This window comes from Clostridium frigidicarnis, from assembly GCF_900111985.1.
GTDB classification, from domain to species: domain Bacteria; phylum Bacillota; class Clostridia; order Clostridiales; family Clostridiaceae; genus Clostridium_Z; species Clostridium_Z frigidicarnis.
Genome location: NZ_FOKI01000007.1, coordinates 115,344 through 173,014 on the forward strand (window position 1 = coordinate 115,344; position 57,671 = coordinate 173,014).

The window sequence follows — 57,671 nt, forward strand, 5'->3', positions numbered from 1 at the left end:
TCATTATATTAAAGAGCAAAAATCTATTATATGTAAATAATTTACATTATTATCTTTCTATAGTTTGTGTGCTGTTAAGGGATTTACTTTTTCAAGTTCCAATTTAAATAGAAACTATCTTGAAAAAATTATACATAGCAATGAAGATCCTATCTCCTCTTTAATATTATTTATTGATAAAATATCAAAAATAGTAGCCCCACATAGAATTGCAAGCTACTGTGATACCAGTTGCCTAAGCAACTAGAATTGTATAAGTAGAGTGCACCAACACTCTACTTTTTTATTATCCACATTTCATATTTATGTTATATCAAATTTTTATAAAAAATAAACATATACAATTATTTTGTATTTAAAAATTTCTATCTAACTAACATGTAAATTCCTACTTATTTACTTTTAATTATACTCAAAATATCTGACTTACTTAATATAATATTTTTTATATAGTTCTAACTGAATCTCTTTTCTCATATCCCAAATATTGCATTCCTGATTGGATAAAACCACAAGACTTATATCTTTTTCTGGGTAATAAGAGAACATAGCTGATACACCATAATTGCAACCATCTTTATATATGCAGAATGGTTCTTTTTCATCATTTATCATAAAAAATTCAAATGCATATCCATTTCTTTTGTATAACCCTGGTATTTCATAAACTTCTTTTGCATCGCAAAAATTACAGTGTGCATGCATTAATATATCTGAGTATTCCTTATTAAGAAGTGTGCCATTTTGAATACCAATTAAAAACCTATTCAAATCTTCTGCAGTAGTATATGCACCACCATCCGCTGTTCCTATAGGAGGATAAGAATAGATATTCTTTTTATACCCAAGAATATTATCCTCTTTATCCGTAATATTTATATATCCTTCTGCAGTATTCTCATTAATACCATCCATAGAGAAAAATCCTGTACCACTCATGCATACCTTTTCAAATATATTTTTAGCTACATAATTTTGATATTTCATTCCTGTTATTTTTTCAATTACAAGACCAAGAAGTATAAAAGAGCAATTGCAATATCTAACATTATTGCCTGCTTTAAAGTTTGGTTCCTTATAAGCAAAGTTTTTTAAGAAATCTTTGCATTCTCTTATTGCATAATTAGGACTATCGATAAATAATGCTTCATAGTCTTCTCCTGCTTCCTCATCAGCATCATCAGCAATACCTGATGTATGATTCAATAATTGTTCAATTGTAACATCATCAGGTATTTTTGTTCCCTTCAAATCAATTATATTTACGATTTTATCATCTAAATTCAATTTCCCTTGTTCAACAAGTTTCAGTACAGCTACTGCCGTAAAAACTTTAGTCACTGATGCTGTATCAAAGCTTGTATCAACTTCATTTTTTATTTTAAATGCTCTGTTTGCATAACCATATGCCTTTTCAAATACTGTCTCACCTTTAATTTTAAGCATACACACTCCACTAAAATTTTGTTCTGTGGCATAGTAATTACATATTGTTTCCATAAATTTTCTCATGTTATATCCCCCCACTTCCAACCATTAAACTTAATCATTTACATTAACGTATATTAAAAAGATAAATTAACACTACCCAATCTACTATTTACCATAACATTTTTGGTTAATATTGTATATGACGATCATTCTACCTTATTACTTATGGTTATGATTCAGCGTAACTACTCCAAATGAAGTTTTGTCATTTTTAATTATCCCTATTTATATGTTATCATTATTTTTAGTTGCTTAACTTAATTCTATAAGCAGAAATTTTCCTTGTATCAACAAATCCACAGCTTTTATAAAGTTTTATACCCCTTACATTCCAATCAGCTACACCTAAAAATATTTTTTCTGCATTTCTCTTTTGATAATAACTAATTGAAAATTTAAAAAGCTTCCTTCCATATCCTTGTCCTTGATATTTTTGATTTATAAAAAAATCATCAATCTCGTTATCATGAAGTCTTACAGCACCTATTATGTCTTCATTATCTAATAACATAAATATATTATCTTTCATTGTTCCAAGCTCTTCTATGGTGTAGCAATCTCTAGGAGGATTAAACCCTAAAGCCTGGCGCATCTCTAAAAATGCATCTTCATAAGCATTTTTATATATTTCATAATATTTTTCCTCATAATTTACTACCTTTAAATCATTCTCTACTTTTCCACCGTTGTAGTCCATTTCAGTGGCGCTGTACCATTTTTCAAAGCCTCTATTAATAAAGAATTTGCTTGTATCATTCTTCTCAGTTCTAACCTCTAAAATAATATTACTGATATTTTCATTATTGCAATATTCTAAAATCTTTAAATATACTTCTTTTCCTATTCCTCTTCTTCTATATGCTTCTGCTACATATAAAAGTATCTCTACTTTTTTGAGTTTTTTATTATACATATTAAGAGCTGCAAATCCTTGTATACTATCATTATCTTCATACACTATTCCATAAATATTACTATTTATTTTTTCTTCTAAATTCGCTTCATCAAAATCTCCTACTTCCCTGCTTAAAAGTTCTTTTATTTTATAACCATCATCCTTAATTACCTCTCTTATCATTGCTTATGCCCCCACTTTTAAATTAATAATTACATACAATTATAACATATTTTAGAAATAGTATATTACTTGTGACACCTAAGCTCTTCAAAAAAGTATTCTTCAGTATCAGATATCATTTCAAAAAACAAATCCCCATCATCTGGTTCAAATAACCTTAGCTTAATTTTTGACCCTTGCCATATATTCATATATTTCCCCCTTCTTTTTCAATCAATTTGAAAAACAGGTATAATGAGTATATGATTACTCGTTATACACTAAAAATGCCTTTTACAGTTTCTTTGCTCGTGTTGCGATATAAGTAGGTGCCAGTACTGAGCCGAAGTGATAATCTTCATATAAATCAGTCATGCAAAAACCAGCTCGTCCCTGTCCACCAATTAATGTATCCAAAGAATGGCTAAACATTAATCCATCTTCCTCAAGAAGCTTTTGAAGCTCTTCCTCTGTGCATGTTTTTAAAGGATTCCAAGGAATCTTATTTGATACCTTATCATTCTCATCAAGAGCAAATTGAAATGGATTTCCGAATCCAGACATCAAAATGCCGCCAGGCTTTAATATTCTATAACATTCTTTCCAGACGTGCTCTACATCCTCCACGTATTGCACTGAAACAGGATTGAATATAATATCAAAGCTATTATCATCAAATGGAAACCTTTTTGATATGTCTCCTTTTATTATGTTAATATGATAGTTCTCTCTTTCAGCAACTAACCTTTCAGCTTCAAGTTGTTTATCTGAATATTCGAGTATTGTAACGTTTGCACCTAGTGCTGCAAAAACAGGCATCTGTTGACCTCCTCCACTGGCAAGTCCAAGTAATCTCTTTCCTATTACAGGCATATACCATTCTTTAGGAACTTCCTTTTGGCATGTTAAAACCAAATGATATTCTCCCTGAAAAATCTTACTAAAATCTTCTTGACTAATTGGTATAGTCCATGTGTCGCCCTCATCACTCCACTTGTCCCATACTTTTGAGTTATAATCAGTATAGTTATTATGTATATTCATTGCACTTCTCCCCTTTTCTTTAATCTTAATCCTATATAAGTTTATAATTTAAAAACTTACTCACTCTCTCATTTGACTACTATAATAGCACTAAGTTTATGATAAACTATCTAATATCATAATAAAAGGTAATTAATTGCTATAGTTATTTTATGCACAAAACCCCTGCAAGTCTAAAACTTACAGGGGTATAGTAATAGCTATTTTTTTATATATACAATCTTTTTAATTGTGTCATAAGAAAGATTATATTTAAGCATGAGCTCTTCAATGGTTTTACCATTTTCTTTTTCAAATTTAATCTGTTTATTTCTATTAATAATCTTTTGCTTTGAACCAGTTTTACTTCCCCATGGGTTTTTGTGACCTTCTGGTTGTGGGATATATAATATCTCACCAGCAATATATTTCTGAATCTCATTAAGTAAATTCTTCGGTAATATTTCTGTGGCGTTTATATATTTCATTCTAATTGCTCCTTCATCAAAAAATGGTTCAGGATGCAAAATCAGACTTATTAACACTTCAAATTAGAATGAATACGGCGATTATCCTTGTTCTCTATGCAGTTATCGCCATTGTCTATAAGACTGATTCTGCATAGAGTTTTATTGCTGATATAAACTTACCTCTAAAAAATCCTAGATTCAAACGAAACATTATCAACTTTTTCCCCTCCCAGTATTAGTTATATAATACGTACATTATAAAGAAGTTTTAAAATTCACGCATTTAATGCAACAACCTTATGTATAATATACACAACTATAACATATAAATCCAGTTTGCTTCTATGAATGTTTTATAAAGTTTAATCTTTTCTCATTTTTATCCTCCCTCATCTGATAAATTTGATTTTACTATCAGTAAATATCATAAGTAACAAGGATATATTTTTAATTTTTTCCCAACATTCCTTTATATCCCCTCTTAATTATATTTCTCTAATATCTATAATACTACCAATGATTAAATTATTGTAATTATTTTACATATTGATGATTTTATATAAACATAAAACTTATATACAAAAATTAAGGTATCACAAATTATATTGCAATACCTTAATCTAACTTTTATAAAAAATTCTTAAAATTTATCTATAAACATCTATCAAATTTCCAAATACTCTTCTAACTTCACCAGCAGGTATAATGACTCTTCTATAATTTTGATCAAATAAAGGTTTCAGTTGATTACTCATATAGTTAATTGTATCAGTTAAAGCCTGATTTCTTCCAATATTTATAACACCTGCTGATTTTAATACAGGTTTTATAAGATTTTTATATGCTTCTATAGCTTTTTCAAAACTTTCAGTATTTGAATAATCTACATTTGAAAAAGTATCCATAATTTTTTGTGCATATTCTTCATTAGTAGCATCTTGTACATTTTGTATGGCACCGAATCTATAATCTTTTGTATTCTTGTAGACATTGTGGAATTAAGTAATTTTTGTTGATCTATATTTAAATTTTTTCCTGCATAAGTGTTTACCTTACCTTTTGCTATTCCCATTTCTGCATAACCTTCGTAATCTAAGCCACTTCCTGTATTAACTAGAATAGAACTTGCACAGTCCATAACCTTTGAAGAGTCCATTAATTCTTTAAATGTAAAATCTACTTCATTTACATTAAACTTAGTGTTTAAGTTTTCTATATCATTAGAAATACCTCTTGAAATATTTTTTTTCATCTCACCAACAAGATTATTTATTCCTTTTTTTAATGATTTCATATCATTCTTTAAGCTACCACTATCACTAAAATTCTTAGCTATTTTTGATATAAAATTCTCTACATAATAATCATAGCAATTTACATCTTTTCCTTGAGCTTTAGCAGCGAATACATCTAAATAATCTTTGTTTAAAGTTTCTTCTTTAATCTTGCAATAACTAATTACTTCAAATTCATTTCCATCCTTTCCTATACACTTTTCATGGTCTATATTCTCACCTGGTATAAATGTTATTTCAGATGGTGCTTTATCCGCTCTATTAATATCATTATTTTTAATCCTTAAAGCTTGACTTGTATCAAATTTGATTCTTGTTAAATTTGTTATATTACTAACATTCATAATTCTAACCCCCTATATATTCAAATGTAGTATATATTAGTAAGTATTCAGCTTCTACTTTTACGTTATATATCTTATACTAATGAACAAAATTCTTTAATACACTAATACTATAACTTTGTATACCTAATTATATTTATATTGTAAGACTAACTACATCTGAACACTCTTTCCCCATATCTTGATTAATATCAACTATCATTTTAGTAGCATTAAGTTTAGTTGAATTAACATTGAATAAGAGTTTATTAATAGTATTTTCGTAATACGTTTTGAAAACTTTACCTAAAATTCCATTTACTTAGACATTGTCTATTTTCCTAATATTTAAATCTTATATGTTCAAAACTCTATTCTTATATATGCTCTTTACATTTATAATTTATATAATATATTTTTAATTTTTTATTAAATTATCTCTTAAAATAAAAGACCAGCTAAGCAAAGTCAAGTGAAATATAAAAAAATATTTTTCGGAATATTTTGCATAGCAAATAAACCGTTTTAAAACACGAACGGTTACAAAAAATGTAAAAAACTAAGCTGTATGATTTAAGTACATTCTACAATGAATTTTAGGGTGTCTTTCCTCATACGGCCTTTTATTTTTTATCACAGAAAATATATATCTAACCATTTTATGCATTATTGCACCTAAAGCAACTTTTGGCTTTTTTGTTTTTAATTTATCTTTATAATATTCTAAAATTATTTCATTATTAGCTTCTCCATTACGTTTTATACCAATTGAAGAAAGTGCTGCTGTATATATTGCACGTCTTCCGATACTACTACCACGCTTGGATAGGCTATTCCTTGATCCTTTGAAATTTCCTGATTCATTTATAGATGGATCAATTCCAAGAAAAGCAACTAAATGTTTAGATGTTTTAAATCTTCTGAAATCGCCTATTTCCGCAACTAACGTTATTGCGGTTAATATTCCTATACCAGGAATTGTTTTTAATAATGAAATATTTTCTTTAATATCACTATTTAGTTCATCTGAATCAATTAGATTATTTATACTTTCTAGTAAAGATTTAATTTCCAAATTAATAGCCTTAATTAATGAGATGTTGGCTCTTATTTTTATCGATAATTTATCTAAGTCTACTCCGATAGCCATAGCTTCCTCTGCTACTGAAATTAACTTTAAATAGATATTTTCACACCATTCATTACTTCTTCTAGCATTATCTCTTAATAAATCAATAATATTATCTTTAGGAGCTTTTACTATTAATAAAGGTGATGGATATTTATTTAAAATAGCTAAGGATGTTTTAGAATTTGAATTCCTAAATATTGTATTATAGTTTGGAAATATTACTCTTAAATCAGCTGATAGTCTCTTTTTATATTGAGAACAATCATCCCTAAGTTTGTAATATTCTCTAACTAAAGATTTAAGTAAATAATAATCTAAATCAATATCAGTGGAATACTTAATATTTTGGAATTTACCTATATGTGCAATTGAGATAGCATCTTTTTTATCATTTTTGACTTTTCTTATTGAACTATTTTTGTTAGAATTTGTGATGAGTGGATTAATGATGAATACATCATTAAAAAATTTCTTTAAATAGTGGAAAAGAGCTATATGGTAAACACCTGTTGATTCCATAAATATTGCAGGTTTACTTGAAAGGTCCTTTTCCGCTTTTTTAATTTCTTGAACTAAATAGTTAAATCCTTTAAGATCATGATTTATTTTAAAAACCTTTTTATAAACATTGCCATTCGGTTCGATGATTGCTATATAAGAAAATTCAGCCGAAACATCAATTCCTATTGTTAAATTATAAGTGAATGCTGCCATTTGATTATCTCCTCATCTGTAAAATTTGAGATAGAATAGATTATCCAATCTATCAGTTAGTCTATATCCTTGTTTGTGACACGAGTAATTCCTATTCAGGAAACTCAACCAGCTAATTATAGAATTCTATCTGATGGAATGATACGCTTTTTAACGGGTATAGTTTCGAAGAAACTCCCAGGGGCTGGTCATCTATCTTCTATTCAGTACTATTTTACCCGGTTAAGTTTCCTTTAAAATTCAAAGAGAATGATCTTACTATTATAAATTTGAGATATGTTTTTTAAAATAATAAAAATAAAATAAGCTACAATATTCGTGTAAAGAGATATGAATTCTCTAATGAATTTTATAGCTTAATCATACAAGGGGCTGTTGCAAAACTAACTTAAAAAGTTAGTTTTGCAACAGCCCCTTCTTATTTTCTAGTCTTCAAAGCATCAACAACTAAAATATCAGCTGGAACCCACTTTGGATTATCTAAGTCACTAAAATCAATCCACTTAGCATCATTATGAGCATTTAAACTTAAAGTTCCACCAGAAATTTCACAAATAAAACAATGCATAGTAAGATGAAAATTAGTATAATCATAATCAATAGTTGTTAAAAAATCTAATATATTAATATCTAACTCTAACTCTTCCTTTATCTCACGACTAAGAGCCTCTTCCCTAGACTCGCCACTCTCCATCTTTCCCCCTGGAAATTCCCACATGTTAACAAACTCACCATAACCTCTTCGAGTAATAAATATCTTATCATCTTGCTTTATTACGGCTGCAACTACCTCTACTGTCTTCATATTTCCACCTCTACTTATATATTGTTAGTGTAAAGTTTATTACACTACTTTCTTTAAAATTTCTTTATATATCAAGGGTTACAAAGCTTTTTTGCATAAAAAACAATGCCCTCCTTTTTTATGTTACAATTGTAGGACTTTGCCTATTTTTTCTAGACATATTCTTTAATCTCAATGTTGATATTCTTATCTTATCATGTTCGCTAGGTTGTGTCGAATACCCTTATGTGGTTAAAAACCACTCATAATATCATTTATTCTATTGTACATAAAAGTATCCTAAGAAATGTATGTTTATTTTAATTTAGAAATTTCTTTTCATATCCCTACCCCCTATAATGTATAATTATGTAAGGGACTTCTCAACCCTTCTTACCAATTAGATAAAATTAATATCTTTCTTCTAAAATTCATTGTTTTGACTTATCTTTGCGTCTGGGAAAATATAACACTTGATCATATAATACCACAAGAGTATCTGGTATATCTACATCCACTATCCTAGAAGATTCCTTCAAGGTTAGAGAACTAACTATTTAGTTTCACACACTAGATTCCATTCAATTATTTTAATAATACGTAATTTTCTACTTTCCCTCTGCAATTAATGGATTTCTTGCATCTACTACCTCCATAAGTGCTTCTGGTTCTGCAGTTAGTTTTATATTTTTATAGGTAACCTTTTTCAAGATGGATATCCCTTTCTTATCTAATCCATCTTGATATTCTAGAGCTAGATTTCTTCCTAAAAGATTTTTACTTACTGCATAGTTTATTACTTCATTGTTTTTTATTTGTTTTTGTTTTCACCTATATATATGACTAGGACATATAAACTGCAGTAATTTTTTTATATGATCATCACTAAATCTATTTTCAACATACCCACATAGCAGGTGTTTCTCTAAATACGAAAAGGCCACATACCGGAAATCTAATCCAATATGTAACCTTTTTGTTTTATTAATATAAGTAATACCTATCAACTAATATCCACAGAATAATTTGAAACAGTTTTTCCTGAAAGATCTTTATAATAGAATTTAATATTTGTATTACCACTGCTATTTATTAAATTTATAAGCAATCCATATGCCCCATTGTTTCCTTGCTTCATTGATCCCATATTTGCATATGTAAAATTAATAGGAACTGCTGAAGAAGACTTGGAGCACTGTATGGTATCACCTTTCACTTTAACTGTACCATAATTTGTGTCTCCTTGAGAATGATTATGTCCCCAAAGGAATATTACGTTTTCATAATTATTAAGAAGAGAAAGGAGTTTTTCTGCACCTCCAATGGTTCTTTTCCCAAAATAATGAATAGGGCAATGAGAGACAACAAAAACCGGCTTCGATGAATTTATTTTATTCAAGGAAGATTTAAGATTCTCCATATCACTACTTGTAAAGGATTTACTTGATGAATCCATTACATATACAGCATAATCATTATTGTTAACAACTAATCCGGAATCATATTTTCCTCCCTTACTTTTATCATGGTTACCTTCTGCTAATATGGATGGGGTTCCACTAAATTCACTCTTCACAGCAGAGACACAAGATTCTGAATCAGTCTGACCTACATAATCACCACCGAAAATCATATAGTCCATTGAGGTTGTAGTACTCTTCAAACTAGATAGCCATTTTGTCAAATTGGAAATATCATGGTGAATATCTGAAGTAACTCCAATATATTTGGTATCCCCTACAGTTTGGGAATAAACTGGTGTTGGTGCATAAAAACTAACTGTTAACGTTAATATAATAAAAAATATTAGTTTGTTAAATTTTTTCATTCTCATGTAATCTTACGCTCCTTTCTATTGTTTTAATATATACTTTTCATAATCTGACATAAAATATCTATTAAATAATGTTTTATGTTCATTTATAGTATTAATAAAAAAACAAACATTATTCTTGAATTTTACATCATCATCTTTATAATCATATATTCCTTTTCTACTTTATCTTGAAAATTAAAAGTTATAATTTTATATTTATAAAAAAATGAGTATCTCACTTTCTAGTGAAATACTCATCTTTTTGGTGCTCTATAGCTGAAAGTATAGATTTATCTAGGCAATTTAAAGCTTCAGTTAATTCCTCAAGCTTTTTTTTTATCCTTTAAAACTATTATCTATAGCTTTAATATTTCATTTTTGTTAAGCCCTAATGATTTTTCATTATATAAATATCCCCACAGTTTCCTAGTTATTTTTTAATTTGATAAATATAGGATCTGTTATACAATTACATAACAGATCCTATATATTAAATTAGTTTATAATTATAGCAGTTTTATCTAATATGTTCTCATAAATCCATTGAGCATTTTCTACAGCTAATCGAATACATCCATGACTCAAAGCCATCCCAAGTCTATCATCAATTATTTGAGTTCCTGCTGCATTAAATAAAATTGAATGATAATAGTATCTACCTCGAATTCTAGTAGCATATTTTACCCTATAAGTATCAGAGCCAAAGTAAGGCTTTCTACCATTAACATAAAAAGTGCCCTTAATAGTTGGTGTACTAGGTTCACCTATTGTACATGACCACTTATACAATAAATTCCACGAACCATCATAATTTTTTTCAAATATATAAGTAAGCTTATTTTTTAAATCTGTTGTAATTAAATTTATAGTGGGGCTTTTAATTTGATTATCATTTACAAACTTTGTCATATCCGTGTAAAAATACTTAAAATTATATTCCTCAGGTGGATCTCCATCATCAGAAAGGAAATAGCTAAATATATACCCTTCTTGATTATCATACATAACATGGCTCCAGTCTCCATTTACAGATAACACTTGTACTATAGATTTTTGAGGGATTATAATTACTGGATTTGACTCAGCAGATGGATAAGACCTTAAAATAACATTTGTCCATGTATATTTTGTTTGGGATAAATAATCACTATATACATACCCTCTTTGTCCATTATATGATACCTCATACCAATCTTCTTCAGCTTCGTTAACTTGAACCTTAGACCGTGCAGGTATTACAGTTATTACATTTGAGGAAGTAGACTTTTCTTTTCTTAGATTAGTATTAGCTAAAGTGTATTTATATAAATTTTGTTCTTGTCTATTATAGTTTCTCATACTTCACCCCTAAATTTACTTTTTATAATATCTTATGAGACTTTTTCTTTATTTAGCACCATTATAATCAAGACCTAGCTGATACAAAATTTTAACTTATTTCTATAAATTCCTATAAATATACATAAAAAAATCCACGACATTTCTGTCGTGGATTTGTTGGTGGAGGCGAGGGGAATCGAACCCCTGTCCGAAAATAATGACCCTAAGGCATCTCCGAGTGCAGCCAAGTGATTTAAAATTCCCTTCATAAAGCGCCCACTGGCAAGCTCTTTACTTCGGTAGCTTCATAAATTCCGTTCCTAGGTCAAAGCTTTCCTAAGCTCGGTTCCCCACTAATCGGCGCCCTATCCCAAGTCGTGGGACTCTTAGGTAGAACGAACAGCTATATTAAGCTGCTATTGCAAAATTGTCTTCTGCGTTTACATTTAGTGCATAATTTTTCAAGGCGGGCTCATGCTTCCCTCCACTCGCTTCCTCAAGACCGCTTACCCCCGTCGAAACCATTACGCCCCCATGGTTGTAAGTACATCTTATAAACGCTTCACCAAATTACTATATTCAATTTTCAATATACCTTATTTTAATACAATAAAGTAATTCTGTCAATATAACCTGATCTGTAATTAAAAGTTACTTGTGCCACACATAAAATATATAAGGCTCAAAATAGCATTATGTATTTTATATGATGTGACACAAATAAACTTTTTATTGTGTGCTATCTTAGTTTTATAATACTACTAAACTCTAAAATATACAATGTAATTTAAATGGATATTAATATAACTTCTTCATCAACCCTCTAATTATATGTTAATCAATTAACTTAACTAACATTCTAATCGTTATAAAAATCATAAGGCACATGAAAGAAAATAACAAGTCCAAGATGCCACGTATATTTTGTGTCAGACAAGGAAGTGATATTAGTTCATAGCATAGACTATGGGCTAATATCACTGACGAAGTATGACACAAAATAGACTAGCATACTGACTTGTTATTTTTTTGAATGTGCTTAACTACTATTAATGCAAATATTCTACTCTTAGTATACTTATTATTTTTATCATTTTCATTAAATATCATCGCAAGCATAGCTGTATCAAATAAAAAAAGTGTAATGATAGACGAAACTTTTTCATTTAAAGGGCTAAATTGTGCTATCACTATGCTCACAGATAATATTACAAAGCTTATTGAGAAGAGTATAATTACTTTATACTTCTTTATGCTATTAATCATTTTCTTCACTCCTGTAAAGTATTAGAAAGCTCCTGATCCTCCTCCCCCTCCCCCTGAAAAGTCACTTCCACTAGAGAAACCTCCAAAACTATCATTGTTATTACTATTGTTTTGTATATTCCTATTAATATCACTATCAATATTACTCCATATATACATATGTGCTAAAAATAATGAATAGTCATTATTACCATTATCCCTTAAATTCTCTGTAAAGTCCTCTGTTTGCATTTTATCTATTTCTAAAGCAGCTCCATATATCAAAGCTTCTTCAACATTAGATATACCTTCTAGATCTTCATGCTCTTCTAAATGATTTATAATATATTTTCTATATGCCATCCATTTAAGTTTTTCATTTAATGCTTCATTACTTAAGACCTCATTACCAACAATTGTTATATAATACTCTAAATCTCTAAAATCTTCTTTAACCACCTCTTCCCACTTAGAAAACTTCTCTTTAAATTCCACTGCGCCTTCATTTGAACCTACACTTTTTTCAATATTATTAAAAGTTAATACTCCCTTTTTTTCGTACAAACTCATCCATTCCATAAAGTATCTTAAATGTGGTTCTGACACCATTGATATTTTTTTATTTCTTTTAAAATATAAGAATTCATCTAAACTACCATCATTAGAAACTTCCTTCTTGCCCATAACATAATATCCTTTTTTACACAAATAAAATATAGTTACTGGAATTATTGATGTAGAATTCATAATATACCTTGTATTATATAATAAATTAACCATTGCTGGCGAAAGATTACTAGGTGGATTTTCTAATATATTCCCCTCAAAGAATTTAAATTCTTCTCTATATTGCTCAACTGCTTCCTTAAGTTTTTTAATATTTCTTGAATATGCAAATGTTCCAATTGATACTGCCATAATTATTATGATCAATATGGCAATAACCGGAATTTGACTTTCACTAGAATTATTACCCTTTTCTGATTTATCTTCGTATGGAATAGGTTCTTTATTCAAAAATTCAGGCTGAAATTGAACCTTTATTCCTAATAAAGATGTAAGATTATCACCATACAAATGGATTCCATTTTCATCATAGTTTGTTGTAAATTCTCCTCCGTCTAAATATGAATCATACTTAAAATTATCCATATTAAATTTTGAATCTTTTAATGATAGATTTATATCTACTGATTTTACATTAATGTCTTTTTCCACCTTATAAAAGTTCCAATTAAGCTCTGAAAAACCATTATATCTTTTTGCAGCATCAAGAGCAGTGTAGTTTAGTATAAAGGTCTTTAACTCATCATTACTTTTAGAGAATATCTTAATCTCAGTTTTATCACTTGATTCATTAATTTGATAAGTATTGTTTTCTGACCCATTACCTTTCTTTAGTGGAATTATATTATTGTTTTTATCTTTTAAAGATATACTGGAAATTTCATAACCATTACATCCCTTTTTTTCTAGGTTTCTATATACTCCATTAAAGTCACCACGAAAGCTGTAACTTAATTCCTCTTCAATATCCACATTACCTATTTCAGTTATTTCAGCTTTTATTTTAAGACTATCTATGTCATAGCTTTTTGCTTCAACCTTAATACTGAAAGGCATTATGAAAATTAATGCAAGAAAAATTATTGATAAAAATTTTTTCAAAAACCCTCTCCTCCTTATAATTTAATAACTTCTTATAGCATGGTTCTTCATTCATCTGGTGTCTTTTCTACCATCTAGATGTTAGATAAATTAAGAATACCATCATTTTCTTAATTCCACCTTAAAAAACAATAATTATTAGCTTATATAGTATCATTTACCAGTAAATACTTATGTTTTATTATTATATTATTTATTTTCTACATAAATTATTAGACACATAAAAGAAAATCACGAGATAATTCCCGTGATTCTTCAAAGTATTATTTTAGTTATTTTTATCTATATCTTGCTTTCATTTCTCTTTCTATGTCTCTTTTGTGAGCTTTTTCAAGCATGCTGTCCCTTTTATCGTAATTTTTCTTACCCTTAGCTAAACCAAGAGCTACTTTTACTCTTCCATTTTTTAAATATAAGGACAGTGGCACTAAAGTATATCCTTCTTGTGATGTTTTTGCTAAAAGATTTAAAATTTCTTGTTTATGAAGAAGAATTCTTCTATCTCTTAATGGATCAACATTAAATAAATTTCCTTGCTCATATGGACTTACATGCATGTTTCTTATATAAATTTCATTATTTCTAATTTCTCCATAAGAGTCTTTTAAATTTGCCTTGCCTTGTCTTATAGACTTAACCTCTGTTCCAACTAGCTCTATTCCTGCCTCAAAAGCTTCCTCTATAAAATAATCATGTCTAGCTTTTCTATTCTCAGCTAGAGTTTTATTATTCTTTACTGAATTTTTTGCCATAAAAATCACCTCTTTACACTTGGTAATACACTAACTATGTGTAAAATATCATTATCTATTATAATACCACATTTACAATATTTCTTATATATATTTATCATATTTTCATATAATATATGCCTTATAACTTTTTAAATCAATTAGAATACTCTTAATGTCAAATACTTGTTAATATAAAGATTATACGAGATATATTGTTAATTTATTAGATTAACAGAGTTTTTAAGACTATACTAATATTCCAAAAGTATGATTTTTATAGTATAATACATTTTAATAGAGTACACTAATTTTTCTATTACGGAGGAAATTATGGATAATTTATATGTTACACCCCTTAATGAGAATCAAGCTATAGAGGTATGTACTTGGGCTTATGATGAAGAGTTTAAGGTGTATAACTTATTTCCATGGCATGTTGTAAAAAAACTTTCTCTTGACTTATCAATTGATGAAATAAGAGAAGAGGAATTTTTAGCTATATTGAAAGAAGCTGATTTAATAGGCTACGGTAGACTTCATCTTTTTAATGATAAGGTCTTTATAGGTATTGGATTAAGACCAGACTATTGTAGCAATGGACATGGGGAATCTGCTATGGCTATTATAATAAAAGAAGCCCAAATTCGTTACCCAAATGCCCCAATAGCATTGGAAGTAAGAAGCTTTAATGAACGTGCTATTAAATGTTATAAAAAGGTAGGTTTCAATACTAAATATAACTACAATCGTATAACCCTAGAAGGGGAAGAGAATTTTATATACATGGAATACACAAATTCAAATATAAACGCATAACACTCTTTAAGACACATGAAAGAAAATAACAAGTCCAAGATGCCATGTATATTTTGTGTCATACAAGGAAGCAATATTAGTTCATAGCATAGACTATGGGCTAATATTGCTGACGAAGTATGGCACGAAATAGACTAGCATACTGACTTTTTATTTTTTTGAATGTGCCTAAATCAGCCACAATACAACTGAGCCTCAGTTATATTGTGGCTGATTTTTAAATTATATTAATATAATCCTTATTTAGGAACACTTTCCCAGTCTTTTAAAAACTTTTCAATACCTGCATCTGTTAATGGATGTTTAGTCATTTGCTTTAAAACATTAAGAGGTACAGTTGCAATATGTGCCCCTATTCTTGCTGCATTTGTTACATGAATTGGATTTCTTATACTTGCTGCAATTATTTTTGATTCTATTCCATGAATCTGAAAAATTTCTACTATCTCTTCAATTAAATTCATTCCATCCATTCCTATGTCATCTAATCTTCCAAGGAAAGGACTTACATAAGTTGCTCCAGCTCTTGCTGCGAGCAAAGCTTGAGCTGATGAGAATATTAATGTAATGTTAGTTTTTATGCCATTTTCAGTTAATATTTTAGTTGCTTTTAATCCCTCTTCACACATTGGTAACTTTATAACTATATTTTCATGAATTTTCACAAGTTCCAAAGCTTCTTTAACCATATCCTTACAATTCAAGCTAACAACTTCAGCACTTATTGGCCCGTTGACTATAGAAGTAATTTCTCCTATAACTTCCTTAAAGTCTCTTCCACTCTTAGCTATTAGTGATGGGTTAGTTGTAACCCCACTTATTATACCCATTTCGTTAGCTTCCTTAATCTCGCTAACAATAGCGGTATCAATAAATAATTCCATAGATTTTACCTCCTAGGTGTTAAATATGTATTTATTATATCATATTTAAGAAAATGTTTACAGATTATACTTCATCTCATTACTGTCTAAAAGAGTTTTTTATTTCTAATTGAAACCCTTTAATTACATGATAAAAATTATCAACAAACAGTAATTTTATGATATATTATATATAAGAACTACAGAAAAGGAGTTGATTAAAATTACATTTTCAAATCTTAGTGATAGAAATAAAGGAATAGCTTTCATCATTTTATCAGCATTTGGTTTTGCTATGATGTCAGCATTTGTTAAGCTATCAGGAAACCTACCATCATTTCAAAAAACATTTTTTAGAAATATTGTTTCCTGCTCAATAGCTTTTATTTTAATATTAAAACATAAAGAAAGTTTCTTTGGGAAAAGAGAGAATCAAAAGGTTCTTATTTTAAGATCTTTATTTGGCACAATTGGAATAGTTTTAAATTTTTATTCTATAGATCAATTGGTATTATCTGATGCTAATATGTTAAATAAATTAAGCCCATTTTTTGTTATAATATTTTCTGCTTTAATGTTAAATGAAAAAATAAATTTAAAGCAATCTATATCTATATTAATAGCTTTTTTAGGAGCATTGTTTATAATAAAACCATCGTTTAATTTAGATATATATCCCGCATTAATAGGTGTATCTGGTGCAATATTCGCTGCTGCCGCTTACACATGTGTTAGGGCTTTAGGTGGAAAAGAAAAATATTACACTGTTGTATTTTATTTCTCATTCTTTTCAACTATTGTCATATTTCCATTTATGTTAGTTACATATACACCTATGAGCTTTATTCAGCTTGTGTATTTGATTTTTGCAGGTGTTTTTGCTAGTATGGGTCAGTTTGGTATAACCTTAGCATATAAATATGCTCCTGCTAAAGAAATATCAATTTTTGATTATTCAAATATAATATTCTCTGCAATAATAAGCATACTAATCTTTGGAACAGTTCCAGATTTCTTAAGTGTTATAGGTTATATTGTAATATTTGGTGCATCCTTATATATGTTTATGTATAATAAAAAATTAGATAAAGCTAAAAAATAGTATAATTTCACAAAGTTCTATTATTGTCATTTGGAGGAAAAAATGCATTATATAGTGTTTGATTTAGAATTTAATCAAGGGTATAAATCTAAAGAAGATGTTAAACCTATATCTAATCCCAAGTGCCCATTTGAAATAATCCAAATAGGGGCTCTAAAATTAGATGAAAATCTTAATGAAGTTTCATCCTTAGATATATTTATAAAACCTGAATTATATACTGAGCTTAATCCTTTAGTTGAAAAACTTACAGGTATAAAAATAGAAACTTTAAACAATTCAAAACCTTTTAAGGAAGTTTATAATACATTATCTAATTTTATAACTCCTGATGATATTTTAGTTGTTTGGGGTGTTTGTGATGTAAAAGAGCTTTTTAGAAATATTTTATATCATAACTTGGATTTATCATTAATTTCTAATAAATATATTAATATTCAATCTTATGCTTCTAAGTATTTAAAATGCACTAAGGGTGTTAATATAGGACTTAGCAAAGCAATTCATAGGCTTGAGATTCCTATTAAAGATGAATTTCATAATGCTTTTAATGATGCTTACTATACAGCAGAGATTTTTAAAAAATTATACAATAATAATATAAAGACTCAATTATACAGTTTTAACAAAAGACCCTCTACTAATAACACAAAAAAACAAGCTATAGATATTAATGAATTAATAAAACAATTTGAAAAGATGTTTAACCGTGAAATGACTAAAGAGGAAGAGTCCATAATTAAACTTGCTTATTTCATGGGAAAAACTAATCAATTTCAAGTCAAAACAAAATAATTTTTATAATTATATATAAACTCTAATAAAGTTGGTAGTTTTGTTTATATATAACCACCAAATTTATCAGAGTTAAGGCACATTCAAAAAACAACAAGTCAGTATTCTAGTCTATTTCACTTGTTATTTTCTTTTATGTGCCTAAAACTTTTTTAAAAGTAAAATTTTTTATTTAAAATATTTTTCTATTGCTGATGTAGGTATTGATAATTCTATTTCCCCAATAACCTTTAAATCTACAAGAGATTCTACAGAAAAACTTAAAATATCTTTGATAATTACAGGAGCATTAATAATAGTTACCTTTGTATTAATGCATAATTCAGTATAATTTTTTTCATTTCCTATAGGTATATCTAATATTAGTTCCATATGCCTTTCTATGAACTTTTTTATAATAATACTTTCATTTTTATCATCTTTAAATTTTATCATATATGGAATTTTCAACAAGAAATTAACCTTAAAAAAATTAACTTTATCTATTGTTGGAGTTATTTCTTCTGTACCATGTACTATGAATCCACGTGAAAATTTAATATCTTCTAGGACAAAACGCCCAATATAGTCATTAGGTATGTCCGCTATAACTTTTTCAAAATATATTTTTTCTTCATAGTTATTAAATATTTTTTTTACACTTATAGATACTTTTTCTTCTTCGCACATTTCTACTATTTGTTCTACCTCATTGTTTTTATGCTTTTCTTCTTTGGTATTATTAAAAATAAAAGCTATGCTGTAAGGAATAGTATCATTGCTGCATATAGGTATAGTGCTAGTAATACTGTTGCTTAATGTATCAACTATACACATTTCTCCATTACCATTTGTTTTCTTATTTATTATAATAAATTTTTCTTTATTTATGGTTAAAAATATACTTTGAGGATTAAAATAATCTTTTGAAATATGCTTTACTCTCTTATTTGTTCTTATGTCTATTACTTCTATTCTATTTAAGCCTACATTACATGCATATAAAAAATTATTTTTTAAAGCTAAATATGTTATAGATGAGTTAAGTGGCAGTTCTATATGAATTACACTATTGTCACTAATATCTATGACAGATACATTTCCTGAATTTCCGTAAACATCTCCTTTATTTGCAACATAGCATTTTCCATTATCTTCGTCTATTGTAATAAAATTTGGCTTCACACCTACATTTTTTATATTTGATATTAAATTAAGCGTAGCTGTACTATAAATTTTTAGTTCTTTAGTGAATAGGTCCAAGATGAATAACCTATCTCCTTTTTTATCAACTTGTAAATTATCTACTATTTTAAATCCTTTAATTTCTCCTAACCTCTTATCTCCATCCATATCATAAATTAAAACTCTTGAAATATCAGATATATACATTCTTTTATTAACATCATCTAGTACTATATTACCATTATTGCTTATATTTTTAATCTTAACTTCATTGTCTATAGTAGAAATTATTGCAATCCCTTTTTTATCACTCCCAACATAAATTCTACTATTATTAAATACTGTCAGGCTGAGAGGTTTAAATGGTAGCTCTATAGATTTAAATATATTATTTTTCTCTATATCAGCTATATATATGGTATTATTATTTAAATTTGATACATAATATTTCAAATCTTCTTTAAACATAAATCTTACTATTACTCCCTCCTATTTAAAATTTTACTTAAAATGGATCTATTAATCTCCATGCTTAACTCTTTTTTTAAACTATTATTTTCCTTGTTTGCTTTTTCTAATATAGCACTAAGCTTATCTTTCTGTTTATTCATCATGTGCATTTCTTTATTTGTATTTTCTAGTACATTCCTAACTTCATCTCTGTCCTTAAGTATTATATCTAAATATTTAATCACATCTTCTTTCTCTTCATTTAACTTAACTAGTTGAATATTAGATTCTTTTTTTTCATTTATAGCATTATTTAGACTTAATTGAATTTGTTTTTTCTCCTCCTCACTTTTATTAAATTTTAATAATATGGTATTTTTGTCTTTTTTCAGAGTATTTAACTCATTATTTTTTTTATCCAAGTCATTTTGTACTTCTTTGTATTTATTGTTCAAATCAAGTAACTCAGTATTTTTGTCATCAATATATTTTTGCAGTTCTTTTACAACATTTTCTTTGTCAGCTTTAGTCTTTTCTAATCTATCAGCAATTTCTAATACCTCACCTTGTAATTCATGATATGTCTTTTTAAAATTGTTTAATTTCCCCTCTAACCTCTTATATCTAGTAACCATATTATTTAATTTACCTTTTAATTCATCACACAAATCTTCTTTTTTTTGCGCTTCTACCTTTAATAAATTTATAGTTTTGCATAAACTATCTCTTAATTCATTATCCTCAATTCCTTTGTTATTTATCAATTCAGTTTTTACATATTTTTTTAAGTTATGTTTTTGCAAGTCAATATTTTTATTATAATTTGGTAAAATAAATTCTACTTCTTTTCCACTATATCCAATTATATAATTACATTTTATTTTACTATTATTCCAATTTAACCATATACTTTTATATAAGAATAAGTCCTCATTGTATTTTTTTTCTGTTGTTATAGGAACACTCCAAATTTCATTAAAATATGAAGTTACTATTGTTTCTTTCTCATTCCACATACTACAAAAAACTGAATCCTTAATTAAGATTAATATATTATCTATCTCTTCATTAGTTTCATATATAGTTACATAATTTAATTTTCTATCCAATTGGAAATAAATGTCTTCCAATATATATTTACTATTTTCTTTATACAAATTCAAAATATGAATTTGATTTTCAAACATACCACTACAAATCTTTACTTCCATTCCATTTAGTGAGTATAGCTTTTTAGGCTCACTCCATTCTTTATTTGTATACTTACAGAACATAATATCTGTTTCTTGATTTTTGCAATTTTTTATACACATATAAAACTCATTTACATTAAAGTTTTCTACTTCATAACAATGACCAAAAGTATCTTCAACTGGTATTGCTGCTACTATATTAAAATTAGATTCTTCTTCATTACCATCCTTACTACTATCAAAAGAACAATGTACAATTTTACCCAAATCTGGTTCATTACATTCAATAAGTAGAAAAAATAGATTTACACTCTTTTCAGATATTTTTAAATTTAGCTCTTCTACTTTATGGTCACCAAATTCATATAATAATTTTCCTAGCCACTGATCCCTATTCCATAAACAATACTTAATCTCACCTTTTTTTTTATATACTATGTGAATATATTGTCTTTCATCTATAGCTACACTAAAATCCAACACATCTGTATCTATTTTAGCCTCTCTGGTCCATTTATTTTCTGAATACATACTACTATAAATCATATTACCATTATCATCTAATTTAATATTCCATAAGTTGTTTTCATTGTCGCTAAAAAAGCTTGAGTTTACATCTTTCATCAATTTATTCCCCCCCTTTTATATGAATAAGTTTTACATTTATTTAAATTAATTAATCTACACAATTGTTTTATTATATTGAAGCATTTCTTATTATATAATTATATTTATTATTTATGAATATATTCTTATATCCTTATAATATATTTGATAAAATATCAACTATTACTACATTCTAATTTGTACTTTAACCCTAAAATGTATCTCATATATATAACTTAATGAGATTAAAACTTTAAATCTTTGGTATTTTTTAAATCAAACTATTTTAAACTTCAATATAAACTTATAATCATAACTCATACTCTAATTAAAATATTTTATTTTATTTAATAATATTGTTATAAATGTAGTAACATGATTTTACATAATTTCATATTAATATAATAAAACTCTTTTTATATAGAAATTATTTTCTAGTAATTTCTATATAAAAAAATTTAAGGAGGCTTTTTTATGAATTCAAAATCTAATTACAAAACTCATACTTGTTTCGATACTAAAGACAACTCTTTAAAATGTTGTAATCAGGAACATTGTCATCCTGGACATCCAATTCCTGAAAAGTCAATTTTAGCATGTGGACAATCTAATGGTACATCTATACCTATTCCTAATCCTTCAAATTCAATTTTTCATCCTCTATCTGTTGCTAGTGTTACACTTGACACTACTTGTCTATGTAATCCAAGTGTAAAAATAGATTTTAATTCTATAATAAATTATCAGGCTCTTATAGGTGCCTCTGATACTTTAACTACTCCTTTTACAGTGACTTTCCAATTAAACAAAACTTGTGGTGATGGAGCTAAGATAGCCCTAGGAACTTGGGATTACTCTTTTGGTGATCTTACTCTTGGTGTAAATGTAACTAATTCTTTCGGTTTCACTTATTGTGAATGTAATACTTGTCCTGCTTGCTGCGTTTATAACGTAGAAATAGTAAGGGTTACTGGACTATCATTAACATTAGCAGGAGTAGCAGTAGCTCTTACAGAGAATGCCGCAATAAGAAGCGCAATTATTTCAGCAACAGGAACTGAGCATTAATAGATAATTTAAGTCTATATATAGTAAACAGACCTAAATATTTAATGCTCTAAGGCTTATTTTCTGTAGTATTACCTTATCAAATATATTATTTTCTTAAATAGTAACAAAATTACTATTTTTGTATAATATATATTATGTATATATTTATTACAATAAAAGGAGGAAAGTGCATGGCTAATTTTTCACTTCGACCTGGCCTAATAACCAAAGAAAGTTGCCTTCCAGAACCTCTTGAATTGGTATGTGTAGAAGTTCCAAAGGTATTTGACCAGTGTCTAATTAAACGATGTTTAAAATTTAAAGAAGGCTGCGATACCAAACACACTGATGAAGAGTTAAGAAGTAATCCTTTAGATAATCCAAAAATTTTCTTAGGCTGTAGAGATTTTAATATTAAACTATTATCATTCGATAAAATTCCACTTAAATGTGAATGTGGATATAATAGATTGATTATTAACTTTACGATTTCTTTCTATGCCGATTTTTTAGATGATTGCGGCAACCATTGTTCAGAATTATTTGAAATAAACAGAACAGAAACGGTGCCAAGATTGTATTGTCCAGATTCTATAGCTAGAACATCTTCAAATTGTGTAACAAATTCTGAAGATGCTATAAATGATATGTTAAAACTTGAATTAGTAGCTGAATGTCTTGATGGTTGTTTTACAGAAGATTGCAATTGTAACTGTGTATTAGATGTTACATTAGGATTTTTCTTAATTGTTAAATGCCAACTTGTAGTTCAACTATTAATGCCTTCTTATGGTTATTGTCCAGTTCCAAAACCTTGTAAAGAAAGACCATTAGAAGATCCTTGTAAGATATTTAACAAAACACCTCCCCCAAAATTTTATCCTGATCAAAGGCTAAAGCCTCTATGTCCTACAGATTGTGAAGAAGATTTTCCATCATGTGACGAAGAAGATCCATCTTTAAACTTTGATTATGATTGCGACTGTGATTGTGAACAATAAAAAACAATTGTTTTATTAAATATAGTAACATCATTACATTATTTATCATATTAATATAGTAACTACTAATAAAAAAACTTGTAAAAAATAATATTTTGTAGAAAATAAGGAGGTTTATTTATGAACTCAAAATCAAAATCTTTCAACTGTGATTGTTCAGGTGAAATTAAACATGATTCTAGGTGCTGTAATCATGAACATTGTGATTGTTTAGAGGAATTCAACCATAATCATAGGTGTTGCAACTGTGCACACTGTACTCCTGGACATCCAACACCAACTGAATCTTTATTTACTTGTGGACAAGGCAGTGGCGTATCTATACCAATACCTACTCTTACTTCTCCACAATTTGCTCCACTACCAGTAGCTAGTGTTACACTTGACACAACATGTTTATGTAATCCTTCAGTTAAAATAGACTTTAATTCTATAATAAATTATCAAGCTCTTATAGGTACAGCAACTATCCTAACTACTCCTTTTACAGTAACTTTCCAATTAAGTAAAACTTGTGGTGATGGTGCCAAGGTAGCTCTAGGAACTTGGGATTACTCTTTTGGTGCTATTTCTCTTGCTGTAAATGTAACTAATTCTTTTGGATTCACTCATTGTGAATGTAATACTTGTCCAGCTTGTTGCGTTTATAACGTAGAAATAGTAAGAGTCACTGGAGCTAGCTTGTTAAATGTAGCAGCAGCAGTAACTCTTACAGAAAATGCTTCAATACGTAGTTCAAATATCACAGCAACAGCAACATCACACTAATTAATAATATAATCAAAGTTTTAATGATTTAATCGCATGATGATATTAATTTTCTTCTAACAAACTATACTTTTTTATATAACTTAATATATAAAATTATAGAAAGTGTGCCAAAAGTATAAAACTACTTTTGACATACTTTCTTTTAATAATTTTAAACACAGCTTTATCATATGAAGAATGTGAATCTTGTACTATTTAAAATTAATCCTTACCTCTTGATCATGTAACAATTTAAAGTTTTCATTATTATACACACCTATCCCTTTAATTTTTGAAAGGTCTATATCTTTATCATGAAAACTCATAATTTCAGTATAAGTTCCATTTATTCTATCTACGTAAGGAGTCATACCTCCATCATAATCATCATTTATTCTCTCTCCATTGCAATCATAGAAAAAAATTGATGGGTTAATTAATACAATTCCCTGTTTTTTATAAGTTACCTTCATAATATTTTTCTCAATTTTAACTTCTTCTACAACTATATTTCCCTGCTCTCCAGTGTTCAATTTACAAGGTAACTCATTGATATTTGCCTTACTTTCCTCTATAACTATTTTCTCAGATTCTTCTGTTTGTCTTTTTTTTTCCTCTATGGGTATAAGTGTTATATACTTCATATCTTTATTTTTATTTACAAATTCAAAAGAATTTATAGCCTTTCCATTAGACATTCCTCTTATACTGCTACTTATATCATCTAAATAGTTACCATTATCATCAAACAAAGCAAATCCACAAGACATACCATCATTATCTATATTCTCATTTAAAACTATCTGATTGCCAAAAGGAGATATTGACACTTTTTCAATGGTTACATCATGCTTAATTCCATTAACATTAAATATAACATTTTTATTTGGCTTAACTGATAATGTATCTTCTTCTATATGTGCTTTATCAACATTAGTTGATATATTCCATTGTCCTTTTTCACCAAATATCTCTGAAGTATATACTTCTAGATTGAACTTTTGTGGTATATTAATTTGAGATATATTTTCTCTTATCATTCCCTTTAATATTTTATCAGATTCAAAATAGGCATCAACATCATTATTATTTCCTGTATCTAAATATTTTTCATCTATTTTATATTGAAAGTTAGGAGCTGTAAACATTGGCGACCATAAAGTTCCTTCTTCAATTTTAGATATAGGTTTATCACTTTCTATTGTGTAAAATATATTTAAAAAATTATCATCAATTGCAATATTGTTAATAGTAAATTTTATTCCATTATCTTTAGCCATAGAACCAATATAATTGTTGAATTTTTCAAAACTATCTTTACTAGAAAAATATTTAGAATCTGCTGCTCCATTAAAAAACTCAATAGTACTTCTAATAAATTCCTTTCCTTGTGATGTATTAGCTAAAACTGTAGTAAAACTCAAAGTCATAATTATAAAGGAAGCAACTAATACCTTTAATGATATTCTTTTTTTTAGTTTTTTACTTTCTAAATTTTTTAATGTGTTGTCCATACTTTTATCTATATTTTCTGGTATTACCCATTTTTCATTATTGATCTTATTTTTTATTATTTCATCAAAACTATCCAATTCAATCCCTCCTTTAACATTTATCTAACAAACCTCTAAGCTTATTTTTAGCCCTACTTAATCTTGACTTAACAGTTCCTTGTGATATATTTAAAACTTCACTTATTGCCTTTATACTCATATCTTCATAATAAAAAAGAATAAGTACTGTTCTAAAATCCATATCTAGTTTATTAATCTCATCCATAAGTTCATAGATATTTTTATCTTCATATGTAAGTTTATATACTTCCATATTTTCTTGAAGATCTATTTTGTTTTTTTTATTTATTAATCCGTAACATTCATTAACAAGAATCCTCATTATCCACGACTTGAAACTATCCTTGTTTTTTAATTTTTTTAAATTTTCATATGCTTTTAAAATAGTCTCATTTATAGCATCTTCTGTATCATGTTCATTTTTTACAATTCCCTTTGCAAGTCTATATAAAGGTACTTTATACTGTTGAATTATCTCCATAAATTCACTCTTATCCATTGTTCCTGCTTTTGTTACACTCTTTTTTCTAACATCATAAAAATTCAATATTTTACTTCCATCAACCATTAATCTTTCACCTCCTACACTATTAAGATAAATATTAAAGGTTAAAAGTTCCCATTATTTTAAATTTTAATTTATAACTTAAATTATGGAAATATTTCACATGCAAATTTATCATATTTCTATTTAATTTATTATCACCATTTACCAATACATAAAATATTATAACCTATTAAAAAGGGTACTGAATTTAATTTCAGTACCCTTTAAATATTATATTATGATATTACTTGTACTTTATAAACTACTACTATAATTTCCCCCTGTTTCATTGTGTTTAATGCAAATCCTGAGGCTGGATTATAGGTTGGTTCACTTACACCATTTACTGTTACTGATCCTAGTACAAATATTGAATTTTGAGGGGTTGGATCTAAGAAAACAATATTTGTAGCATCTATATTACCAGTGTTTGTTATTGTAACTGTATAGGTTAATTGTTGTCCTATTGTTGCAAACTGCTTATCAACTGCTTTTGTTACATTCAAACTTCCTAATGCAATATTGGTTGTTGTTGTATTAGAATAGGTTGTTTGATTAACTGGAGGTTGTTTTGGATCTACAACAAACTTAAAGCTAATAACCGCTTGGTTTGTTACCTTATTTGTCGGTGGTACCGATACTACATCAGCTGTAAATGCTACTGTTACTGCATTACCTATTCCTATATTCCCAAGAGTAAATCCTACTGTTGGATCAAATAAAGGTTCATTTACTCCATTTACATATACAGTTCCTGGCTTAAATGTTGCTCCAATTGATGGTGTATCTTGGAACATAACATCATTTGCCACAACATTTCCTGTATTAATTAAATTTATAGTAAATGTTAAAGTGTCTCCAATAGTTGCTATTGGCTTATCTACAGATTTTGTTGTAGTTAACTCACCTTTTACAACTTGAGTTGTTACAGTATTACTTAATAAAGTGCTAGTTATAATTGATCCACTCGGATCTATCTTATAACTAAATTCAACTTGTGATTTATTATCAACTTGTGGTGGAGTTGGTAAAGAATTTATTTTAGCATCAAATGTTATTGTAACTGTTTGATTAGGAGCCAAATCTCCTAGCATAATTCCCAATGTTGGATTAGCTAATGGATTTACAACATCATTAATTCTTACTGTCCCTCCAACATACATTAATTCTTGTTGTAAATCATCATAGAATTTTACATTAGTAGCTGTTACATTTCCTATATTTTTAATTACAGAAGTATAAATCACAGTGTCTCCAACCTTAGCATACATCTTATCTACTGTCTTTGCATTTGATAAACTTCCCACATTTATTTGAGTAGATACAGTATTAGATGTTGCACTTATTGGTACATCGCTTCCTAAAGGATCTATCTTATATACACCACTTACAAATCCATAGTTTGTTACTTGTGGTGGTGTAGGAAGTGATGTAACTTTAGCCTTAAATTTAATTTCACTTGTAACACCAGCCAAAATATCTATTAATGTGAATCCTTGTATTGGATCATAATCTGGTTTTGAAACACCATCTACAATAACACTTCCAGCTATAAAGCTAGCTCCATTTGATAAAGTATCTATAAATGTTAATTGTTTGTTAGTTGTATTTCCTGTATTCTTTATTGTTATTGTATAATTTAGTGTATCTAAAATTGTTGCATATTGTAAATCAACAGTTTTACTTGCTGTCATGGATCCTATAATTATTCTAGTTAATACACTATTAGACTGAGTGGTTTTAATTAAGAACTCACCATTTGGATCAATCTTATATGAGAATGTTCCATTAGCAAAGTTTAATACAGAACTCTTTGTTGGTGTCATACTAACTGTTACTTTAAATGATACTGTTACATGCCCTAAAGTAGGGATTGATCCTAAATTAAATCCTACTGTTGGATCATAATTTGGTTTACTTTCAGAATCAATAACAACTGACCCACTATTAAAAGAAATATCTAAATCAAGTCCATCTGTAAAAACAACATTACTTGCATCTACATTACCTGTATTTGTTAATACAACTGTATAAGTCAGTATATCCCCTTTTGTTGCATATTCCTTATCTACTTGCTTAGTTATAGTTAATTCGCCTTTGTTAATTTGAGTTGTTGCCACATTACTACTAACTTCTACAATGATATCACTACCATTAGGATCTATACGATAAGAATAAACTAAATTGGCAATGTTGCTAATTAATGAAGGTGAAGGCACACTTGTTACTATAGCATTAAATTTAACTACAGATACTCCTCCTGGAACAATTGTACCTAATGAGAAACTTTGATATGGATCATAACCAGGCTTTTCAATATCATTAATAGTTACTGAACCTGGTATAAATGCAGTGCCACTTGGTACAACATCTCTAAAGTTTATATTTATAGCATTAACATTACCTTCATTAACAACATTAATTGTGTAGGTTAAAATATCATCTATAGTAGCATAAGCCTTGCTTACTGCCTTAGTTATTGTCAATTTTCCTAAATTTATTTGAGTTGAAACTGTATTGCTTAGCTTTTCATCTGATTTAGATGGATTAGCTGGGTCTATTTTATATTCATAGTTTACTGATGCAGTATTGTAAATCATATAATTATTTGGCATTGAATTTACAGAAACCTTAAATGTTACTGTAGTAATACTTCCACTTGTACTAAATGGTTGTATAGTATCCAAATTGAATCCTATATTTGGATTGAATGTTGGCTTACTTTCACCATTTACTATAACTGTTCCATTTTTAAAAGTTCCATTTGATTGAATAATATCTTGGAATAATATATTTGAACAATCAGCATTTCCAATATTCTTTATAGTAACTGTATAATTTAAATCGTCTCCAATTGTTGCATATTGCTTATCGACTGATTTTATAGCTTGTAGTTCGCCCAAATTTATATAGGTTGTGGCTTTGTTTGATGTTGTAGTCTTCGTATCTGTTGGATCAGTTGGTGTTAATTTATAACTAAATGTTACATCTGCTGTGTTTTCAATTTTTCCTGAAATCGGCAATGAATCTACATGAATATCAAAAGATACCACATCAACTTGGTTTGGAATTAAATCTGAAATACTAAATCCATCAATAGGATTGAAAGTTGGTTTACTTACTCCGTTTAATACAACTGTCCCAGTTTTAAAAGATGTTGATACTGGAACTATATCTTTTAGTGATATACTGGTTGCATTTACTGATCCTGTATTTCTCACATTTATAGTATAGCTTAAAGTATCTCCAACTGTAGAATAAGCTTTATTAACTGATTTTGTAACTGTCAATTCACCCGTTGCAATATAGGTTTGAGTTGTATTTGTTGTTAAGTCTGTAACATTTATAGTTTCTGTTCCAACTTTATATTCATATTCAATTGTTGCAAAGTTTTTAACTATATTATCACTTGGTCTAGTGATAACAGTTGCTGCAAATTTAATCACTGATACAGTTCCATTTCCTGGTATATCATCTATTGTAAATCCATCATTAGGATTAAATCCTGGCTTGTTTACATTGTTTACATAAACTGAATTAACATTAAAGTTTATATTATTATCTAATAAATCTATAAAATATACTCTTTGAGCTGGTACATTACCATCATTTTTTAATGTTACTGTAAAGTTTAAAGTATCTCCAATTTTAGCTATATCTTTGTCTACTGCCTTTGTTGCAGATACTATTGTGTCATTTACATTAACGGTTGTTGTATTAGAAGTTGCATTCTTAACTATTGGTAATCCATTAGGATCTACATAATATGAATAGCTTACAGACCCACTATTGTATAATTTACCTGAAGCTGGTATAGAATTAACTGTTACAGTAAAACTAACTGTGGCAAAAGCACCAATAGCAATATTACCTAGTGAGAATCCTGTATTAGGATTAAGTGTTGGTTTGCTTACTTCATTTACAAATACTGATCCATAATTAAATAATGATTCTGTTTGGATAGTATCTTGGAAATTTACATTATTTAAAATTGTATTTCCCGTATTAGTTACAACGAAACTATATTTTACTGTATCGGTTAATCTTGCATAGTTTCTATCTGATGTTTTAGTTATTGTTAGTGATCCTACATTAATATAGGTTGTTACTGTATTACTTGAAATAGTTTTTGCAATTGTCGCTCCATTAGGATCTATTTTATAATTATAAGCTATACTGGATTGATTTGTAACAAATCCATTAGGTGGCAAACTCTTTACTGCTACTTTAAACGTTACTGTTACATTTGTATTTGTATTTATAGTTCCTAGGGAGAATCCTAAATTTGGATCATAATCTGCATAAGATTCTCCATTCACTTTAACTGATCCTGCTACAAACTCTGTATCATTAGAAATAAAATCTGTAAATGTTGTATTAGTCAAATTTACATTACCACTATTTGCTATTACACAGGTGTAATTTAAAGTATCTCCAATTGTTGCATAAACAAGATCTACACTCTTTGTATTAGTTACATCCATATTATTTATTGTTGTAGTTACACTATTACTTGTCTTAGTTTCACTTATATCTGTACCACTTGGATTTATACGATACTTAAAGCTAATATTAGCAGTATTCGTTATTGTATTTGGATTTGGAATACTAGTAATCTTAGCTGTAAATTTAACTATACTACTTCCTCCAGCAGCTATATCATTTAATACAAATCCTAAATTAGGATTAAAATCTGGTTTACTTACATCATCTATTGATACTGAACCTATATCAAAAGTAGCCCCAGTTGGAATTATATCTATAAAGTTTATATTAGTTAAAGTTGTTGTTCCTGTATTTTGTGCCACAACTGTATAGGTTATAGTATCTTCAATTGTTGCATATAGCCTGTCTACGCTCTTTGTTAAATTTGCTGATCCCATATTAATTACTGTAGTGGCATTATTACTTGTTATTGTTTTAGTTACTGGTGGCTTAGTTGGATCTGGTGTATAGTCAAAAGAGGCTAACCCATTATTAGTAACAACATTCGGAGTTGGTACACTATTAACTGTTACATCAAACTTAATTCTTACTACTTGCCCAACAACAACTGATCCTAAACTAAAACCAGTACTTGGGTTATAACTTGGTTTACTTATTCCATTGACTGTTACAGATCCTTCCACAAAGGAAACTGCTGATGGTACTATATCACTAAATACTGTATTATTAGCTGTTGTATTACCTGTATTAGTAACATTTATAGAATAAGTTATAGTATCTCCAATTGTTGCATAACTTTTACTTGCACTCTTTGCAACAGACAAGTTTCCTAACAAAACTTCTGTTTGTACTTGATTTGAATATTTTGTACCAGTAATAGTTGTTGAATCTGGATTAACTTTGTAACTATAGCTCATTTCTGATGCATTAAGAATAAAACCTACTGGTGGTACTGTGGTTATTGTTGCTGCAAATACAACCCTAAAGGTTTCACTTGGTTGAATATCTCCTAATAAAAAGCTGTTATTAGGATTATAATCTGTATGGTTTACTCCATTTACATATACAGATTCTGGGTAAAAAGTTAAATATGATGCTACTTCATCAACAAAACTAACACTAGTCAATGGAACTGTACCTGTATTACTAATAAGTGTTTGATAAATAATGGTATCACCTAGTTGAGCATATAATTTATCTACACTTTTTGTAATAGAAAATTCAGCCTTATTAATTATTGTTTGAACAGTATTGCTGGTAACTGTATTTGTTATATGAGTCTTATTAGGATCTGGTAAATAATCATAAATTAATTCTGATGTGTTATAAACTATATTAGGATTTGGCACACTTACAACTTTAGCTGCAAATGTTACATTAATTGTACTATTTGGAGAGATTCTTCCTATACTAAATCCCACATTTGTATCATAACTTGGTTGAGGCATACCATTAATTGCAACACTGTTAGGTACAAATGTTGTTCCTGGTTGTATATATGCAAAGAATAGGGTATTAAAAGCATCTATATTACCACTATTAGTCATATTAACTGAATAATATAAAATATCATCTATGATAGCATATGGTTTATCTACTGTTTCATTTATTGTTATATTTACAAAATTTGCTCTTGTTACAACCTTATTAGAATCTTTTTCTGTTGAAATAACCGGACCACCTGGTGTAATTTGATATTTAAATGGAACTTGAGCTATATTTTCAACTAATTCACCAGGTTGTATTTGATTAATTTTAACTTTATAAATTATTGTTACAGTTTGTTTTGGTAAAATACTATCTACTGTAAAACCATCAAATGGATTTAATAAAGGTTTTACAATTCCATTTATTTTAACACTACCCGCTACAAAAGAAGCACCTGGAATTGGTGGTTCTAAAACTTGAAAATTAGTAACTTCAACGTTACCTATATTAGTTAAGTTAAGTGTGTAAGTTACTATATCATCTACATTAGGATAGTTATTATCATTTGACCTTTCTCCTATAATTTCTCCGTATTGAACTTGAATAGAAGTTACATTACTAATAACTGTTTTCTTTATTAAATAGGTATATTGATTAAACATATAACTAAAAGTAACCACAGAATTATTAGTAACAACTGTTGATGGAGGTAGTAAATTTACTGTTACCTCAAAAATAATTTCTATTTCCTCATTTACATTAATATCTGGAAGAATAAAACCTGTATTAGGATTAAAACCAGATTTTGTAACCCCATTAATAGTAACTGATCCTTCATTAAAAGAACAATATTTACTTACAATATCTTGAAACAAAACATCTCTTGCTAGTTCACTTCCTATATTGGCTATCTTAATTGTATAATTTAATGTATCCCCAATAAAAGCAGTATATTTAGATGCTGTCTTTACTATGCTTAATTGCCCTGACTGAACTATTACTTCAAGTGTATTAGTTGTTGCAAAGTTTCTATAGGTTGGTGAACCTGGTCCTGAAGTAAACTCATAATTATAGTTAACATTATTTTTAAATTTTGCACCTGTTGGTAGTGAGTTTACTCTAACTGAAAAAAGTATATTAATAACTCCTGAAGCATCAATAGTTCCAGCATTAAATCCTTGTGTTATATCCGCTCCTGGCTGAGATACCTCATTTACCTTTAATGAATTAGGTATAAAAGAACAGCATGGATCTAAAAGATCTGATAATATTAAATTACTTGCAGCTAACCCACCTTTATTTTTAACTTGCACAGAATAAATTAATTGTTCTCCAACCTGCACATTATACTCATTATCATCATCTGTATCATAAGAAGTTAAAGTTGCTATAATATTAGGAGCCTCTGCTTCTACTTGCATTCCTACTGCAACTAACTGGACTCCATCATTAGTTCCACTTGCAGTAACTTGCCCTACTATTTGATTTTGGTTTACAACTAACGTACTACTAAGATCAACATTAGTTATATCCCACTTATTTCTTGCACCTAAAACTTGAGTTGGAACAAATGCATCATGATTATTACTTCCATTAGTGCCACTAATATCAATCAATCCTACATTCGTATCTAGTGGATCGCATATATTTATCTGTCCAGCAAAAAATCCATTATTGGGATTATTTGGAGATGTACCTGGATTTAGATTTGGAGTACTTACAATATTACCTAAAGTTTTTAATGATGCAAATGTTGGCCCAGCCTTAACAGTTTGAACACCGGTTAAAGGCTCTCCATTTGCACAAGCTATAAATAATCTTCCTTTTAAGTGTCTTTCTTCTGGTGCAGTTGAAAATCCCACTATGGTTGTTTGTAGTGGATTATTTTCTTTTGCAGATGCTATTCCTGACAAAAACATTATTCTTTGAGGGACTATTACATCATTTCTATACACTACTACTAGTGTCCATCCTGCCCTTGTATTGCTTAAACCTATTGGAGGTATGCTTGTTGGAACTTTTGAAACAGTATACCACCCATCTAAAGACTCTTTAACTATATTAGTTACGTCCGCACTTCTAAATCTATCAATACTTCCAGAATCACCAGTAAAACTTTCTACATTTTGAGGATTAACTGAAACTTCACCCTTAGGTGTTGTAAAAACTATTGTATTATCTTGTATACTTCTAACATCTAATGCTCCATCTGAAGAACTTTTTACAGTTGAATACCATATTAATTCAGCATATAAAACAGTACTATTAGATAAAATATTAATTTTACCCTTACTTTCTGCTTCATTCCAATCTCTTGTTGTTTCTCCTGATATTTTAATCATATCTGATGTGTTTACTGATTTTGTTGTTGTATCCCCACATAAAACCAAGCTATTTCCTGTTGATACTATAATAGCTTTATCAACAACTGAAAATCTATTATTTAAAGCCATATTTACCTCCTCTATTGACGCTTTATCCATTATACATGGATTCTTATACTACTTTATATTTTATGGTATAAGAAGATTATTGTTACACTAGTTAGTTAAGTGTCATATACCAATAATATATATAAATTACTATTGTTTATTTGATCTTAGGCACATGAAAGAAAATAACAAATCAAAGATGCTATATTGACTTGTTATTTTTTTGAATGTACCTTAAATATAATGATAAAGGAGATTAAATTATGCCTTCTGATATACTAATTCTCAGCATTGATAAAACTGAAAATGTTCCCTTGATTGTAGGTGGAACCAGTAGTTTTACAATTAGTGTTAAAAACCTTAGTTCTGATTCAAAGTTATATAACTTAAGTTTATTTCTTGATTTACCTGATGGTATGAGTATTTATTCTTCCACGTTACCATCCACTTCTACAACAACAAATGTAGACGGTAGCTCTAAGTATTCATGGATAAGTCTTAAAGATCTTGCCCCTATGGAAGTTGACTTTACTTTTAGCATAACAGTTAAATGTGCTAATACATTTAAGAATGGTACTAATATACCTTTTGGCTATTTATTTACTGGTATAAATGTTAAATGTCAGGTTGATACAAAGCCTAGAGGGGACTATGATATTGGTAATTTAAAAATTACTAAAGAAACATCTATGACTTTTAAAACCACAAGATTTTTATGTTCCGTATCTACTGCTGGAAAAATATTAAAAGGAGCTGGCACATCATTAGCATTAAATGATTACACTCAAGTATATTCAGCTACCTGTAAGTTTTTTAACAATTCACTCACAACTTCTTTAGTAAATATATCTATACTTTTAGAAAATGGAATTAGATACTTAGGTAATATTTCTGTAACTGGTACTGATTCCTCAAAATTTACATCCCCAACTATAAGTACAATAACTTTTAATAATAAACAATACACAAGACTTTATTATGGTGCTATTTTACTTTCTCAAAATAGTAATACATCTGTTACTTTTAATTATGCTGTCTGGAATAGATATGATAATAATTTGGGAGATTTAATTTCTCACGGAACTAAATTAGAGATTTTAGTTGATATATCTTCATCAGATGAAACTACTAATAGTAATACTAGTTTTTCTGCTATGGATTTAATAATCTCAGCTTCTGTCAATAAATCACCTGTAGATGTAACTGATAATGTTATATATAGCTACACTTATTCAGTAGGTCAATATTATGACATTCAAGATATAACCACAAACTATTTTTTGCCTGATGGTGTCTCTTATCTCTCAACTTCTGTCACACCATTTTCAATTGAAGATAGTTCTGTTTTGCAAGGATTTAATTTAATTTATAAATTTCCATTTGCTATGAAGAATTCTCAAAATACAGTAACAATAAATGCTAGAATTGATTCTTATTATAGATATAAATTAAATAGTAATAATACCCCTTTACCCGTAGTTGCCTTTGATAACTTTAAAGCAACTACTAATATAATTGGAACCAAATCTATTGTTCTAATTGATGTTACTGATAGTTCTGGTACTTCATGTAGCATAAAAACTGCCACAATAAAAAAAGAATTTTTAAAAGGTTATTATAGAAATGGTGCCGCTAAAACTTATAATGTATTAGCTCCTGGTGATTTAGCTGAATATAAGTTAACCTATGATTCAACAACTTTAAAAGCAATTCAAAAGCAAATATATATAGATGACTTTTTCCCATTATCATCAGATCCAATAGATAATTTAACTTATAATTACACTGGATATCTTCCTTTGTTTAATAACCCTAATCTTATTGACCCTCATGGAGTTGATTTTGATTATGGAGATATCCCTGGAAATTCTTTATCCTCTACAACATTTAAAGTTCCAATAAAGCTACTAGGATCTCCTGGCCAAAATATAAACTTAATGAAATTAACCGGTACAAATACAGCTGGATATTCCTATAGCAATAGGGATCAGGTATTGATTAATATAGGGACTCCTAATATTCAACTAACTAAATCTGTAACTGGTCCTAATAAGACTTCTATTAAATCTGGAGAAGTATACACCTATACACTAAAAATATCTAACACTAATACTTTAGGAACCGAAACAGATGCTTTTGACTTTCTATTAAATGATACTCTATCATCTTGGTTTACTGTTAATGCAAATTCATTTAATGTTACAGGTACAGGTTCATTTTCTAATCCAACATTAGATGATACAGGAATTAAACTAGCAATTAACAAATTAGCTCCTGGACAGTCTATAACTTTATCTTATACTGTTACAATAATAAATACTATGTCTCCTGGCGTTAGCATACAAACTACAGCTACAACCACAAACCCATATTCTCAACAATATATTGAAGGATTAGATAATTTTCAATACTCAAACTTAAATAAAACAGCATCTGTAACCATATCCTCTTCAAGTATTGGCTTAACTAAAACAAATAATTCTTCAATATTTAAAGTTGGTTCTGATATAATCTATACAATAACACTTACTATTCCCATCGGAACTATAGCTTATGATGTTTATGTAAAAGACACGCTTCCTAATACTTTGCAAATATACTCTGGTTCTGCCTTTAGAAATGGTGTGCCAATTACAATAAATGTGTCTAACAATATTTTAACCTTCCCTACTGAAAGTATTATCGATGCTAGAACTTCAGTCCAAATTATGACTTATACTATATATTGTAAAATTATAAATGGAACAAAAACTGTAGGTACTATAACATCAACTCAAACAAATAACTATCAATCTATTTATAAACAAAAGTCCGACGGATCATCTATAACAATTAACAAAAACCTAACAGTAACAATAAATCATCCAAATATTGTTTTAAATCTAAACTGTACCGATAGAAGTAACTCTACTCAATATACTCAAACTGCCAATATAACTACAGATTCAATACTTGATTTTAAATTAGATTTTAAAAACAATAGTAATATTAAATTATTAAATGGAATAATAGAAATCCCTATAAATAATAACTTTGCATTTTCTTCAATTAATACTACTTTACAATGTTCAGCATACTATAATAACTCCACTCAAAAGATTATTGTAAATATTCCCGAATTAAATTCCTCTATATCAGGTATTATATCCTTTACTCTAGTACCAATATCTACACTTAGATCTGGTACTTCTGTAACACTGCAAGCTACCGCTACTCAATACTATAATGATATTTCAACAAAATTATATGGTGGTGAAAAAAGCAATATTATAACTTGTGTCTTACCACCTGGAACATCATTATTACCTGATCCCAATAATAGAGTTAATGATTCAACATCCTATAGAACAACTATTCCTGGTTCTACAGTAACAATAATAAATTATTTCAAGAATTCAGGTGGAGGGTATGATGACTATACCTTAATAATTCAACCGGTAAATCTCTTTTATACACTGTATATTAATGACGAAAAAATCGCTGATATAAATAATAATACCCTATATCAAGCTGATCTAAATATAATGAAAAATGTAGAGGTGCTAGAAACAAGAACAATAAAAATTATAACCACTATACCTTTAAGTTCCCCAATGGGTTCAAGGTATGATTTTATTGTAACTGCCCGTTCTAAAACATCTCCTTACCCTGAAAAAACTGTTTTAAATATAGATCCTAGTCATTAAACTTCATCCAACCAGAAAAAAGACTGTAGCTTAAATTTCTTAAAAAATCTTTACTACAGTCTTTAATGTGCCTTATAATTTAATTAGCATTTCTAAATCTATAAAAAAGCACCTATTATTTAATAAATTATAAGAAATATTTTCTATCCTATGTTCAATATTTTTAATTTTGCAATATTGAATACCATTAGGAACTAGTAAAAAACATGAGAATCCTCTTGTATAAGTTAATTTTTTATTTCCTTCTCTTATTCTATTACATAAATATTTATATTCTATAAAATATTTTATTTTCCCTATAATAATGAGTTTGCAAAGATTTAACTCTTTATGAAAATTAGTTGAAGCAACAGGAGTTGAAACAATTTTAGTATTAACAATATTAACTTTAGTCTCTACTTCCTTAATATTATTGATTTGAGGAAATTGCGAATCTACAAAAAATTTATTTCCAATATTTATTTGTTTAAATAGATTCATCTTAACTAAAGTTTTTGTATGATTACTCTTTATTTTCACCCTCATTGGAGGCTTTTCTGTGTTGTAAATATAATCATAAATACTATTTGAACTATTAGTTATTATTCTTTTGCTATGTTGTAAAATAACAACTTTAAATGATATAACTATAGTATCTTTTGAATATATTGTACCTAAATTAAACCCACAACTAGGATCAACACATCTTTTTTTTGTTTCGTTAATAAAAACAGTATTACGTATAAACCTTGTATCCTCTGGAATCAAATCTCTAAAAAACACATTTGTTACATCTATATCACTTATATTTGATATAAATATTCTATATGTTAACACTTCAAATATAGAGGTAACTTTTTTGTCTACACACTTTTTTACCTCTAACATTTTATTAATCAGTTCAGTTGAAACATTATTACTAAATATAGTGTTACTTATTACGGGTCCACTAGACCATAGTTTATATTGAAAATCTATTCTACAATTATTAATAACTCTCATAATACACTCCAGTTCCTATCATACGCACTAATCATAGATAATACTTTCGCAAATATATTTATATAAACTTATATATAATATTAATATTCATCTAAATATTGAATTATTATGGTAACATTAATAAACAGTTTATTTCTTGATATCATAACCCCTGTGGCATCCTCTATAAGGTACCTTAAATTAATAGGATCTTCTTCATTTATTGGGTTAGGTAATATAATAAAAGTACTAAAAGGTATGTTTTTTTCTATACAACAAATTCTATTATTACATTTAAAACACTTTAAATTGATTTTTGCAATTATCTTTCCTACTAAAATCAGTTTTTTTCCTGTTAAATGTTGCCCTTCAATTGATGTACCTATAACAGTATCTATTATTTTAGAAGATAATATTTCTAATTTTGAATTTATGACTTCAATACTTTCACAATCTATCCATCTGCAATTTATTGTAAAATTATTGTATACATTAAATTGTGTGAAATAATTTGGAACACAATTCCCTTGAATATCTATATAATTTGGAAGTATTTTATCTATATTTACTAAACACATACCTTCCTCCAATTTCTATTGCTATATGTATTATATGAACTTTAAATCATATATGTGCTTTTAATGGTTTATTTTATAATATATTCCAATTTATATATTTTATTTCTTCTAAACTCATATCTAAATTAAAATAAATTCTATCTTAATTACTATTAGCCCTCTTTATAACCTTGCACAAGAACTTATTTGGTAAAAGCTTAGATAAAGTAACAAGAATTTTATTATTATACCCTGGAATAATTACTCCTTTATTTTTCATAAAACCTCTATATGCTATTTCTGCAACCTTTCTAGATTCCATAAGTATAGGTTTAACCTTACTATTTTTAGTAACCTTTGCATTAACCTGAAAATTTGTATTAGTTGGTCCTGGACATAAAACACATATTTTTATATTATCTTCTTTAAATTCTTCCCTTAATGCTTCGGTAATATTTATTACATATGCTTTACATGCATAATAAACACTCATATAAGGTCCAGGAGAAAACGCTGCTGTAGAAGCTATATTAAGCACTCCACCATTAGAAGTTTTTCTTATAACTGGTATAAATAATTTCATCATATGTGTAATTGACCTAACATTAACATCTATAAGATTTAAATCTGTTTTAATATCTATATTATCAAACTTTCCAAATGATCCACACCCTGCATTATTTATCAAATACTTTACTTTAAGATTTTCATGTAATATTTTAGAGTATAAATTTTCTATGTCTTCACTATATGCTAAATCACATTGAAAAGCCCTTATATCTACCTTAAGTTTATTACTTAATTTCCTTTTAATATCATTAAGTTTTTTTTCATTTCTAGCAACCAAAATTAAATTATAATTATTCTCACCAAAAATACATGCTAAATCATAACCAATTCCACTACTTGCCCCTGTTATTAAAACATACTCTTTCACACAACCACCTCTTACATAATAAATCTTTTATATGCCTTAATTTATTAATTTCTTTTTATTTAAAAGAATATTTTTTTTCAACTTTCTACTATATTAACACTTTTTATCTATATTTTAAATGTGCCTAATATGAAAATCTTGTTAAGAAAATTTCATCTTTCGTTCTAAATTTCAAAAATCTCTTTAACCCTATATTTTATCAGCATTTTACACTTCAAAATTTCTATACCATAAAAAGAGAGATACATTTACACTAAAGCAAACATATCCCTCTTCAATACTAAATTTAATAAGGCACATTCAAAAATATACATGGCATCTTTGACTTGTTATTTTCTTTCATGTGCCTAAACTTTTTTTAAAACTTGCTACTATTCTAAGTTCTCTTCTTCCTCGGCTAATCCTGCCTTTATAACTTCTTTCATTACTTCGTCTACAGTTACTTCATCCTCTTCTTCTGCTTCTTCTTCAATAAGTTTGAAGTAAACCTCTCTATTTTCTATATCAACTTTATCAACTTTTATTTTAACACTATCTCCAAGTCTATAAATTTTCTTTTTTCTTTCTCCAACTAAAGATAAATGTCTCTCATCATATACGTAATAATCATCATGTAAATCACTTATATGAACAAGTCCTTCTATTGTATTTGGAAGTTCTATAAACATACCAAAGGATGTAACTGAAGATATCATTCCATCGTATTCTTCTCCAATTCTTTCTTGCATATACTCAGCTTTCTTTAGATCATCTACTTCTCTTTCAGCTTCTTGAGCTAATCTTTCCATATCTGATGATTGCTTTGAAGAATGTTCTACAATATTTGTAAGTTTTCCAATTCTTTCTTGACTCATTCCACCATTTATAAATTCTTTTATAATTCTATGAATTTGAAGATCCGGGTATCTTCTTATTGGTGATGTAAAGTGGCAGTAATATTTTGCTGCAAGACCAAAGTGACCAACACATGTTGGAGAATATTTAGCTTGCATCATTGAACGTAGAAGCAATGTAGATACTACTGTTTCTTCTTTTTTACCTTTAACTTTTCCTAATATCTCCTGAAGAGCTCCAGGATGAACCTCTGTGCCCATTTTAAAGATATATCCTAAATTATATACAAATTCACTAAATAATTGTAATTTTTCTTCATTTGGATTTTCATGAATTCTATATACAAAAGGAACATTGCACCAGAACATATGCTCTGCTATAGTTTCATTACAAACAAGCATAAACTCTTCTACAATCCTATTTGCTATAGCTCTTTCATAAGGCTTTATATCAATAGGTTTTCCTAAATCATCTAGTATAATTTTACATTCTTCAAAATCAAAGTCTATTGCTCCTCTTTGAAGTCTCTTAGTATTTAGTATTTCACAAAGTTCTTCCATTGCCTTAAAATTATCTACAAGATACTCATATTTCTCTATAAGTTCTTTATCATTATCTCTTAGAATCTTAGTAACATCACTATAAGTCATTCTGTCATTAGTTCTTATAACACTTTCAACTATTTCATGATCTAGAACTTTACCGCTTTTATCTATAGTCATTATACAAGATAATGCAAGTCTATCTACTTTAGGGTTTAATGAACATATTCCATTAGATAATTTTCTTGGAAGCATTGGTATAACTCTATCTATTAAGTATACAGAAGTACCTCTAGTTAATGCCTCTTTATCTAGTGGATTTTTCTCTCTTACATAATGAGTAACATCTGCTATATGAACTCCTAATTTATAATTTCCATTTTCTAATCTTTCTATAGATACAGCATCATCAAGATCCTTTGCGTCTTCTCCATCTATTGTGACCATAGTAACATCTCTAAGATCAACTCTCTTTTTATATTCGCCTTTTGGAATTTCTTCATCTATATTAGCTGCAAATGCTTCAACTTTTGCTGGAAATTCTTCTGGAAGAGCATGTTTTTTTATAATTGATAGTATATCAATTCCCTTATCTCCCTTTTTACCTAAGATCTCTATAATTTGTCCTTCTGGATTTCTTCTTTTTTCTGGCCATTTTGTTATTTCCACCATAACAACATCACCAGTTTTTGCTTCTCCTTTAGATGATTTAGGTATGAATATATCATTTTGAATTCTCTTATCCTCTGCCACTACAAAGCCAAAGCTTTTAGAGTCCTCGTATACACCTAGTATTTTGTTATTCACTCTTTCTAATATTGCTACAATTTCACCTTCACATTTTTTTCCCTTAATATCTTCTTTTAAAATTTTTCCTACAACCTTATCTCCATTCATTGCTCCATTTGTGAAGGATGACGGTATAAAGATATCTTGCTTATCATCATCATCTGGTATTAAAAATCCAAACCCCTTTGAATGTATTTGAATTTTCCCCGTAACTAATCCCATTTTTTCAGGAACCCCAAACTTATCATTTCTATTTCTAACAATGAGACCTTCTTTTTCCATAGTTTTTATAGTCTTTTTAAATACTTTAAAGTCATCTTTTCTTATATCAAATATCTTTGAAAGCTCTTGTAAATCCATTGGTTTATATACCTGTTCTTTCATAAAAGAAAGTATTGTTTCCTTTATTTTCATAAATTCATTCCTCCGTTTTTTATTGTTTTAGGAGTCTTTCTTCAACTCCTACTAAAACTTTGTTATTTGTCTTGTAATAAATTATTATAAACTGTTGTTATCCTTTATATTATACCCATATAACATGATTTCAATATATTATCATCGTATCAAATGAAAAATAAAACAGGTGTATATACCTGTTTTATTAATACACAATATATATTTTCTTAATATTTACTTGTATAACTTATTTATTCCATAACTACCTAACATACAATTATTATAATCAAAAAAACTTAACTTACAACTAATTTGTCAAGTTGAATCTTTATATTAGTTAAACAAGCCTAATATTAAACCACCATATTCAACAATTAATGGACCAATTACCAATGACATAATTGCCATAAGCTTTATTAGTGTATTAAGTGTTGGTGCTACTCCATCCTTTAATGCCTTTCCAACAATACCAGCTTCAATTGCAGAATTGTAAGCATCTTCACCATTTTTTTCATAATTTATATGTTTTTTCATATCATTAAATGAACATCCTGTATTTGCCATAAATACTGCTAGAAGAACTCCTGTTACAATCCCCCCACATATAAAACCACCTAATGCTTCTACCCCTAAAATAAATCCAATAAATATTGGAGATGAAATGGCTAGTATAGCTGGTTTTACAGTCTCTTTTAACGCAAATGATGTAGTATCATTAACATATATTTTATAGTCTAGCTCATAATTCATAGCTATTTTGTTATCTGTTTCTTTTACTTTATTAACTATTTTATTCGCAGATTTCAATATTGATTTTAACATCAATGAACTAAATAAAAATGGCATAGTTGCTCCAGCTAAAACCCCTGTTAAAGTAATCGGATTTAGTATATTTACTCCCTCGAGACTAACTAATTGAGAAAAACAAATAAATAACACTAAAGATGTTAATGTTGCTGAACATATAGCAACTATCTTACCCTTAGATAGTGTTGTATTTTCCATATTATCTAACTTATCAGCTATTGTTATTTCATTATTTGTAATACTCAAAATCCCGCTTGCATTGTTATAAATAGTACTATAACCATTAAGTGATATGGTTAATCCTATTGTACAAATTATTCCTATAACCGATAAAGATATTCCATATAATCCACTAGCATTATTATCTCCACCACCCATTATATAATATGAAGTTATTATACTTAATATTATTACTACTATAGGAATAACTGTAGATCTCATTCCTGTAAATATTCCTGAAATAATTGTATTAGATGTGCTTAGTTCACATTCTCTACTTATATTTTTAACTGGCTTATATTTTGATGATGTGTAAAATTCTGCTGATTTACTTATTATTAATCCTGCCAAAACTCCTGATGTAGAAGCTATAAAGCCATTAAAATCTCCAAATAATATTTTACTTAATATTGCTGATGATACTATAACTATAGCTTGTGCTATATAAACACCTGTATTAAGATTGTTATGAGTTTTTTCTAATTTAATATTTCTATTAAATATTCCACCAACTAAAGTTGCAATAATTCCTATTGATACTATTATCATTGGATACACTATAGCTTGTTCTACTAAATCTGCTGCAACAGAAGAGCCCAAAGTTATAGTAGCAATTATTGCTCCCACATATGACTCAAACAAATCAGCAGATACCCCTCCAATTTCTCCAATATTATCGCCAATATTGTCAATTAAAATCAAAGATTTTTTTATATTTATATCCGCTTTTAATGATAAATTAGAACTTATATTACATGATTTTGAATATATTCCTCCACATATCCTTGAAAATAAAGATATATAAGATGCACCTAACCCAAAGCCTGCCAAGTTTTTCACATTGCCACTAAAAACCATATAAATTGTAGCTATGCCTAATACCCCTAAGGCTACAACTCCCATGCCAATTATAATTCCACCTGAAGAGGCTATTTTTGAAGCATACTTTATTCCTTTTTTAGTTCCTTGTGCCACTTTTACATTTGTAAATGTTGCAATACATACACTAATGTATACTATTACCATAGAAAAAAGTGCTCCAACTAAAAATGATATTCCTATTTTAATTCCTGTTAATAAAGATACAGCTACTGCAATAATTACACCAACTAATAACAAATAGATGTATTCTTTCTTTAAAAACAACTTAGAACCATGTTTTATAAGATCTGATGCCTGTAATATTTCAGGTGTAACATCTTCCTCATTATGTATTTCCTTAACTAAAAAAAATGTAAATATAAGTGCTATTATTCCACTCATAGCTACATATAATACAACTGCATTCATAATTTATTTTCTGCCTCCTAATTACAATACTAAAATTTTATCATAAAATGAAGTTCCCACTTAGTTCCTCAACATAATTATATTTCCACTAAAGCAATATAAAAAAAAGCCAACTTAACTACTAAAATACTTTAATAGGTCTTTAAGTTAGCATGGTCCTATGATTATTTTATTAAATTTAAAGCTATTGTATTTGCAGCAAATAATACTGCCAATGCCACTGTTGTTTTTGAAAGTAGTGCTTCCTTAGTTCTTGATTTGTTTTTGCTAAAGAATGTCTCAGTTGAACCTGTTACAAATCCTTTTAAGCCGTCCGCCTTACTTGGTTGCATTAATACAACAACAATTAACAAAAGAGCTAATACAACTTCTGCTACAGATAAAAATGTATTTACCATTGCACTAAACCTCCATTTCTCCATACCATATTATAATCCTATATAATATATTATCATATATTTACATATAGTACAATGCCAAAATAAACTGCAATCTCAAGTTTATTATATTTTTTTCTTTTATATAAAAAGCGAAGTATTAAATTACTTCGCTTTTGTTTAAATAATCTAGTTTTATATTATTTTTTATTTTTTATATTATAAAATGCATCTCTTCCTCTATATTCACCCATATCTGCTAATTCTTCTTCAATTCTTAGTAATTGATTATATTTAGCAACTCTTTCTGATCTAGCTGGAGCTCCTGTTTTTATTTGTCCTGCATTAACTGCTACAACTAAATCTGCTATAGTAGTATCCTCAGTTTCTCCTGATCTATGAGAAACAACTGCTGTATATCCTGCTCTTTGAGCTTTTTCTATAGCGTTTAAAGTCTCTGTTAATGTTCCTATTTGATTAAGTTTTATAAGTATAGAGTTTGCTACACCCATTTCTATACCCATATCTAATCTTTCAGTATTTGTAACAAATAAATCATCACCAACTAATTGAATTTTTCCTCCAAGTTTTTCAGTTATATACTTCCATCCATCCCAATCTTCTTCTGCCATACCATCTTCAATTGAGATTATTGGATATTTATTGCATAAATCTACATAATAATCAGCCATTTGCTCTGGTGTTAAAACTTTTCCTTCACCTGCTAAATTATATTTTCCATCTTCAAATATTTCAGAAGATGCTGGATCAAGTGCTATAAACATATCTTCTCCTGGAGTATATCCTGCTTTTTCTATAGCTTCTATTATTATTTTTATAGCTTCTTCATTAGAACTTAAATCTGGTGCAAATCCACCTTCATCACCAACTCCTGTTGAATGTCCTTTTTCTTTTAATAAAGATTTTAATACATGATATACTTCAGAACACATTCTTAGTGCTTCGCTAAAGCAACAAGCTCCAACTGGCATAATCATAAACTCTTGAAGGTCAACATTATTATCTGCATGTTTTCCTCCATTTATTATATTCATCATTGGAACTGGAAGAACCTTAGCATTAACTCCTCCTATATATTGATATAAAGGAAGTCCTAGATATTCAGCTGCTGCTCTTGCACAAGCTAGTGAAACACCTAACATGGCATTAGCTCCTAATTTTCCTTTATTGTTTGTTCCATCTAACTCAATCATAGTATTATCAATAGATACTTGATCAAATATGTTCATTCCTATAAGTTCTTCAGCTATAGTTTGATTTACGTTTTCTACAGCCTTTAATACACCTTTTCCATTGTATTTTTCTTTATCATCATCTCTTAGTTCTACTGCTTCAAATATTCCTGTAGAAGCTCCTGATGGAACCGCTGCCCTTCCTACTGTACCATCTTCTAATGTTACCTCAACCTCCACTGTTGGGAAACATCTTGAATCAAGGATTTGTCTTGCATAAACGTCTACGATTTCAACATAATTTTTCATTATTCTTACCTCCTAATAATCTATAACCATTGAAGTTTTGAAAATAACAATAATAGTATTATCTTAACATTCAATATCAATACATTAATGTTTCTATAGTAATATTTTCTTCAACTTCATTACTTTTTATTCCTTAGAATTTATTTCTTTAAAATTATTATATATTCATTGATAATTATTTTCAATTCATTGTTTTTATCAATTAAATTTTTGTAACTGTTTACCTTTTCCCTTTGTTAATCAGTCTACTATATAGTTTGCTAAATTTTATAAAAATTCAGTCTTTTATTGTTATTTTATAAAATGATTTCAAATATTTTTCATTTAATTTAAATTTTTTTCGAATACTTAGTTACTTTATTAAATTATTATTCATTTAAATATATATTTTTTATTATTTTAAGACACATTATGAATGAAAGTTAATATATTAATAATTAAAGAATATATTATTTTTAGGAGTTGATAACTTATGAAAAAATTTATTTGTTTTGTAACTATACTTTCCACAATTATGCTTTTTGGATGTTCCTCTAAACCTAATTCAGTATCTGAGACTTCTGTGCAATCTACCCCTGAAACTTTACTTTCTGATTCCTCTAGCGATGATACTTCTAAAGATATTCCAAGTGAAATATCCTTAGAATCAACTAATAAAGATACTAACTCAAAAATTGAATCATCAAAACCAATAGAACAAAAAAAATCATCAACAAATTCTAATAAAACTAATTCTAAATCTGAAAATAAACCTGCTACAAACAATAATCCATCTGAAAAAGAATTAATGAATCTTGTAATAAATGGTGAAAATGCCTTAAGATCTATATTTAAAGGCTCTGCATATCATTCTAAAAATATTATAATTAAAGATGATTTTTACTATGGTGAAGTTACTGATTTTAGTTCAAAAGATGATATGAAAAAAGTTTTAAGTCCTTATTTTACTGATAGTACAATAAATACTATATTTGAAAAATATTTAATTGAAAAAGATGGTAAATTATATTTCACAATAGGTGATGGTGGTTTAAGAGTTGACTATAACACATGTAAAAAGGAATTCTCTTATAATAGTAATAAGATAACTATTAAACTCATAGATAATTCTCATGCTGATGATGTTATTACTGAAATTCGAACCCTTGAGTTAATTAATGGGAAATGGTTATTTACAGATTTCTGGTATGTATAGATTCTAAAATCAATTATTTTTATGGCACATTCCTATACTCAATAGGAGTGTGTGTTTTTTTAATCTTAGTATTTAAAACCACATAAATATTAATATTTAAATAACTTGAATATACATTTTTAGCCTTATAAAAAATTATATAAAATTACTTTTAATAAATAAATTTATTGTTTTTTTACATAAGAAAATAGCCATATATAATAGGCGTATCTATTTTTATTTCTACCCATTATACATGGTTATTTTTAAGGATCTAAACTATTTTAATTTAGATTTAAAACTTAACATTTAAACCCTAGCTTCGTTTAAAGCATTGACTATATAGTCTGTCTCCTCTATAGACATTCCATACCAAATAGGAATACTAAGGATCTGGTCAGCTATTTTTTCCCCTATAGCAAATTCTCCCTTTTTATAACTTAAGTCACTATAACACTCTTGAAGATGTATAGGTATTGGATAATGTATTAATGTGTTTATCCCTTTATTTTTCAAATAATTTTTAAGCTCTTCTCTTCTCTCACTTTTTATTACAAACAGATGCCATACTTGTTCTATATCGTGAAAATTTTTGGGAGTGATTATTGAAGGATTTTTTATATTTTCTATATATCTTTTAGCAATTAGTTGTCTTTCATTATTCCATTTTGATAAAGATTTTAATTTAATCCTAAGTATAGCTGCTTGAATCTCATCCAATCTAGAATTTATTCCCTTATATTTATTGTAATATTTTTTCTCTGATCCATAATTTCTTAAAGCTATTATTTTATCATATATATCTTTATCATTAGTAATTACAGCTCCACCATCACCTAAAGCCCCTAAATTTTTACCTGGATAGAAACTATAAGCTCCAGCATCTTTAAAAGTACCCACCATTTTATCTTTATATTTGGCTCCATGAGCCTGAGCACAATCTTCTATTACTTTAAGACCGTATTTATTACCAATTTCCATTATTTTATCCATATTCGCAGGTGTTCCATAAAGATGTACAGGAATTATGCATTTTGTTTTCACTGTTATTTTTTCTTCTATAGCTTCTACATCTATATTCATGGTTTCAAAATTTGGTTCTACAAAAACTGGTTTAGCCCCTACATAAGATACCGCTAAAGCTGTTGCTATATAAGTATTTACTGGTAAAATCACTTCATGTCCTTCACCTATACCATTAGCTTTTAATGATAACACTAAAGCATCTAATCCATTTCCACAGCTAGCACAATACTTAGCACCAGTAAATTTAGCAAATTCCTTTTCAAAAGCTTCAACTTCTTCTCCTAAAATAAAGTTACTTTTATTATATACTTGTATAAGTTTTTCCTTAATTTCTTTTTCTAACTCTTTATGCATTGGGTCTAGATTCAAAAATTTAATATCCATATCTACTCCTATTAAAATTAATCTCTATAACCTTAGTTCATAAAAATCATAAGCTATAGCCCTTCCTCCAAACATTTCTTTTTGTCTTATTAACCCATCATTTAGATACATACCATTATTTTCTGTTGATATTCCAAAATCAAAATAAAGCTTTTCCTTGTAATAATCATTTATTAAATAATAAATAATTATATCCAAGGCTCCAGAGTCCCTTCCTTCTTCAGACACAGCCATGTATTGAGTATGAACTGTACTTTCATTTTCATATATTATAGTACCTGCAAGAATTCTTCCATTCTTATGGCAAGTAAATAACTTTATATTATTTGGAAATTTTTGTGACAAGCTTTCAATTTCAACTCCTGTGTGCACTGGTTTAACATTATGCTTTTCTTTTAGCACCCTATATTCTAAATCTATAAACTCTTTGAAATCAAAGCTTCTAGTAGCTTCCAATCCATTTTTTATAGCTTTATTTATAGCGCATTTTCTTCCTTTTGATAGTTTAATTTTTTCATTTAAAAATATTGTAGATGAGATATCTCTTCGTATAAGTTTAAATCCATATCTATATAAAGCATACAGGTCTTCTTGTGAGGGTAATTTATTATAAATATACGGAATTGGTTTATATACTATACTTTTAATGTGATTCTGCTTACAATACTTTATTATTCCATTGAATATATCTAAAACCTGGCTAGCTGTTACTGATATGTCTAATATAAGTCCTCCAAAGGTTAGCCCTCCATGACTTATAAGTTCTAATTCTTTATTGCTATTTATTCTTACAATTGCTGGTAATACTGATATTATTTTATTACTTTTACTTATTATAAATGAGTGGTCAAAAAACCGATCTTTATGATAATCCATGTAATTTCTATCAAACATAAAATAACCATTTTTAGCTTTAGTTATAAATTGATTCCACTCCTCTTTTCTATTCTCAGTATAACGTTCTATATAAAATTCACTCATGGATTCACCTCTTATAACTCATCTATAAGTTCTGCATATCCAAAACCTTCTTTTCCAAAATCATTTCCATTGTAAAAAATATAAATTTTATCTCCAACTTTTATAGGTGCTGGATAAGCAAATTCTTTCGAATCCCACCCACTTTTTGACAACTCAAAACCAGCCTCTTCATCTTTTCTATTCCAACTTAATCCATCATCTGATATGGCATATCCTGATAAATATTTTCTATCTGTAGTTCCATAAGTGTAAAACATATGGTATTTACCCTTTTCCAGAAAAACTCTTGGCCTTCCTATTCTATATTCTTTATCCCTACACTCAACGCAAACCAAACCTTCTTTAGAAAAATTAACCCCATCATCTGATTCATAATATCTAGTATCATATTGAGGATATGGAATACCATCTATAACTTCCCATCCGTTTCCTATTCCTCCCCAAGCCTTCCATTTACCATTCATATGAATAACTGTGTGTAATGATCTTATATATAACTCTTCATTGCTTCTATCCAACACAGGTGCATTACTATATCTTTTAAAACTTTCTCCATTATCTTCACTAATAGCAAGACCAGTATAAGCCAAGAATTTTACTCCTTTGACTTTTTGAAATCCAACATAATACATATACAATTTTTCATTTACCGATAGAATATCACCTAAAATAACGCCATTATCATCAAATGCTCCTTGTTTACCAATATTTAATATAGGTTTTTTTGAAACTTTCTTTATTTTAGATGGATTTTTAGAATCTAAATCCACATAAAATATTCTTCCAACTCCCTCTTTGTCTCTAAAGCTACTATACACTCTTATTGTATCTTCATTTATTAATATTGGCGTTGGAGTCAACGCTGAGTTATCTGCATACTTACTCTCCCCATTAGGCCCATATATAAGCCCTTTTTTTGTCCATTTCATATATTATCACATCCTAATTTATATCTATATTTTAATCATTAATTAATTTATAAAGCCTTATATCTTAAACTTTTCATATACAGTTTTATTTATAGATTTTCCTGGACTACCTACATATATATTTCCTTCTTCTAATATATCCTTGGCTATTACTGATCCTGCTCCAACAAGAGTATCTTTTGCTATGGTTATTGTGTCAACTAATGTACTATTTACCCCTAAAAAACAATTTTCCATAACTTTACAATATCCAGATATAACAACATGAGAGGATATAAAGCAGTTGTCACCAATACTAGCTCTATGACCTACGTGATTTCCACTCCACATAACCACATTATTGCCTATATTTACATTGTACTGAATAACATTGTTCTCAAAAATAAATGTATTCTCTCCAATCTTAGCATTTCTCCATACAAATGCATTTGAACTTACATAAGATACAAATTTATATCCTTTTGCCTTAACATCATTATATAATCTTGTTCTAACTCTATTAAGTTTTGTAAATGTTATTGCTGTAAACACCTTGTACTTGTCATTTGGATAAAGTTTCTCTATTTCTTCAAGAGGTATAACTGGAAGATCAAATAAACTTTCCTTTGTCATGTATTCTTTCTCAACAGCAAATGCTACAACCTCATAAGAGGAGTCATGGGTAAAATATTCATAAGCTATTTCAGCGAATTCTCCATCACCTATGATTACTATATATTCTTCTTTTAATTCATTGCTCTGCTTAGTTCCTATCATATAAAAACCTCCTCAAGTATTAATTTACACTCTCTAAGAATTTATTATAATCTCTTATATAATCTTCTTCCTTATAATAATCAGAAGCCAAAACAACTAGCACAGCTTCTTCTGAAAATTCAAACATTTCTCTCCATGTGTTTGGTCCTATATATAATCCTAAATTTCGCCTATCTAAATTAACTACACTTTTTTCCTTACCATCATCTAGCAAAACTTTACACTGTCCATTTATGCAAATTAGTATCTGCTGTAGTGTTTTATGGGCATGTTTTCCTCTTACTATCTCTTTCTTTGTATCATACATATAATAAATACGTTTTATTTCAAATGGTATATTCTTAAGTTGCTCTATAGGAACTAAAACACCTCTATAATCACCTATTTCTTTGAAGTTATATAATTTTATATCCATTAAATTTATCCTTTCACAAAAGTGCTTGTACCAAATTTACATGTTTAATAATTGTCTTATTCCATTTTTATAACAGCTATATAAATACTCTTTTGCTTCTTTGGTGTCACTAATTTCAATAGAAAAATACTTCTCATAATCATATATCTTATCCATATTCATTCTAAACCATAGCTTTAAGGTCCTTAAAAAAGTTTCTCTATCCTTTATAAATTTGCCACTTGAATATGAATATGTTATAAGATAATACCAATCTATTGCTCCCCAAATTTGAAGCATACTATCAAATGTATTTTGATTTGAATGTATCCTAAAACAACTTAATGGCTCTCTTATATAAACTGCATTTCCTTTGCTTAAAAGTTTAAGCCAAGATGCAATATCACCTAAACACCTCATGGTATACCCTTTATAATTGAGTAAGATATCCTTCATATCCTTTTTTCTAAACATAACCGTTGAAAATTCACCAATGACATTGGCCATATTCTCTAAAATATATTGTCCTAGCTTCTCTCCATCTATGATTGAAGTTTGCTGTACAAATGGTTTTGTCACTTGAAGATCTTGTAACATAGAACCCTCACCATTTATGACATTTCTATAAGATGTTACAAGAGACACACTTTCATCATTAATAATATATTGAAGCATTATTTCTATCTTATTGGGTGAGAATACATCATCCTGCATCAAAAAGTTTACATATTCTCCATGACAAACATCAAAACACTTCTGAAGATTTACAGCACCTCTTTTTCCAAGAGGACCTCCATTATTGTAATATTTTATATTTTTATATTCTCCTATATATCTATTTACCATGTTTTTAATGTTATCTGTTGTACTATCATCACATATTATAATTTCAATATTTTTATATGTCTGATTCAATGCACTTTCTAATGCTATCTTAAAATAATCTACTTCATTGTAGGCAGGTATTAGAATACTTACTAAGGGATAATTTTCATTATTAACTTGTCTATTGTTTATATATTCTTCTATAAATATCTTATTATACTCTTCATATCCATCTAAACTTACTTTTCCACAATCATGAACAAACCAAGGATTAAACTGATTTAAAACTCCTACATCATAATTTTTTCTGTAAAATTCCATGCATTGAGATATATCATAAAAATGCCAACCCTTAAATACATCTTCTCTCCACTCTACATCTTTAGATGTTATTAATATTAATCCATCTATTGCCTGAACTTTTTTATATTCTCCTTCAAAATTATTAAAGCTTAACAAACTCATACTTCCCGTATGGCTATCAAATACTTTTCCATAGCATAAGCCTTCCCACCATATACCATTAGTAGGAATTTTGTTAGTACCAGCACAACCAAGTAACCCTAAACTCTCATTATCTATAAATATTCTTAAAACATCGCTAATAAACTTTTTGTTTAAAATCCAAACATCCTGATGTAAATATACCTTATATTTAGCATTGGTTGAATTCATTGCTAAATTATATCCCTCTGCTATACTTGAAGCATTCTCTACAGCTATTATATCTATTGAAAATTCGTTGCAAGATTCTAATCTTTTTATATAATCAGTAGCTATATTAAATTTTTCATTATTATTTATACAAAATATAAATGCAATCTTATTACTATCTACGTTTTCTAGTGGCCTCACATTATCTTCTTTACTTTTATTTAAATATTTTATTTGTATCTGGTTTTTACATTGCAAAAAATTTATTAATACTTTATCATAAAGAATAACAACGTGATATTTATGAATATTTTCTTTTAACATAGCTTCAATAAGATCTTTTTTAGAATCATAAACTAACTTTTCTAATATTAATGTTCCATTATTTTTTATAAAATTAATTGAATTCTCCATATCTTTTTCAAAAACACAATTTTTAGTACAATCTATATATATATAATCAAAACATTTAGGTAGCTTGGAATATGATATTGAATCATATTCATATATATTTATAGAAGTATCTTCTTTGTGATCTTCTTTACTACTACATTCTTCTATCATATTTATAAAGTTTTTGTCTCTTTCTAACCCATATAAGTTAGCTTTTTTAAATATATTTTTTAAATATATAAGATTATTCCCAACCCCACAATTTAAATATAAAAAGCTAAAATCATTTCCTGTCTCCTCAATTAAAACATCAGCTAGATTTCTGTTAAGCCTCAATAAATCCTTACATTCATCATTAAATTTATTACAAAATTCACTGCTTTTACTCAATAATTTATATAAAATTGATATATCTATCATCATTGTATAAATACCACCTTTTGATTTTATTTTAAATCCTTACTTTAAGCAGTATTAGTTTCCTATGATTATAGTCTTTAATGTTAATTTAAAGAGTCTGCTATGAAAATCTTGTTTAACCCATTATCATATTCTCTAAGACATAAAGCTTTAAAATCTATCAATAAATTTTTTATTAACTCTGCCTTATAAATCTCTGCATTAAAGTTGTGTATTATAATTATTATTTTTCCACCCTTATTAATATGATATTTAATTTTTCTTATAATTTTTAAATTCATTTCTAAACTTATTTCTTTTAATAATACGTAATCAAATTTGACTTTATTATTTTCCTGAATTATTTCATCTAAACTAGAAGCTATTTTCCCAATGTGGTTTAAATTAATAAGAATATCCTTATTAGCTTCTACTCCATACAAATCTGAATTTTTATATTTATTTTTTATACTTGTTAATGTTCCGCCCCCATTACATCCTATTTCTAAAAATGAAAATTTTTCAAATGTACCTCTATCTATATAATTAGGAACATCTAAATGTATACTTAATAATTGGGAGTAATTTATATTCCACTTTTCCTGAAATTTATTATAGTTAGTTTGAAGTAATTCATTTAATTTTTCTCTTCCTTTTCCAAAAGACACGCTTCCAAAATGGTGAATATATACATCCTTGCATAGCATTAACCTATATCCAGCTTTTCTAATTCTTAGACTATAGTCATCATCTTCAAAATTTCCTGGTGAAAACCTTTCATCTAATAAGCCTACTCTATCTAAAACTTCTCTTTTTATAAGCATACAAAAACCAATTAGTCTAAGACGTTCCTCCCACATTTTTTCATTTGAAATATTCACTCTTTTTGCAAAATCGTTTAAGTTTCCTATATCATATATAGCCCCAATAGCTTGGAAATTTGAACAACTATTAGTTATAGCTCCAACTGCTCCTATAGTTTTATCACTATATAAGCAAGTTTTTAAATTTTCAAGCCAATTTGTGGTAACTATGATATCATTATTCAGCAAAAGTATATCATTTTTCTCGGCAATTTCTATTCCTTGATTACAAGCTGTTGGAAATCCTAAATTTTCTTTATTTAAGATGTATTTTATATCTTGTTGTTCTTTAATCCATTCAATGGTCCCATCTGATGAATTATTATCTACTATAATTAACTCATACTCATCTCTTTTCGTATATTTTCTTATACTTTCTATACATAATTTTGTATATCCAATATTGTTGTAAGTTATAATTAATATACTAGTTTTCATAAATCAGCCCTCATTATATATAATTTTCCATATACCTTTTTCTAGAAATCAATTTTTAAAATATACAGAATAAAAATCCTACATATATTCAATATATGTTTTTCATTTAATAAATGTTTCTTATATATTTAGTAATATTCATAATAGTTTTTTATCAAACAGTGTCTATTACTATATAAAGCATTCCTACTTTTTAAATTATTAGATATAACTAAATTTATTCTAAGCTTTTATTTGAAATTCAATTAAAAATAAAAACTATTAAAGTTT

Annotated in this window: 43 protein-coding genes, 1 other RNA gene and 2 pseudogenes (1 of these 46 only partly in view); 9 read left to right on the forward strand and 37 right to left on the reverse strand. The window is 27.9% G+C overall.

All coding sequences use genetic code 11. The features are described 5' to 3' along the window. Positions 1 to 40, forward strand: the end of a protein-coding gene (locus BM119_RS06050; RefSeq protein ID WP_090039793.1) for a MerR family transcriptional regulator. 335 nt of this gene lie to the left of the window's left edge; only the last 40 of its 375 coding nucleotides appear in the window; its start codon lies beyond the left edge, outside the window; it ends in the stop codon at positions 38 to 40. 386 nt (positions 41 to 426) lie between these two features. Here BM119_RS06050 and BM119_RS06055 read toward each other — a convergent pair whose 3' ends face one another. From BM119_RS06055 to smpB, 17 genes and pseudogenes are all read right to left on the reverse strand, one after another. Then, a complete protein-coding gene (locus BM119_RS06055; RefSeq protein WP_090039795.1) occupies positions 427 to 1,512 on the reverse strand; it encodes a serine hydrolase domain-containing protein in 1,086 nt (361 codons plus the stop codon). 223 nt (positions 1,513 to 1,735) lie between these two features. Beyond that, positions 1,736 to 2,569: a GNAT family N-acetyltransferase gene (locus BM119_RS06060; protein ID WP_090039797.1), complete on the reverse strand. Its 834-nt coding sequence runs from the start codon at positions 2,567 to 2,569 to the stop codon at positions 1,736 to 1,738. A gap of 65 nt (positions 2,570 to 2,634) precedes the next feature. After that, positions 2,635 to 2,760, reverse strand: coding sequence for a hypothetical protein (locus tag BM119_RS20380; RefSeq protein ID WP_278336783.1), 126 nt, complete (start codon positions 2,758 to 2,760; stop codon positions 2,635 to 2,637). 82 nt (positions 2,761 to 2,842) lie between these two features. Next, positions 2,843 to 3,592 carry a class I SAM-dependent methyltransferase gene (locus BM119_RS06065; protein WP_090039798.1) on the reverse strand — a complete coding sequence of 250 codons (750 nt, stop codon included), beginning with the start codon at positions 3,590 to 3,592 and terminating at the stop codon, positions 2,843 to 2,845. Between the two features lie 200 nt (positions 3,593 to 3,792). Next, positions 3,793 to 4,059, reverse strand: a complete 267-nt coding sequence (locus BM119_RS06070) for a CD3324 family protein (protein WP_090039800.1) — start codon at positions 4,057 to 4,059, stop codon at positions 3,793 to 3,795. A gap of 629 nt (positions 4,060 to 4,688) precedes the next feature. Then, positions 4,689 to 4,946 (reverse strand): hypothetical protein, encoded by a 258-nt coding sequence (locus tag BM119_RS20185; protein ID WP_242948333.1) that lies wholly within the window; start codon positions 4,944 to 4,946, stop codon positions 4,689 to 4,691. After that, a complete protein-coding gene (locus BM119_RS06075; protein WP_242948335.1) occupies positions 4,925 to 5,680 on the reverse strand; it encodes a hypothetical protein in 756 nt (251 codons plus the stop codon). The genes BM119_RS20185 and BM119_RS06075 overlap by 22 nt, the downstream gene beginning before the upstream one ends. Positions 5,681 to 6,218: 538 nt before the next feature. After that, entirely contained in the window at positions 6,219 to 7,505 is a 1,287-nt protein-coding gene (locus BM119_RS06080) for an IS110 family RNA-guided transposase (RefSeq protein WP_090039802.1), read from the reverse strand. A gap of 418 nt (positions 7,506 to 7,923) precedes the next feature. Further along, on the reverse strand, positions 7,924 to 8,310 hold the full coding sequence (locus BM119_RS06085; protein ID WP_090039804.1) for a (deoxy)nucleoside triphosphate pyrophosphohydrolase: 387 nt from the start codon (positions 8,308 to 8,310) through the stop codon (positions 7,924 to 7,926). 564 nt (positions 8,311 to 8,874) lie between these two features. Next, positions 8,875 to 9,086 (reverse strand): annotated as a pseudogene (locus tag BM119_RS06090) (DUF1659 domain-containing protein). A gap of 206 nt (positions 9,087 to 9,292) precedes the next feature. Further along, positions 9,293 to 10,123, reverse strand: a complete 831-nt coding sequence (locus tag BM119_RS06095; protein WP_090039807.1) for a metallophosphoesterase — start codon at positions 10,121 to 10,123, stop codon at positions 9,293 to 9,295. 217 nt (positions 10,124 to 10,340) lie between these two features. After that, positions 10,341 to 10,448: pseudogene (locus BM119_RS20495) on the reverse strand (YvrJ family protein); the annotation flags it as partial. A gap of 152 nt (positions 10,449 to 10,600) precedes the next feature. Next, positions 10,601 to 11,443, reverse strand: a complete 843-nt coding sequence (locus BM119_RS06105; RefSeq protein ID WP_090039809.1) for a L,D-transpeptidase family protein — start codon at positions 11,441 to 11,443, stop codon at positions 10,601 to 10,603. Between the two features lie 160 nt (positions 11,444 to 11,603). Beyond that, positions 11,604 to 11,959: a transfer-messenger RNA gene (gene ssrA, locus BM119_RS06110) on the reverse strand. Positions 11,960 to 12,430: 471 nt separating this feature from the next. Then, complete coding sequence (locus BM119_RS06115) at positions 12,431 to 12,691, reverse strand: hypothetical protein (protein WP_090039811.1); 261 nt, start codon at positions 12,689 to 12,691, stop codon at positions 12,431 to 12,433. A 21-nt stretch (positions 12,692 to 12,712) separates the two neighbouring features. Next, the gene (locus tag BM119_RS06120) at positions 12,713 to 14,338 is read right to left on the reverse strand and encodes a DUF2207 domain-containing protein (protein WP_242948337.1); all 1,626 of its coding nucleotides are present in this window, start codon (positions 14,336 to 14,338) and stop codon (positions 12,713 to 12,715) included. 278 nt (positions 14,339 to 14,616) lie between these two features. Beyond that, positions 14,617 to 15,090 carry an SsrA-binding protein SmpB gene (smpB, locus tag BM119_RS06125; protein ID WP_090039812.1) on the reverse strand — a complete coding sequence of 158 codons (474 nt, stop codon included), beginning with the start codon at positions 15,088 to 15,090 and terminating at the stop codon, positions 14,617 to 14,619. Between the two features lie 312 nt (positions 15,091 to 15,402). Between smpB and BM119_RS06130 the strand changes: the two genes are divergently transcribed. Next, the gene (locus tag BM119_RS06130; RefSeq protein ID WP_090039814.1) at positions 15,403 to 15,888 is read left to right on the forward strand and encodes a GNAT family N-acetyltransferase; all 486 of its coding nucleotides are present in this window, start codon (positions 15,403 to 15,405) and stop codon (positions 15,886 to 15,888) included. 239 nt (positions 15,889 to 16,127) lie between these two features. On the opposite strand, the gene fsa is transcribed toward BM119_RS06130, so the two are convergent. Then, entirely contained in the window at positions 16,128 to 16,772 is a 645-nt protein-coding gene (fsa, locus tag BM119_RS06135; RefSeq protein WP_090039815.1) for a fructose-6-phosphate aldolase, read from the reverse strand. A gap of 202 nt (positions 16,773 to 16,974) precedes the next feature. Between fsa and BM119_RS06140 the strand changes: the two genes are divergently transcribed. Beyond that, a complete protein-coding gene (locus tag BM119_RS06140) occupies positions 16,975 to 17,853 on the forward strand; it encodes a DMT family transporter (protein WP_090039889.1) in 879 nt (292 codons plus the stop codon). Between the two features lie 42 nt (positions 17,854 to 17,895). Next, complete coding sequence (locus BM119_RS06145) at positions 17,896 to 18,648, forward strand: 3'-5' exonuclease (RefSeq protein WP_090039817.1); 753 nt, start codon at positions 17,896 to 17,898, stop codon at positions 18,646 to 18,648. A 168-nt stretch (positions 18,649 to 18,816) separates the two neighbouring features. On the opposite strand, the gene BM119_RS06150 is transcribed toward BM119_RS06145, so the two are convergent. Together BM119_RS06150 and BM119_RS06155 are read right to left on the reverse strand one after the other, a co-directional pair. Further along, on the reverse strand, positions 18,817 to 20,280 hold the full coding sequence (locus BM119_RS06150; RefSeq protein WP_090039818.1) for a YncE family protein: 1,464 nt from the start codon (positions 20,278 to 20,280) through the stop codon (positions 18,817 to 18,819). A gap of 11 nt (positions 20,281 to 20,291) precedes the next feature. Continuing rightward, positions 20,292 to 22,079: a hypothetical protein gene (locus tag BM119_RS06155; RefSeq protein WP_090039819.1), complete on the reverse strand. Its 1,788-nt coding sequence runs from the start codon at positions 22,077 to 22,079 to the stop codon at positions 20,292 to 20,294. A 456-nt stretch (positions 22,080 to 22,535) separates the two neighbouring features. Here BM119_RS06155 and BM119_RS06160 point away from each other — a divergent pair, with 456 nt between their 5' ends. The 3 genes from BM119_RS06160 to BM119_RS06170 all read left to right on the forward strand — a co-directional run bounded on the left by BM119_RS06160 (position 22,536) and on the right by BM119_RS06170 (position 24,880). Continuing rightward, complete coding sequence (locus BM119_RS06160; RefSeq protein ID WP_090039820.1) at positions 22,536 to 23,129, forward strand: DUF4489 domain-containing protein; 594 nt, start codon at positions 22,536 to 22,538, stop codon at positions 23,127 to 23,129. A gap of 173 nt (positions 23,130 to 23,302) precedes the next feature. Next, the gene (locus BM119_RS06165) at positions 23,303 to 24,112 is read left to right on the forward strand and encodes a hypothetical protein (protein WP_090039822.1); all 810 of its coding nucleotides are present in this window, start codon (positions 23,303 to 23,305) and stop codon (positions 24,110 to 24,112) included. A 120-nt stretch (positions 24,113 to 24,232) separates the two neighbouring features. Beyond that, positions 24,233 to 24,880 (forward strand): DUF4489 domain-containing protein, encoded by a 648-nt coding sequence (locus tag BM119_RS06170; protein WP_090039824.1) that lies wholly within the window; start codon positions 24,233 to 24,235, stop codon positions 24,878 to 24,880. Positions 24,881 to 25,074: 194 nt separating this feature from the next. Here the strand turns inward: BM119_RS06170 and BM119_RS06175 are convergent, their stop codons facing one another. The 3 genes from BM119_RS06175 to BM119_RS06185 all read right to left on the reverse strand — a co-directional run bounded on the left by BM119_RS06175 (position 25,075) and on the right by BM119_RS06185 (position 35,310). Next, positions 25,075 to 26,454, reverse strand: a complete 1,380-nt coding sequence (locus tag BM119_RS06175; RefSeq protein WP_090039826.1) for a DUF4179 domain-containing protein — start codon at positions 26,452 to 26,454, stop codon at positions 25,075 to 25,077. 13 nt (positions 26,455 to 26,467) lie between these two features. Then, the gene (locus tag BM119_RS06180) at positions 26,468 to 27,004 is read right to left on the reverse strand and encodes an RNA polymerase sigma factor (RefSeq protein WP_090039828.1); all 537 of its coding nucleotides are present in this window, start codon (positions 27,002 to 27,004) and stop codon (positions 26,468 to 26,470) included. 215 nt (positions 27,005 to 27,219) lie between these two features. Then, the gene (locus BM119_RS06185; RefSeq protein ID WP_090039830.1) at positions 27,220 to 35,310 is read right to left on the reverse strand and encodes a DUF7507 domain-containing protein; all 8,091 of its coding nucleotides are present in this window, start codon (positions 35,308 to 35,310) and stop codon (positions 27,220 to 27,222) included. Positions 35,311 to 35,552: 242 nt separating this feature from the next. Here BM119_RS06185 and BM119_RS06190 point away from each other — a divergent pair, with 242 nt between their 5' ends. Next, positions 35,553 to 38,975 carry a COG1361 family protein gene (locus tag BM119_RS06190; RefSeq protein ID WP_090039832.1) on the forward strand — a complete coding sequence of 1,141 codons (3,423 nt, stop codon included), beginning with the start codon at positions 35,553 to 35,555 and terminating at the stop codon, positions 38,973 to 38,975. 72 nt (positions 38,976 to 39,047) lie between these two features. Here BM119_RS06190 and BM119_RS06195 read toward each other — a convergent pair whose 3' ends face one another. The 7 genes from BM119_RS06195 to eno form a co-directional block, all read right to left on the reverse strand. Beyond that, the gene (locus BM119_RS06195; RefSeq protein ID WP_090039833.1) at positions 39,048 to 39,956 is read right to left on the reverse strand and encodes a DUF11 domain-containing protein; all 909 of its coding nucleotides are present in this window, start codon (positions 39,954 to 39,956) and stop codon (positions 39,048 to 39,050) included. An 80-nt stretch (positions 39,957 to 40,036) separates the two neighbouring features. Then, complete coding sequence (locus BM119_RS06200) at positions 40,037 to 40,513, reverse strand: SPOCS domain-containing protein (RefSeq protein WP_090039835.1); 477 nt, start codon at positions 40,511 to 40,513, stop codon at positions 40,037 to 40,039. Positions 40,514 to 40,655: 142 nt separating this feature from the next. Next, a complete protein-coding gene (locus BM119_RS06205) occupies positions 40,656 to 41,429 on the reverse strand; it encodes an SDR family NAD(P)-dependent oxidoreductase (protein ID WP_177199324.1) in 774 nt (257 codons plus the stop codon). 371 nt (positions 41,430 to 41,800) lie between these two features. After that, a complete protein-coding gene (gene rnr, locus BM119_RS06210; RefSeq protein ID WP_090039839.1) occupies positions 41,801 to 44,008 on the reverse strand; it encodes a ribonuclease R in 2,208 nt (735 codons plus the stop codon). 315 nt (positions 44,009 to 44,323) lie between these two features. Next, complete coding sequence (locus tag BM119_RS06215) at positions 44,324 to 46,306, reverse strand: sodium-translocating pyrophosphatase (protein WP_090039840.1); 1,983 nt, start codon at positions 46,304 to 46,306, stop codon at positions 44,324 to 44,326. Positions 46,307 to 46,470: 164 nt separating this feature from the next. Then, complete coding sequence (secG, locus tag BM119_RS06220; protein WP_090039842.1) at positions 46,471 to 46,704, reverse strand: preprotein translocase subunit SecG; 234 nt, start codon at positions 46,702 to 46,704, stop codon at positions 46,471 to 46,473. A gap of 179 nt (positions 46,705 to 46,883) precedes the next feature. After that, positions 46,884 to 48,185 (reverse strand): phosphopyruvate hydratase, encoded by a 1,302-nt coding sequence (eno, locus tag BM119_RS06225; RefSeq protein ID WP_090039844.1) that lies wholly within the window; start codon positions 48,183 to 48,185, stop codon positions 46,884 to 46,886. A 472-nt stretch (positions 48,186 to 48,657) separates the two neighbouring features. On the opposite strand from eno, the gene BM119_RS06230 reads away from it, so the two are divergent. Next, positions 48,658 to 49,380: a DL-endopeptidase inhibitor IseA family protein gene (locus BM119_RS06230; RefSeq protein ID WP_090039845.1), complete on the forward strand. Its 723-nt coding sequence runs from the start codon at positions 48,658 to 48,660 to the stop codon at positions 49,378 to 49,380. A 288-nt stretch (positions 49,381 to 49,668) separates the two neighbouring features. Here the strand turns inward: BM119_RS06230 and BM119_RS06235 are convergent, their stop codons facing one another. The 7 genes from BM119_RS06235 to BM119_RS06265 form a co-directional block, all read right to left on the reverse strand. Then, on the reverse strand, positions 49,669 to 50,769 hold the full coding sequence (locus BM119_RS06235; protein ID WP_090039847.1) for a DegT/DnrJ/EryC1/StrS family aminotransferase: 1,101 nt from the start codon (positions 50,767 to 50,769) through the stop codon (positions 49,669 to 49,671). Between the two features lie 24 nt (positions 50,770 to 50,793). Beyond that, the gene (locus tag BM119_RS06240; protein WP_090039848.1) at positions 50,794 to 51,750 is read right to left on the reverse strand and encodes a GNAT family N-acetyltransferase; all 957 of its coding nucleotides are present in this window, start codon (positions 51,748 to 51,750) and stop codon (positions 50,794 to 50,796) included. Positions 51,751 to 51,761: 11 nt separating this feature from the next. Next, positions 51,762 to 52,679 (reverse strand): glycoside hydrolase family protein, encoded by a 918-nt coding sequence (locus tag BM119_RS06245; protein WP_090039850.1) that lies wholly within the window; start codon positions 52,677 to 52,679, stop codon positions 51,762 to 51,764. Between the two features lie 57 nt (positions 52,680 to 52,736). Next, entirely contained in the window at positions 52,737 to 53,435 is a 699-nt protein-coding gene (locus BM119_RS06250; protein WP_090039852.1) for an acetyltransferase, read from the reverse strand. A 19-nt stretch (positions 53,436 to 53,454) separates the two neighbouring features. Further along, on the reverse strand, positions 53,455 to 53,850 hold the full coding sequence (locus BM119_RS06255; RefSeq protein WP_090039853.1) for a sugar 3,4-ketoisomerase: 396 nt from the start codon (positions 53,848 to 53,850) through the stop codon (positions 53,455 to 53,457). A 36-nt stretch (positions 53,851 to 53,886) separates the two neighbouring features. Continuing rightward, a complete protein-coding gene (locus tag BM119_RS06260; protein WP_090039855.1) occupies positions 53,887 to 56,124 on the reverse strand; it encodes a glycosyltransferase in 2,238 nt (745 codons plus the stop codon). Between the two features lie 80 nt (positions 56,125 to 56,204). Beyond that, a complete protein-coding gene (locus tag BM119_RS06265; protein WP_090039856.1) occupies positions 56,205 to 57,401 on the reverse strand; it encodes a glycosyltransferase family 2 protein in 1,197 nt (398 codons plus the stop codon). Positions 57,402 to 57,671 lie beyond the last annotated feature (270 nt).

What these genes read in the sequence shown, in the direction of transcription:
- BM119_RS06055 (WP_090039795.1), bottom strand. Translation starts at nt 1,512, where the DNA reads ATGAGAAAATTTATGGAAACAATATGTAATTACTATGCCACAGAACAA.
- BM119_RS06060 (WP_090039797.1), bottom strand. Translation starts at nt 2,569, where the DNA reads ATGATAAGAGAGGTAATTAAGGATGATGGTTATAAAATAAAAGAACTT.
- BM119_RS20380 (WP_278336783.1), bottom strand. Translation starts at nt 2,760, where the DNA reads ATGAATATATGGCAAGGGTCAAAAATTAAGCTAAGGTTATTTGAACCA.
- BM119_RS06065 (WP_090039798.1), bottom strand. Translation starts at nt 3,592, where the DNA reads ATGAATATACATAATAACTATACTGATTATAACTCAAAAGTATGGGAC.
- BM119_RS06070 (WP_090039800.1), bottom strand. Translation starts at nt 4,059, where the DNA reads ATGAAATATATAAACGCCACAGAAATATTACCGAAGAATTTACTTAAT.
- BM119_RS20185 (WP_242948333.1), bottom strand. Translation starts at nt 4,946, where the DNA reads ATGGATACTTTTTCAAATGTAGATTATTCAAATACTGAAAGTTTTGAA.
- BM119_RS06075 (WP_242948335.1), bottom strand. Translation starts at nt 5,680, where the DNA reads ATGAATGTTAGTAATATAACAAATTTAACAAGAATCAAATTTGATACA.
- BM119_RS06080 (WP_090039802.1), bottom strand. Translation starts at nt 7,505, where the DNA reads ATGGCAGCATTCACTTATAATTTAACAATAGGAATTGATGTTTCGGCT.
- BM119_RS06085 (WP_090039804.1), bottom strand. Translation starts at nt 8,310, where the DNA reads ATGAAGACAGTAGAGGTAGTTGCAGCCGTAATAAAGCAAGATGATAAG.
- BM119_RS06095 (WP_090039807.1), bottom strand. Translation starts at nt 10,123, where the DNA reads ATGAGAATGAAAAAATTTAACAAACTAATATTTTTTATTATATTAACG.
- BM119_RS06105 (WP_090039809.1), bottom strand. Translation starts at nt 11,443, where the DNA reads ATGAGAAACTATAATAGACAAGAACAAAATTTATATAAATACACTTTA.
- BM119_RS06115 (WP_090039811.1), bottom strand. Translation starts at nt 12,691, where the DNA reads ATGATTAATAGCATAAAGAAGTATAAAGTAATTATACTCTTCTCAATA.
- smpB (WP_090039812.1), bottom strand. Translation starts at nt 15,090, where the DNA reads ATGGCAAAAAATTCAGTAAAGAATAATAAAACTCTAGCTGAGAATAGA.
- BM119_RS06130 (WP_090039814.1), top strand. Translation starts at nt 15,403, where the DNA reads ATGGATAATTTATATGTTACACCCCTTAATGAGAATCAAGCTATAGAG.
- fsa (WP_090039815.1), bottom strand. Translation starts at nt 16,772, where the DNA reads ATGGAATTATTTATTGATACCGCTATTGTTAGCGAGATTAAGGAAGCT.
- BM119_RS06145 (WP_090039817.1), top strand. Translation starts at nt 17,896, where the DNA reads ATGCATTATATAGTGTTTGATTTAGAATTTAATCAAGGGTATAAATCT.
- BM119_RS06150 (WP_090039818.1), bottom strand. Translation starts at nt 20,280, where the DNA reads ATGTTTAAAGAAGATTTGAAATATTATGTATCAAATTTAAATAATAAT.
- BM119_RS06155 (WP_090039819.1), bottom strand. Translation starts at nt 22,079, where the DNA reads ATGAAAGATGTAAACTCAAGCTTTTTTAGCGACAATGAAAACAACTTA.
- BM119_RS06160 (WP_090039820.1), top strand. Translation starts at nt 22,536, where the DNA reads ATGAATTCAAAATCTAATTACAAAACTCATACTTGTTTCGATACTAAA.
- BM119_RS06165 (WP_090039822.1), top strand. Translation starts at nt 23,303, where the DNA reads ATGGCTAATTTTTCACTTCGACCTGGCCTAATAACCAAAGAAAGTTGC.
- BM119_RS06170 (WP_090039824.1), top strand. Translation starts at nt 24,233, where the DNA reads ATGAACTCAAAATCAAAATCTTTCAACTGTGATTGTTCAGGTGAAATT.
- BM119_RS06180 (WP_090039828.1), bottom strand. Translation starts at nt 27,004, where the DNA reads ATGGTTGATGGAAGTAAAATATTGAATTTTTATGATGTTAGAAAAAAG.
- BM119_RS06185 (WP_090039830.1), bottom strand. Translation starts at nt 35,310, where the DNA reads ATGGCTTTAAATAATAGATTTTCAGTTGTTGATAAAGCTATTATAGTA.
- BM119_RS06190 (WP_090039832.1), top strand. Translation starts at nt 35,553, where the DNA reads ATGCCTTCTGATATACTAATTCTCAGCATTGATAAAACTGAAAATGTT.
- BM119_RS06195 (WP_090039833.1), bottom strand. Translation starts at nt 39,956, where the DNA reads ATGAGAGTTATTAATAATTGTAGAATAGATTTTCAATATAAACTATGG.
- BM119_RS06200 (WP_090039835.1), bottom strand. Translation starts at nt 40,513, where the DNA reads ATGTGTTTAGTAAATATAGATAAAATACTTCCAAATTATATAGATATT.
- rnr (WP_090039839.1), bottom strand. Translation starts at nt 44,008, where the DNA reads ATGAAAATAAAGGAAACAATACTTTCTTTTATGAAAGAACAGGTATAT.
- BM119_RS06215 (WP_090039840.1), bottom strand. Translation starts at nt 46,306, where the DNA reads ATGAATGCAGTTGTATTATATGTAGCTATGAGTGGAATAATAGCACTT.
- secG (WP_090039842.1), bottom strand. Translation starts at nt 46,704, where the DNA reads ATGGTAAATACATTTTTATCTGTAGCAGAAGTTGTATTAGCTCTTTTG.
- eno (WP_090039844.1), bottom strand. Translation starts at nt 48,185, where the DNA reads ATGAAAAATTATGTTGAAATCGTAGACGTTTATGCAAGACAAATCCTT.
- BM119_RS06230 (WP_090039845.1), top strand. Translation starts at nt 48,658, where the DNA reads ATGAAAAAATTTATTTGTTTTGTAACTATACTTTCCACAATTATGCTT.
- BM119_RS06235 (WP_090039847.1), bottom strand. Translation starts at nt 50,769, where the DNA reads ATGGATATTAAATTTTTGAATCTAGACCCAATGCATAAAGAGTTAGAA.
- BM119_RS06240 (WP_090039848.1), bottom strand. Translation starts at nt 51,750, where the DNA reads ATGAGTGAATTTTATATAGAACGTTATACTGAGAATAGAAAAGAGGAG.
- BM119_RS06245 (WP_090039850.1), bottom strand. Translation starts at nt 52,679, where the DNA reads ATGAAATGGACAAAAAAAGGGCTTATATATGGGCCTAATGGGGAGAGT.
- BM119_RS06250 (WP_090039852.1), bottom strand. Translation starts at nt 53,435, where the DNA reads ATGATAGGAACTAAGCAGAGCAATGAATTAAAAGAAGAATATATAGTA.
- BM119_RS06255 (WP_090039853.1), bottom strand. Translation starts at nt 53,850, where the DNA reads ATGGATATAAAATTATATAACTTCAAAGAAATAGGTGATTATAGAGGT.
- BM119_RS06260 (WP_090039855.1), bottom strand. Translation starts at nt 56,124, where the DNA reads ATGATGATAGATATATCAATTTTATATAAATTATTGAGTAAAAGCAGT.
- BM119_RS06265 (WP_090039856.1), bottom strand. Translation starts at nt 57,401, where the DNA reads ATGAAAACTAGTATATTAATTATAACTTACAACAATATTGGATATACA.